This is a genomic window from Pseudonocardia sp. HH130629-09 (assembly GCF_001294645.1).
Lineage (GTDB): Bacteria > Actinomycetota > Actinomycetes > Mycobacteriales > Pseudonocardiaceae > Pseudonocardia.
Genome location: NZ_CP011868.1, coordinates 5,605,106 through 5,661,125, shown reverse-complemented (window position 1 = coordinate 5,661,125; position 56,020 = coordinate 5,605,106). Strand labels below are relative to the sequence as shown.

Here is a 56,020-nt window from a genome sequence, read left to right as displayed (position 1 = left end):
CTGCTGTCGGTCACCTCCCCCGCCGCGGCGTCGGTGCAGATCCAGGGCGACCCAACGATGCCGCAGGACATCGCGCTGGTCTCGCCGGGCAACCTGCAGCTCTCCCCGACCAACGCCAAGCGGGTCCAGCTCGTCGCCGAGGGTCTGACCCGTCCGGTCCCGGCCGGGGCGCAGATTCCGATGACCTTCGTGTTCGAGAAGGCCGGCTCGGTGACCGTCACCGTCCCGACCGGCGTTCCGCACGCCGCGGGCTCGCCGGGGCACGCCCCGGAGCGGGCGTCGTTCGACTCCGAGGAGTCCGGCACCAACGGCGCCGAGACCGGCGTGAACTCCGAGACCGGCGGCCAGGCCGAGGCCCCGCCGGTCGACCGGCCGAACCCGGTCCCGGCCGGTGAGGGCGCCCCCGTCGCGCCCGGCAACGAGGGCAGCGGCGCCGGCGGCGCCGCCGGCAACTGACCCCCCGGTCCCGCGCCGCACGCTCGGGCGGCTACCGCTGCACCGAGTGCGACCACCGCACGGCGCAGTGGGTGGGGCGTTGTCCGGGCTGCCAGGCCTGGGGCTCGCTGGAGCAGGTCGAGCCGGTGCGCACCGGCGGGGGCGGCCGGACCGTCGTCGCCGGGGCACCCAGCACCCCGGCCCGGCGGATCGCCGAGGTGGAGCTGGACTCCGCCAGGGCCCGGCCGACCGGCGTCGACGAGCTGGACCGGGTGCTCGGTGGCGGGCTCGTCCCGGGCGCGGTGGTCCTGCTGGCCGGTGAGCCGGGCGTCGGCAAGTCGACGCTGCTCCTGGAGGTCGCCGCGCAGGCCGCGGCCCGGTCCCGGGTCCTGTATGTGTCGGGTGAGGAGTCCGCGGGCCAGGTGCGGCTGCGCGCCGAGCGCACCGGCGGCGTCCACGACGAGCTCTACCTCGCCGCCGAGTCCGATCTGGAGTCGGTGCTCGGCCACGTCGACGCGCTGCGGCCGTCGCTGCTGGTGGTGGACTCGATCCAGACCATGTCCACCGCCTCGGTCGACGGCAGCCCCGGCGGGGTGACCCAGACCCGCGCCGTGACCGTGGGGCTGACCGCGCTGGCGAAGGAGCGCGGCCTGGCCGTGCTGCTCGTCGGCCACGTCACCAAGGACGGCGGCATCGCAGGCCCGCGGGTGCTGGAGCACCTGGTCGACGTGGTGCTGCACTTCGAGGGCGACAAGCACTCGGCGCTGCGGATGGTCCGCGGGGTGAAGAACCGGTTCGGCCCGGCCGACGAGGTCGGCTGCTTCGAGCTGCGCGACTCGGGCATCGTCGGCCTCGCCGACCCCTCGGGACTGTTCCTCGGCCGGTTCGGCCAGGGCGCCGACGCGGTGCAGCCGGGGACCGCGGTGACCGTCGTGATGGACGGGCGACGCCCGCTGCTGGCCGAGGTTCAGGCGCTGGTGGCGGGGGCGAACATCCCGAGCCCGCGCCGGGCGGTGACCGGGCTGGACTCGTCGCGAGTGCCGATGCTGCTCGCCGTCGTCGAGCGGCGGGGCGGGCTCAAGCTGCACGACGCCGAGGTCTACACCGCGACCGTCGGCGGGATGCGGATCACCGAGCCCGCGGCCGATCTCGCGATCGCGCTCGCGGTCGTCTCGGCGAAGCGGGACGCGGCCCTGCCCGCGGACCTCGTCGTGCTGGGCGAGCTCGGGCTGGCCGGCGAGCTGCGCCGGGTGCACGGGGTGGACCGGCGCCTCGCGGAGGCCGCGCGGCTGGGCTTCACCCGGGCGATCGTCCCGACCGGGGCCGAGGTCGGCCGCACCGGCATGCAGATCACGGAGGCCTCGTCGCTGCGCGAGATCATGGCCCGCATCCGCTGAGCCTCAGCTCATGAGCAGCGGGACGGGCTCGCTCACGACCTGGTCGAGCCGGGCCAGGACCCGGTAGCCGCCGGGGCCCACCCGGGTGCGCTCGCCCGCGCAGCCGGGCTCGGAGCCGAGCCCGGTCCAGGTCACGGCGAAGGCCACCGGCTGGCCGGGCACCAGGGTCCGCAGGTCGTCCGACGACGGGTTGGAGCAGTCGTTGGACGACCAGAGCTTGGTCGCCCCGTCACCGCTCCACACAGCGATCTCCTGCTGGGCGCCGTCGAGGTCGCGCACGCAGGGCTGGCCGGAGACGTTGGTGACGACCAGCCGGAGCTCGGGTCGCGCGCCGGCGGGATAGGTCGGCTGTCCCGTCTCGGCGCGCACCTCGATCATCGCGTCGGTGCAGGGCACCGGGCCGGTCGGCGGGGACGGTGCCGCCTGCGGCACCTGCACGGACGGGCGTGGCGTGTCGTCGGGGCGGACCGTCTCGTCCGCCGGGCCCGCGTTCGGGGTCACGGGCCCGGCGGACGTCCCCGCCGCGGCGGCCGGAGGCGCTCCGGGCGCGGCGGGGGCGGGGAGCGGCACGGACGGGGGCGTCCCCGTCCCCGGGGCTGGGGATGCCGGGGACGGGGACGCCGGGGACGGCGCGGGGGCCGCCGTCCCGGTGTCCGATGTGGTCTGCGACGACTGGGGGGTCGTCTGTGCGGCCGTCCCGGTCGGCTCGTCGGAGCCCCGCGGGACCAGCACCCAGGCGGTGAGCCACAGCAGCGCGAAGAGCGCGATCAGCGCGACGCCGACCGCGCACGCGCGCCGACGCCAGTAGACCGACGCCGGCAGGGGACCCACCGGGTGCATGTCACCGACGGTAGATCTCCGGTTACGCGAAGTCGCCAACGCCGCGCCGGGACCGGACATGTCCGGCGAGGTCCACCCGGCGGGGCGACCCGCGCTTCCCGACCGGGTGAGCGCACCGGCGGAACGGTCGCCCACGCACTCCTCGGACCAGCCCGGACGGGGGTGCCGAACCGGATCGCCCGACCCCCGTGCAGGTGACTCGTCGACCTCGGGTGATCGCCGGCGCCTGGCGACACCGTCCCGACCGGTCCCCGGCGGCGGGGAACCGCCCCGGTCGTGGCGCGCGCCCCGGTGGCGGACGCGGTAATAGACGTGATCCACATGCCGGGACCGCGGCGGCATCCCGCGACGCCGACGCACCCGACCCGTTCCCCCGGTGGGGTCGTCGCCGGGCCCGGCCCGGGGCACGCGACACTGGGGGCGTGGTGGCCGATCTGATCTCCCCGTGGTTCCGGGCGCAGGCCCGCGACCTGCCGTGGCGGCGCCCCGAGACCACCCCGTGGGGCGTGCTCGTCAGCGAGTTCATGCTCCAGCAGACCCCGGTCGCGCGGGTCGAGCCGGTCTGGCGGGACTGGATGGAGCGCTGGCCCGCGCCGTCGTCGCTGGCGGCCGCACCGCGCGCGGACGTGCTGCGGGCCTGGGGCAAGCTCGGCTACCCGCGCCGCGCGATCCGGCTGCACGACGCGGCCGCGGCGATCGCGGAGCAGCACGGCGACGCCGTCCCCCCCGACGTCGAGGCGCTCGAGGCCCTGCCGGGCGTCGGCTCCTACACCGCGCGGGCGGTGGCGGCGTTCGGCTTCGGCCAGCGTGCCGCCGTCGTCGACACCAACGTCCGGCGGGTGGTGGCCCGCGCGGTGCACGGACAGGGCGACGCCGGACCGGCCCGCACCCGGGCCGACCTGGCCGACGTCGACGCACTGCTGCCCGACGACGACGCCGAGGCCGCCATCGTCTCCGCCGGCCTGATGGAGCTGGGCGCGGTGATCTGCACCGCGCGCTCGCCGCGCTGCGCGGACTGCCCGGTCGCGGCCCGCTGCGCCTGGGTGGCGGCAGGCCGCCCCGCCTACGACGGCCCGCGCAAACCGGTCCAGGGCTTCGCCGGCACCGACCGCCAGGTGCGCGGCAGGCTCATGGACGTGCTGCGCACCGCGCACGGGCCGGTCGAGCGGACCGCTCTGGACGCCGTCTGGTCGGATGCGGGCCAGCGCGACCGGTGCCTGCACTCGCTGCTGGTCGACGGGCTGGCCGAGCAGACCGACGACGGCCGCTTCGCCCTCCCCGTCTGAGCGGCGGCCCCGATGCCCAGCACCGTCCGGTTCCGGCTCGACGACGACGGCGCCGCCGCGCTCACCGCGCTGCGCGACCGGCTCGCCGCGGCCGGGATCGCGGTCCCGGCCGGGACGCCGCACGTGACCGTCGCCGCGGCGGGCACGATCCCACCGACCGCCGTGCGGGAGCTGACCGCCCAGCTGCGGCTGGTCGCGCTGCCGGTGCTGTGGCTGGCCGGTCTCGGTTCGGTCGGCCCGGACGCACCGGAGGTGCTGGCGCTGACCGCCGTCACCGACCCCGAGGTGCTGGCCGTGCACACCGCCGTGCACGACGCGCTGGCCGGACGGGTGCGGGGAGCGCACGCCGCGCACCTGCCGGGCTCCTGGCTGCCGCACGTGGTGCTGGCGACCGGGCGGCCCGCCGAGGCCTTCGCGCTGCTGCACCCGGTCTCCCCGGTGCGGGCGCGGATCACCGCCGTCGAGCTGCACGACTCACGCACCGGGGAGACGGCGGTCCTCGGAGCGCGGCCGGAGGGCCGCGCCCGTCGCCCCTAGGCTTGCCCCGTGGGGGACGAACAGGACGTGCGGCGGATCGCGCTCGCCCTCGACGGTGTCGTCGAGAACCCGAGCGAGGGGTTCGACTTCCGGGTGTGCGGCAAGGGCTTCGTGTGGTCGTGGCCGGAGCGGGTGCCCCGCAGACGACGGGTGATCAGGACCGACGTCGCGGTGCTGTACGTCGGCGACGAGGCGGAGAAGCAGGCCCTGCTGCTCGGCGAGCCCGATCTGTTCTTCACCGACCCCGGGCACGCACCGTGGCCGCTGGTGCTCGTCCGCCTGGAGCAGGTGGACACCGGCCGGCTGGCCGAGCTGATCGGTGACGCATGGCGCATGCGCGTCGACGAGGCCGGGCGGGGATAACGTGGCGGGCATGGCCATTGTGAAGATCAACGCGATCGAGGTCCCGGAGAACGCGGGCCCCGAGCTGGAGAAGCGGTTCGCGAACCGCCTGCACACCGTCGACGGGCAGCCCGGCTTCCTCGGGTTCGAGCTGCTGCGCCCGGTGTCCGGCGACGACCGGTACTTCGTCGTGACCCGCTGGGAGACCGAGGAGGACTTCCAGGCCTGGCGCGCGGGGCCGGCCGCCGAGGCGCATGCCGGTGAGCGCTCACCGCAGCCGGTCGCCAAGGGCGCGTCACTGCTGGAGTTCGAGGTCGTCGACCTGCAGCAGATCGCGGCGGGGTCCTGATCGACCCTCACCCCGACCCCGGCGAGGTCGCCGCGGCCTTCTCCACCGAGATCGCCGCGGCGGCGCGCCTGGTCCGTGACGCGGACGCCCTGCTGATCACCGCGGGCGCGGGGATGGGCGTGGACTCCGGGCTGCCGGACTTCCGCGGCGACGAGGGCTTCTGGCGGGCCTACCCGCCCTACGCGCGCCTCGGGCTGCGATTCGAGGAGCTGGCCGACCCGGAGCACTTCGCCGACGACCCGGAGCTGGCCTGGGGCTTCTACGGCAACCGCCTGCACCTCTACCGGGACACCGTGCCTCACCCCGGGTTCGCGGTGCTGCGCCGCTGGGCCGACCGGATGCCGTCGAACGTGTTCACCTCGAACGTCGACGGCCAGTTCCAGCGGGCGGGCTTCGCCCCGGAGGACGTCGCCGAGGTCCACGGCTCCATCCACCACCTGCAGTGCCTACGGCTCTGCGGCCACGGCGTGTGGCCGGCCGACGGCGTCGAGGTGCCGGTCGACGAGGCCACCATGCGCACCGTCGGTGGGCTGCCCCGCTGCCCGGGCTGCGGCGGGCTCGCCCGTCCGGCGATCCTGATGTTCGGCGACGGCGGCTGGGACGACTCCCACGCCGCGACGGCGCTGCAGCGTCACGTGGACTGGCTGGCGGCGCACCGGGCCGGGGTGGTCGTCGTCGAGCTGGGGGCGGGCGGGGCCCTGCCCACGGTGCGTCGCCGCTCGGAGCTGGCCTCGGCCGCGACCGGCGCGCTGGTGCGGATCAACGTCCCCGAGCCGCAGGTGCGCCACGGCCGCGGTGTCGGCGTCCCGGCCCCCGCCGCCGCGACCCTCGCCGCGATCGACGCCGCCCTCTGACCGGCCCGCCCGGGCCCGGGCGGGTGCGGCTCAGGAGGGGACGGCCTTCTGGTCCGGGACCACGATCGCGGGCAGGTCGGCGAGGCCGGCCAGCGCCGCGTCGTGGACCTCGGCCGCCGCGACGGTGCCGTGCACGCCGGGCAGGGCCCGGGTGGCCGTGGCCGCCGCGACGACGGTCGGCACGTAGCCGCCCGAGAACGCGCTGCGCGCGGTGGAGTTCACGCACATGTGCGTCATGAACCCGGCGAGCACGAGTTCCTGGTAGCCCTCCAGCAGCTCCGCCAGCCCGGTGTGGACGAACGCGCTGGGGAAGTTCTTGGTCACCACCGCCTCGCCGGCGCGCGGGGCCACCGAGTCGTGGATGGCGCCGATCGGCGCGGTGACGTCGTACGGGCTGCCCGCACCGGCGTCGTGCCGGACGTGGATGATCCGGGACCCGGCGGAGCGGGCGCGGTCGAGCAGCTCGGCCGCCTCCCCGAGGGCCGGCTCGACGTTCTCGAGCCGCATCACGCCCTCGGTGTAGGTGTTCTGCAGGTCGATCATGATGAGTGCGGAGCGGGACAGCGGCGCCGGGTCCGCCGGCAGGCCCATCAGTCCGCGCAGGGTGTGCGTCATCGGTGCTCCTCGCCCCGGGTACGACCACGGCCCGGGGCGGGGTGCCCCGGGCCGTGGTGGGTCAGTCCTGCATCGCCCGCCACTCGTCGTCGGTGAACAGCCGCGAGCGGATCAGGAACCGGACGCCCTCCGGCGCCTCGACCGAGAACCCGCTGCCGCGCCCCTTCACGACGTCGACGGTGAGATGCGTGTGCTTCCAGTACTCGTACTGCGACGCCGACATCCAGAAGCCGATCGGCTTCTCCAGTCCCTCGACCCGCAGGTCGCCCAGGTGGACGTCCGAGTTGCCGGTCTTGAAGTCACCGTCCGGGTAGCACATCGGGGCGCTGCCGTCGCAGCACCCACCGGACTGGTGGAACATCAGCGGACCGTGCAGGTCGGTGAGTCTGACCAGCAGATCGGCGGCCGCCGGAGTCAGCGTCACCCGCTCGGTCGAGGTGACACCGACGTCCGGCTCACCCATCAGAAGAAGCCCAGCGCGTTCGGCGAGTAGCTCTGCAGGATGTTCTTGGTCTGCTGGTAGTGGTCCAGCATCATCTTGTGGTTCTCGCGCCCGATGCCGGACTGCTTGTAGCCGCCGAAGGCCGCGTGCGCCGGGTAGGCGTGGTAGTTGTTCACCCACACCCGGCCGGCCTGGATCTCGCGGCCCGCCCGGTAGGCGGTGTTCGCGTCGCGGCTCCACACGCCGGCGCCGAGGCCGTAGAGCGTGTCGTTGGCGATCTTCATGGCGTCGTCGTAGTCGGTGAAGCGGGCCACCGAGACGACCGGGCCGAAGATCTCCTCCTGGAAGATCCGCATCTGGTTGTTGCCCTCGAACACGGTCGGCTTGATGTAGTAGCCGCCCGCGAGGTCACCGCCCATCTCGGCCTTCTCGCCACCGGCGAGGACCTTGGCGCCCTCCTGCCGGCCGATGTCGATGTAGGACAGGATCTTCTCGAACTGGTCGTTCGAGGCCTGCGCACCGATCATGGTCTCGGTGTCGAGAGGGTTGCCCTGCTTGATCTGCTCGACCCGCTTGACGGCCTGCTGGAGGAACTCGTCGTAGATGCCGCCCTGGATGAGCGCGCGCGACGGGCAGGTGCAGACCTCGCCCTGGTTGAGGGCGAACATCGCGAAGCCCTCGAGCGCCTTGTCGTAGAAGGCGTCCTGCTGCAAGGCGACGTCGTCGAAGAAGATGTTGGGGCTCTTGCCGCCGAGCTCCAGGGTGACCGGGATCAGGTTCTCCGAGGCGTACTGCATGATCAGCCGGCCGGTCGTGGTCTCACCGGTGAAGGCGATCTTGCGGATGCGCTTGTTCGACGCCAGCGGCTTGCCCGCCTCGACGCCGAAGCCGTTGACGACGTTCAGCACACCCGGCGGGAGCAGGTCGGCGACCAGCTCGAGCAGCACGTGGATCGAGACCGGGGTCTGCTCGGCCGGCTTCAGGACGATCGCGTTGCCGGCGGCGAGCGCGGGGGCCAGCTTCCAGATCGCCATCAGGATCGGGAAGTTCCACGGGATGATCTGGCCGACGACGCCCAGCGGCTCGTGGAAGTGGTAGGCGATGGTGTCGGCGTCGATCTCCGACGACGTGCCCTCCTGCGCCCGGATCGCACCGGCGAAGTAGCGCAGGTGGTCGACGGCGAGCGGGATGTCGGCGGCCAGGGTCTCGCGGCAGGCCTTGCCGTTGTCCCAGGACTCGGCGATCGCGATCAGCTCGAGGTTCGCCTCGACCCGGTCGGCGATCTTGTTCAGGATGTTCGCCCGCTCACCGGCGGAGGTCTTCCCCCACGCCGGGGCGGCGCCGTGCGCGGCGTCGAGCGCCTTCTCGATGTCCTCGGCGGTGCCCCGGGCGACCTCGGTGAAGTTCTCACCGGTGATCGGGGTCGGGTTCTCGAAGTACTGGCCCTTCACCGGAGCGACGTACTCGCCGCCGATGAAGTGCTCGTAGCGCGGCTTGAAGGAGACGACGCTGCCCGGCTGACCGGGGTTGGCGTAGACGGCCATGAATGGTCCTTCCCTGAGGTGCTTCGTCGAACCGAGGGCGCGGTGCGGAACGCACGTTGCGCGTGACCGCCGACACTAGGAAGGTGGGGGTTGCACAGAAGTTGCACGCAGATGCGGAACCTCACCCTCCGGTGAGTGCCGATCACGCGGATTCGATTCAGGTAAGGCAAAGCTGATCGTAAGGTGAGGACGTGGCAGCGGAGCACGCGGATCGCCGGGTGTACGAGCGGGCGCGCGACGCCCTGCTCGGCGGTTCCCCCGGCACGCACCCCGCCGGGGTCCGGCCCGAGGTCCGCGCCTCCTGGGTCCGCTCGCTGGCCGCGGCGGTCGACCCGGAACGCGCCCGTCCCCCGCACGACTACGACCGCGCCGAGCTCACCGACCGGCGGGCGGCGCACCCCCTCGCGTCCGTGCTGCCGGTGCTGCGCGACACGCTGACCGACGCCGCCGAACAGGCCCGGCACATGATGGTCGTGACCGACGGGCGCGGGCGGGTCCTGTGGCGCGAGGGCGCCCGCGCGGTACTGACCCGCGCCGAGCGGGTCGACCTGGTGGAGGGCACCCGGTGGAGCGAGGACGCCGTCGGCACCAACGCGATGGGCACCGCGCTGGCCGGCGCCGCCCCGGTCCGCATCCACTCCGCCGAGCACCTGGTCAGCGCCTACCACCCGTGGACCTGCGCGGCCGCGCCGGTGCGGGACCCCGCGACCGGGCAGGTGGTGGGCACCGTCGACGTCACCGGTCCGGAGGAGAGCTTCCACCCGACGACGCTGGCGTTGGTCACCGCGGCCGCGCGGCTGGCCGAACACCGGTTACTGGCCATCGCCGAGGCCCACGACCGGCGGCTGCGCGAGGAGTACTGGCCGCACCTGACCCGGCTCGGGGGCACCCCGGGCGCGCTCCTGTCCGCGCACGGGCGGGTGCTGGCCGCGTCGCCGGGCAGTGAGTTCCCGGAGCGGATCGCTCTGCCCGACGGCGGGGACCGGGTCGTCGTCGACGGCGTCGTGGTCGGCGGGGCGCCGGCGGGCGGCGGGTCCGTCGCGGGGGTGCTGGAGCCGCTGGGCGAGGGCTGGCTGCTGCGGCTGTCCGCGGGGGGGACCGCGCGGACGGCGCTGACCCTGCCGCTGCTCGGGGCGCGGACCCCCGTCGTCGCCCGCCGGGACGGGCGCCCGGTGCGCCTGGGCCTGCGCCACGCCGAGGTCCTCGCGCTGCTGGCGCTGCACCCGGAGGGACTGACCGCCGACCAGCTCGCCGCCGCCCTCTACGGCGACGGCGGCCGCGCCATCACCGTGCGCGCTGAGGTGCACCGGCTGCGGCGCGCCGTCGGCGAGGACACGGTGCGGACCCAGCCCTACCGGCTCGTCGCCGACATCGACGCCGACTTCCTCCGGCTGCGCGCGGCGCTGCGGGAGGGTCGGGTCCGCGACGCCGCGGCCGAGGCCGCCCGTGGGCCGCTGCTGCCGACCTCCGACGCACCGGAGATCCGCCGGGCCCGCGAGCAGCTCGCCGTCGCGGTCCGGTCGGCACTGCTGCGGGCCGACGACCCGGACGCGCTGTGGACCCTGGTCCGGGCCGGTCGGACCGCGGGCACCGACGACGAGGAGCTGCGCCACCGGCTGCGGGGTCTGCTGCCGTCGTCGGACCCGCGGCGCGACGAGCTCGGCTGAGGGCTCATCCCGGATCGGTGTGGTCGGGGATGCCGTCGTCGTCGGTGCCCGGGAGGCGGCGACGCGGGTCGAACCGGAGCAGGGCCGTCACCGCGACGACGAGTGCGGGCGGACCGCCCGGACGGAGCTCAGGACACCTGGACCGCGTCCACGACGAAGACGAGGGTCTCGTTCGGTGCGATGCCACGACCGCCCGCCCCGTACGCCTTGTCCGGCGGGATCACCAGCAGTCGGCGGCCGCCCTCGCGCATGCCGACCACACCCTCGTTCCAGCCGTCGATGACCGGGGCGTCGCCCACCTTCTCCAGCGGGAAGGTCTCGCCGCGGAACCAGGAGGCGTCGAGCTCCCGCTTGTCCGACCAGGTCACGAGGTCGTAGTGGGTCTGCACGGTGGAGCCGAGGACGACCTCGGGGCCGGTGCCGACCACGAGGTCCTTGCTCAGGAGCTGCGCGGGCGGGGTGCAGGTATCCGGCACGGTGATCGTCGGCTTGCTGCCGGGGTCCCCCGACACCCCGATGTCGTCCACCGTGCAGACGGGCGGCGGCGCGGGGGCGGCCGCCGGTGCCGGTGCCGGTTCGGGGGCCGGGGAGGAACAGCCCGCCAGAGCGACGAGCAGGCCGAGGACGGCGAGGGAGCGCATGGAGTCGACCTTAGGACGCCGTCACCCCGCGTCGTGGCGGGGTGACGGCGTCAGGCCGTCGCGAGGAGCGCGCCCACCCGGGCGTCGAGCGCGTCGATCGGGTGCACGTGCCCGGCACGCACCACGGTGGAGACCGTGGCGAGGTTCTCGACCGACTGCAGCGGGTCGGCGGCGAGCAGGAGGAGATCTGCGTCGGCCCCCGGGACGATGCGGCCCATCGTCTCGCCGCGGCCGAGGTACTCGGCCGGCGCCGTGGTGGTGCTGCGGAGCACCTCGAGGGGCTCAGGCCCGCCCGACCGAGCTCCCGGAACTCCTCGTGGATCGAGCGCGCGACACCGCGGCCGCTGGTGTCGGTTCCGCTCATGATCCGCGTGCCTGCCGCGGCGACCCGACCGACCGTCCGCACACAGCGCTCGCAGTACTCGTGCAGCACGTCGCGGTCGGCTTGCGGGGCCGCGCGGAACGCCTCGGCGTCGGCCTGCTGACGTTCGCGCTGATCGGCGGGCGCGCGCTGCAGCCAGGGATCCTCCCGGAACTCCGGGCCATCGGGGCGGTACTTGCCACGCAGGCCGACGAGGGTCGGGCAGTGCCAGACCCCGTTGTCCGCGAAGGAGCGACCCAGCGCGTCGGTGCGCTCCTCGGAGTAGGTCTCGAAGGCCCGTCGGAGCAGGGCGATTGTGCCTCGTCCGTGGTGCTCGTGGCGGGACCGAGGAAGGTCTCCTTCTGGAACGCGTCGATGAACTCGGCCGCGAACTGCAGCCGGGCCACCCAGGCCGGGAACGGCAGGCCGGTCGGCTCCTGGGCCCACGGCGCCTGCGACTCCGACGACAGGGTCAGGAACACGCTCTGGCCCGTCCCGAGGTGCTCGATCGAGTCGAAGCCCGCCGCGGCCGCATCCTCGATGTGGACCGCCGGTGGCAGGTGACCCGCGATCCGCAGCCCGCGCCGGTGCGCCTCGTCCACCGCGGCGAAGAAGACCGCCGGTTACTGATGACACCATCGGCTTTGGCGTCGGTGCTACGTTCCGGGGCATACCGGACACCCCGGAGGAGCCGCGCGGCGGCCGTCGGGAGCGCCGCAAGGAACGCACTCGCACGGCGCTCGTCGGGGCTGCTCGACGACTCCTCCTCGAGCGGGACGGCAGGCAGGCGAGCATCCAGACCATCACCGAGCTCGCGGACGTGGGGTTCGGCTCGTTCTACAACCACTTCGCTTCGAAGGAAGACCTCTTCGAGGCGGCGAGGGACGAGACCGTCGCGGACTACTTCGCCTGGCTGGACGCACATCTCGAGCCCGACGCCGACCCGGTGCGGCGGCTCACCGAGAGCATCCGGCTCACCGGCAGGCCCATCGTCGAACGGCCCGAACTGGCGCAGGCCCTGAGCCGCGCAGACCGGCCCGCGGGCACGGACGCCCTGTCGCGACGGATGGAGGCGGACGTGCGCGCCGCCCTGGCCGCGGCCGACGTCGTCGTGGGTGCGGCCGAGTTCGAGACGCTCCTGGTGGCGACGCCGGGGGCCATCCGCGCCGTCGTCGAGCGCGCGACCGACTGGACGCCGACGGAGACCGCCGCGAACGCCGAGGTCCTCGCCCCCGCCGTCACCCGGCTGTTGGGCCTGCCCGAGAACGCCGGTCGGCCCGGATCCCGTGCGGGGCCCGGGCCGTCGTCTGGATGAGCGGTCAGCCGGTCAGACGTATTCCTCGGAGGAGGTCCTGCCACGGGCGGGACCCGGCCGCAGGGGGGCGAGAATGACGGCCGTGGACACCCCGGCACGGATCGACCGCTTCGACGAGCTGGTGGAGCGCGCGCGGGCGCTCACCGCCGGACGACGACGGGCGCTGCTGGGCATCGCGGGCCCGCCCGGGGCCGGGAAGACGACCGTCGCGCTGGCCCTGGTCCGCGCGCTCGCCGCCGCGCCCCCGGCCGGGCTCGGCCCGGACCGGGTCGCCCACGTCCCGATGGACGGCTACCACCTCGCCGACGTCGAGCTGGACCGGCTGGGCCGCCGTCACTGCAAGGGCGCCCCGGACACCTTCGACGCCGACGGCTACGCCGCACTGATCGCCCGCCTGCGGGCCACCCCCACCGACGACGCGGGCCCCGTGTACGCCCCGGCGTTCGACCGGGAGATCGAGCAGCCCGTGGCCGGGTCGATCCCGGTGCACCCGGAGTGCCGCCTCGTTGTCAGCGAGGGCAACTACCTGCTCCTCGACACCCCCACCTGGCGGGCGGTGCGAGCCGGGTTCGAGGCGGTGTGGTTCCACGAGACCGACGAGGCGCTCCGGTTGGAACGCCTGGTCGCCCGGCACGTGCACTTCGGCAAGACCCCGGAGGCGGCGCGGGCATGGGTGGAACGGACCGACGAGCCGAACGCCCGCCTGGTCGAGGCCTCCCGGGGCCGGGCCGACCTGGTCGTCGCGCTGCGCTCGGCGTAGACCCCGCACACGACGGCGGGCCGCCCCGGGAACTCCCGAGACGGCCCGCCGTCGTCGTGCGTGGGTCCTGCTACTCCTCGCCGGCCAGCGCGGTCGGCGGGGAGTCCGGCACCGGCTCGGACGGCTTGCGCTCACCACGGAAGGTGAACTTGGCCTTGTCCGACCAGGCGTTGGAGCCCTCCTCCGCGGAGGTGTCGAGGCCCTCGACGTCGACGATGACGATCTGTCCGGCCTCGATCTCGCCGAACAGGATCTTCTCCGACAGCTGGTCCTCGATCTCCCGCTGGATCGTCCGGCGCAGCGGCCGGGCGCCCAGGACGGGGTCGAACCCGCGGTGGGCCAGCAGCTTCTTGGCGTTGTCGGTGAGCTCGATGCCCATGTCCTTGTTCGCCAGCTGCTTCTCCACCCGCCCGATCATCAGGTCGACCATCTGGATGATCTGTTCCTGGTTGAGCTGGTGGAAGACGATGATGTCGTCGATGCGGTTGAGGAACTCCGGCCTGAAGTGCTTCTTCAGCTCGTCGTTGACCTTCGTCTTCATCCGCTCGTAGTTCGACTTCTCGTCGCCGCCGGAGGAGAAGCCCAGCCCCACGGCCTTCGAGATGTCCTGGGTGCCCAGGTTCGAGGTGAAGATCAGCACGGTGTTCTTGAAGTCGACCGTGCGACCCTGGCCGTCGGTGAGACGGCCGTCCTCGAGCACCTGCAGGAGCGTGTTGTAGATCTCCTGGTGCGCCTTCTCGATCTCGTCGAACAGCACCACCGAGAACGGCTTGCGCCGCACCTTCTCGGTGAGCTGGCCGCCCTCCTCGTAGCCGACGTACCCGGGAGGGGCACCGAACAGCCGCGAGGCGGTGTAGCGGTCGTGGAACTCACCCATGTCGATCTGGATGAGGGCGTCGTCCTCGCCGAACAGGAAGTTCGCGAGCGCCTTGGACAGCTCGGTCTTACCGACACCGGACGGGCCTGCGAAGATGAACGAGCCGGACGGGCGCTTCGGGTCCTTCAGACCGGCGCGGGTACGACGGATCGCCTGCGAGACGGAGCGGACCGCGTCCTCCTGGCCGATGATCCGCTTGTGGACCTCGTCCTCCATCTTGAGCAGACGGGTCGTCTCCTCCTCGGTCAGCTTGAACACCGGGATGCCGGTCCAGTTCCCCAGCACCTCGGCGATCTGCTCGCCGTCGACCTCCGCGACGACGTCGAGGTCACCCGACTTCCACTGCTTCTCGCGCTCGGCCTTCTCGCCGAGCAGGGTCTTCTCCTGGTCGCGCAGGTGCGCGGCCCGCTCGAAGTCCTGCGCGTCGATCGCCGACTCCTTGTCCCGGCGGACGTTCGCGATCTTCTCGTCGAACTCCCGCAGGTCCGGCGGAGCGGTCATCCGGCGGATGCGCATCCGGGCGCCGGCCTCGTCGATCAGGTCGATCGCCTTGTCCGGCAGGAAGCGGTCGTTGATGTAGCGGTCGGCCAGCGTCGCCGCCGAGGTCAGCGCGTCGTCGGTGATCGTGACGCGGTGGTGCGCCTCGTACCGGTCACGCAGCCCGCGCAGGATCTCGATCGTGTGCTCGACCGACGGCTCGGACACCTGGATCGGCTGGAAGCGGCGCTCCAGCGCGGGGTCCTTCTCGACGTACTTGCGGTACTCGTCGAGCGTCGTCGCACCGATGGTCTGCAGCTCGCCGCGGGCCAGCATCGGCTTGAGGATCGAGGCGGCGTCGATCGCGCCCTCGGCGGCACCCGCACCCACCAGGGTGTGGATCTCGTCGATGAACAGGATGATGTCGCCGCGGGTGCGGATCTCCTTGAGCACCTTCTTGAGGCGCTCCTCGAAGTCACCGCGGTAGCGGGAACCGGCGACCAGCGAGCCCAGGTCGAGGGTGTAGAGCTGCTTGTCCTTCAGCGTCTCCGGGACCTCGCCCTTGACGATCGCCTGGCCGAGGCCCTCGACGGCGGCGGTCTTGCCGACGCCGGCCTCACCGATCAGCACCGGGTTGTTCTTGGTCCTCCGCGAGAGGACCTGCATGATCCGCTCGATCTCCTTCTCCCGGCCGATGACCGGGTCCAGCTTGCCCTCGCGGGCCTGCTGGGTGAGGTTGCGACCGAACTGGTCCAGCACCAGCGACGAGGACGGCGTGCCCTCGCCACGGCCACCGGTGCCGCTCTCCTGCGGCTCCTTGCCCTGGTAGCCGGACAGCAGCTGGAGCACCTGCTGACGGACACGGTTGAGGTCGGCGCCCAGCTTGACCAGCACCTGGGCCGCGACGCCCTCGCCCTCACGGATGAGCCCGAGCAGGATGTGCTCGGTCCCGATGTAGTTGTGGCCGAGCTGCAGCGCCTCGCGCAGCGACAGCTCCAGCACCTTCTTCGCCCGGGGGGTGAAGGGGATGTGGCCGGACGGGGCCTGCTGCCCCTGGCCGATGATCTCCTCGACCTGCTGTCGCACGCCCTCCAGAGCGATACCAAGGGACTCGAGCGCCTTCGCGGCGACGCCCTCTCCCTCGTGGATCAGGCCAAGGAGGATGTGCTCGGTCCCGATGTAGTTGTGGTTGAGCATCCGGGCCTCTTCCTGGGCCAGGACGACAACACGTCGCGCTCGGTCGGTGAACCTCTCGAACAATTCGCACTCCTTGCCTGCTGCGCCTCACTGACGGCGCGACCAGCATCTGTCGTACGGTCCGGGGCTCGCCCGAACCGACACTGCGCCCTCGCGTGACACCGCGCCAGGCCACCCTCACGGGAGACCTCATACCACTGTATCGGTCGAAGGGGCCCCGGCGCCTCCACCTGACGTGCACCGGGATAGGTGCCGGCGGTAACACGGGGGACACCTGCCGTGTTCCCGGCGGCGGTCAGCCGGTCGTGGCGGCGGCTTCCTCGCGTTCCCGCTCGGCCGCCTTGAACTGCCGGAACCCCTCCTCGTCGCGCCCGCGACGCCAGTAGCCGGAGATCGACAGGTCGTCCTTGGCGACGCCGCGCTCGCGGGTGAGGTGCCTGCGGAGTTCGCGCACGGCGATCGCCTCGCCGTGCACGAAGGCGTGGACACGGCCGGGGAGGAACTCCAGATCCGCGACGACGGCGGGCAGCTGCTCCGAGTCCGGGTCGCCCCCGGCGTCGCTGCGGTACAGCCACTGCACGTACACGTCGGGGCCGGTCGGCACGGCGATCTCGTCGCCGGGGGCCTCCACCTGCAGGACGGCGACGACCGACCGGCCGGCCGGGATCCGCTCGAGCGCGGCGCAGATCGCGGGCAGCGCGGCCTCGTCACCCACGAGCAGGTGCCAGTCGGCGTCCGGGTCCGGGGCGTAGGCACCGCCCGGGCCGACCATCCGCAGCCGGTCGCCCGGGCGGGCGGCGGCCGCCCACGGGCCGGCGAGACCGGTGTCGCCGTGGTGGACGAAGTCGATGACGAGCTCGCCGGCGGCGTGGTCGAGCGAGCGGACGGTGTAGGTCCGCTGCGCGGGCCACTGGTCACGCGGCAGCTCGGCGTGCACCCGGTCCATGTCCAGCGGCTCGGGGTACTCGACGCCGGGGAGCGGGAAGAGGATCTTGACGTAGCGGTCGGTGTACTCCGTGTCGGGGAACGCCGCCAGGCCGTCGCCACCGGCGACGACGCGCACCATGTGCGGGCTCAGGCGTTCGGTGCGGAGCACCCGGAGATCGGTGACGGGGCGGGCCATCGGGCTGCCTCCCAACGACGAAGGGGAAGGGGCCGTCGCGACGGTACCCCTCCCCCGACCCGTTCGGTGAGGTAGACCTTAGTTCTCCTGGTGGTAGGCCTCGAGGACCTCGGCCGGGATACGGCCGCGGTCGGAGACCTTCATCCCGCGGTTGCGGGCCCACTCGCGGATCGCCTGGTTCTGCTCGCGGTCGACCGACGGACGGCGGGCCGCCGTGCTCGCCGAGCCGCTGCCGCGACGCCGGGTCGCACCCCCGGCCCGGCGGGCCGCGGCGACGTAGTCGGCGAGCACGTCGCGCAGCTTCTTCGCGTTCCCGTCCGACAGGTCGATCTCGTAGTTGCGCCCGTCGATACCGAACTCGATCGTCTCGTCCGCCGCGTCACCGGTCAGATCGTCGACGAGCCGGACTTCCTTGATCTGCGCCATCTCCGCAGCCTCCTTGAATGGCCGAACACGTTCATGATGAGGGACCGGGGCCGACATCGGCGACTGCGCGACGCAATAGCAGGACGCAATACGACACCACCGGGTACCGGTTCCGACTCGAATCAGAGAGTATCCGAGAAATGATCGTGGCGTCGACCCGGGTCGGGAGAATGCGGTGAAACGAGCCCCACACCACTCGTACGGGTCCGACAAACACGACGTCCCCGGTCGCCGTTCGCGGCCGGGGACGTCGTCGGATGTGCGTTCGGAACCGGTTCAGGACTCCCCGCGGACCAGCGGGAACAGGATCGTCTCGCGGATTCCGAGGCCGGTCAGCGTCATCAGCAGACGGTCGATACCCATTCCCATGCCGCCGGTGGGCGGCATGCCGTACTCCATGGCACGCAGGAAGTCCTCGTCGAGCTGCATGGCCTCCGGGTCGCCCGCCGCGGCCTTGAGCGACTGGGCGTACAGGCGTTCCCGCTGCTCGACGGGGTCCACCAGCTCGGAGTAGGCCGTGGCGAGCTCGACCCCGAAGACGATGAGGTCCCAGGACTCCGACAGCCGGGGGTCGTCGCGGTGCGCACGGGTCAGCGGCCGCACCTCGACCGGGAAGTCCCGCACGAAGGTCGGCTCGAGCAGGGTGTGCTCGACCAGCTTCTCGAACAACTCGAGCACGATCTGGGCGGCCGTCGGATAATCGGTGATGTCGACGTCGTGCTCGTCCGCGATCCGTTGCAGTTCAGTCAGTTCGGTGTCCGGCGTCACATCCTGGCCGACGGCCTCGGACACCGATCCGTAGATGGTCACCGAACGCCACTCGCCACCGAGATCGTGCTCCGTGCCGTCGTGGTGGCGCACCGTGGTGGAGCCGAACAGCGCCCGTGCCGAGGCCTGGATCAGCTCACGGGTCAGGACCGCCATGTCGTCGTAGGTCGCGTAGGCCTGGTAGGCCTCCAGCATCGCGAACTCCGGGGAATGCGTGGAGTCGATGCCCTCGTTCCGGAACACCCGGTTCAGCTCGAAGACGCGCTCGATACCGCCGACCACGCAACGCTTCAGGAACAGCTCCGGGGCGATCCGCAGATACAGATCGGAGTCGAGTGCGTTGGCGTGCGTGACGAACGGGCGCGCGGTGGCGCCGCCGTGCAGGTTCTGCAGCATCGGCGTCTCGACCTCGATGAAGTCGCGGCCGGTGAGCGACTCGCGGACGGTCCGCAGCACGGTGGACCGCGCGCGCACGGTCTCGCGGGCCTGCGGACGCAGGATGAGGTCGACGTAGCGCTGCCGGACCCGGTTCTCCTCGGAGAGCTCCTTGTGCGCGGTCGGCAGCGGCCGGACCGACTTCGCGGCGACCGACCACTCGTCGACCATCACCGAGAGCTCGCCCCGCCGCGAGGTGATGACCTCGCCGCGCACCGCGACGAAGTCACCCATGTCCACGACGGCCTTCCAGCCGGCCAGCGCGTCGGCGCCGACCCGGTCGAGCGACAGCATGGCCTGCAGCTCGGTGCCGTCGCCCTCGCGCAGCGTCGCGAAGCAGAGCTTGCCGGTGTTCCGCACGAAGATCACCCGGCCGGCGACGGCCACGGTCTCGCCCGTCGCGGTGTCCGCGGGCAGGTCCGGGTGGGCCTCGCGGACCTGGCGCAGCGAGTGCGTGCGGGGGACCTCGACGGGGTACGGGTCGGTGCCCGCGGCGATCAGCTCCGCGCGCTTGGCCCGGCGCACCCGCATCTGCTCGGGGAGGTCGGCCTCGGTCGCCGGGTCGGTCGGGGTGCCGGGAGTGTTCACGGCAGGTCAGGCTATCGGCGGTACCCGGGAGCGCCCGTCGTCACCCCCCTGACCGGCGACCGGCGCACGCGGCGGGCGTCGGGACCTCGCGCGGCGGCCGATCACCGGCCTACCGTGGGACGGTGCCCGACGACGAGGTGGACCACGGCCGCACGTTCGGCGCCGTCGCCCCTGCCTACGACGACCACCGGCCCTCCTACCCCGACGCGGGCGTCGACCTGGCGCTGGCCGGGACCGGCCCGGGGCGGGTGCGGGTCCTCGACCTGGGCGCGGGGACCGGCAAGCCGACCCGGTCGCTGGTGGCGCGCGGGCTCGACGTCGTGGCGGTGGAACCGGACCCGGAGATGCTCGCGGTGCTGCGGGCGCGCACCTCCGGCGCCGACGCCAGGGCCGGGTCCGCGGAGACGATCCCGCTGCCCGACGGCGACGTCGACGCCGTGGTGGTCGGGCAGGCCCTGCACTGGTTCGACCTGGACCGGGCCGTACCGGAGATCGCCAGGGTGCTGCGCCCCGGCGGGGTGCTGGCCGGGCTGTGGAACAGCGGCGACCCCGACGTCGGCTGGGTCCGCGAGCTGGGTGAGATGGGTGAGCGTGGACGGCGGGTCCCCGGGAACGCGGCCGGGGGCGGCACCCCGCCCCGGATGCCCGGCGAGCCCTGGTTCACCGACGCCCACCAGGAGCAGGTCACCTGGCCGCGGGCGACCGGCGTCGAGGAGCACGTCGCCGACATCGCCACCCGCTCCTGGGCACTCCTGAGCACCCCCGACGAGCGCGACTCGGTGTTCGCCGCCGTGCGCGGCTTCCTGCGCGAGCGGGTCGCCGACGCCGACGGCCGGTTCACGATGCCGATGCGCACCATCGTCTGGCGGGCCCGGCGCGCCTGAGCCTCGTCGGCAGCCCGTCAGCGGGCCCGGTGGTGACGCAGGTGGGTCAGCCGCAGCCCGTGCAGGGTCAGGTCCGGGACATGGTGGGTGACGGTGTCGGCGCGCCCGTGGACGAGTTCCGCTAGCCCGCCGGTGACGATCACGCTGACCGGTAGCGCGTCCGGCCCCAGCTCGGCCAGGATCCGGCGGACCAGCCCGTCGACCTGTCCCGCCGCCCCGTAGAGCACCCCGGCCTGGACCGCCTCGACCGTCGTGCGGCCGATCACCGAGCGCGGCTCGACCAGGTCCACCGGCCGCAGCGACGACGCCCGCTCGGCCAGCGCCTGCATCGCGATGTCGACGCCCGGGGCCAGCGCGCCGCCGAGGAACTCGCCCTTCGCGGTGACCACGTCGATGTTCGTGCAGGTCCCGAGGTCGACGCAGATGCAGGTGGTGCCGAACAGGTGGTGCGCGGCGAGCGAGTTCACCACCCGGTCCGCGCCCACCTCGCGCGGGTGGTCCACCAGCAGCGGCACGCCGGTCCGCACCCCCGGCCCGACGACGAGCGTCCGCATCCGGTCCGACCAGCGCGCGAGCAGGGTGCGCAGCTCCCGCGACGGCCCGGGCACCGTGGACAGCGCGGCGACCGCGGTGACCTCGGGGAAGCGCGCGCCGATCATCCCGGAGACGGTGAGGTCCAGCTCGTCGGCGGTGGCGGAGGTGTCGGTGCGCAGCCGCCAGCGCCGCTCCGGCACCGGGTCGAGCCCTTCCGCATCGGTCCCGGTGTCGGGGTAGAGCCCCAGCGAGACGTGGGTGTTCCCGACGTCGATGCAGAGCAGCACCGCGTCGTCCCTACCGGGCCGCGCTGGTCAGCAGACCCGAGCCCGCCGGGGCGTGCCCCGGGTCGGCGCCCAGGTCCGCGATCCGGTTGTCGGCGTCGACGAAGACGACGCGCGGGCTGTAGTCGCGCAGCTCGGCCTCGTCGTAGGAGCCGTAGGAGATCAGGATGACCAGGTCACCGGGGTGCACCAGGTGCGCGGCGGCACCGTTGATGCCGATCACACCGGAGCCGGGCTCACCGGTGATCACGTAGGTCTCCAGGCGGGCGCCGTTGGTGATGTCGACGATGCTGACCTGCTCGCCCTCGAGGAGGTCGGCGGCCGCCATCAGGTCGGCGTCGACGGTGACCGAGCCGACGTAGTGCAGGTCGGCCTGCGTCACGGTGGCGCGGTGGATCTTGGACTTCATCATCGTGCGGTTCACGGCGGTCCTCCTCGGGAGGCGGTCAGAACGCGATGGGGGCGTTGTCGATGAGCCGGGTGGTGCCGACCCGGGCGGCGACGAGCAGGCGGCCGTCCCCGCCGCCCGGAGCGGGGGCGGGGCCGAGGTCGGCGTCGCGCAGCTCCAGGTAGTCGACGTCGACCTCCGGCTCGGTCGTCAGCTCGGCGCGGGCGGCCTCCAGCACCGCGTCGTGCCCGCGGACCGACACCGCCGCACCGGCGGCCAGCGCGCGCGACAGCACGGCGGCGGCGCGGCGCTGACCGGGGTCGAGGTAGACGTTGCGCGAGGACAGGGCCAGTCCGTCGTCCTCACGGACGGTCGGGACGCCGACGACCCGGGTCGGGAAGTCCAGGTCGCGCACCATCCGCCGGATCAGCGTGAGCTGCTGGTAGTCCTTCTCGCCGAACAGCGCGACGTCCGGGCCGACGATGTGGAACAGCTTCGACACGACGGTGAGGACGCCGTCGAAGTGGCCCGTGCGGGAGGCGCCCTCCAGCTCGTCGCCGAGCGGTCCTGCGGTGACCCGGGTCCGCGAGCCCGGCGGGTACATGTGCTCGACCTGCGGGGTGAACACCAGCTCGACGCCCTCGTCGCGGCAGGCGTCGAGGTCGGCCTCGATCGGGCGCGGGTAGCGGTCGAGGTCCTCGTCCGCACCGAACTGCAGCGGGTTCACGAAGATCGACACGACCGGGACGACGGCGCCGGGGATCCGCTTCGCGTGCCGGATCAGCTCGCGGTGGCCCTCGTGCAGCGCGCCCATGGTGGGGACGAGGACGACCTTGCGGCCGGCGCCGCGCAGCGCACGGGTGACCGCGGCGAGCTTCGCCGGGTCGCTGTGCACGGTCAGCCGGCCGGTGCCGTACCCGTTCCGGGTGGAGCCGGGGGTGCTCACTTCTCCTCCAGTACGGTCTCGATGTCGCGGACGCCGTCGGGGCCGAGGAGCCCGGCGGCGGCGGCGCGGTGGGCGGTCCGCCCGGCCAGCGCGCGGTAGACGGCGGCCAGGTCGGGGTCGGCGTCGCCGATGCGGGCCAGATGGGTCCGGACGGTGCCGGCGTCGCCGCGGGCGACCGGTCCGGTCAGTGCGCGGTCGCCGTGGCGCAGCGCGTTGTCCAGCGCGGCCGACAGCAGCGGCGCGACCAGACGCTCCGCGGGCGCGATGCCCGCGGTCTCCAGCAGCTGCACGCAGTCCCCGACCAGTGTGGTCAGGTGGTTGGCGCCGTGCGCGAGTGCGGCGTGGTACAGCGGACGCATCGCCTCCGGGATGCGGACGGGCTCGGCCGACATCTCCAGCACGAGCGCCTCGGCGACGCTCCAGCCGGCGGCGTCGCGCGGGTCGCCGTGCTCCGGGTCTCCGGGTGCGGTGACGCCGATGCAGCAGGCGGCGAGCCGTTCGACGTCCTCGGGGCGGCCGGTCACGGTCATCGCCGGGTGCAGCGCCAGCGGCAGTACGCCCTGCTCCGTCGCCGGGTCCAGCACCGCTACGCCGCGCGACCCCGCCGTGTGGACGGCGATCTGGCCCGGGCGGAAGCAGCCGGCAGCGGCGAGGCCGCGGACCAGGCCGGGCAGGACGTCGTCGGGGACGGCGAGCAGCACCAGGTCGGCACGGGAGCAGACCTCGTCGGGCGGGAGCAGGGGGACATCGGGGAGCAGGGTCTCCGCCCGGCGCACCGAGGCCTGGGAGACCCCCGAGGCCGCGACGACGACGTGGCCCGCGCGGGCGAGCGCCGCACCGAGCACCGCACCGACCCGACCGGCCGAGACCACCCCGACCGCGAGCCGCGCGGGGCGACCGCCATCGATCGCAGAGTCCATCACGAGAATCCGTTTCCTCCCGTTCCGGTCCTGGTGGGGTACCGGTCGGGCAATCCGCGGTCGGCGCGACCTCCGGTGGCCGCGCGCCGGACGCGAGGATAGACGGGCCCCGGGTCCGGGGCGCGCTCCTGAGACCGGCCTCACCCCGGCCCCGCCCGTGATCGACAGTTGTGGAGCGGAGCGTTCGCGAGGCGGACGCAGGGCTCCACGACCGGTGATCGCCGGGTGGCGGTCACCGACGGCCGGTCAGCGGGGGCGGTCCGGCTCGTCGTCCGGGCGGCGCATCGGGCGGGTCGGGCCGGGGTCGGACGGGTCGTCGTGGTGACGGCCCCGGTGCTCGGTGGCCGGGGGCTCGGGGCGGCCGACGGGCCGGGTGACGTCCTCCCCCGGGCCCGGACCGGGGCTCGCCGGACCCGGCCCGCTACCTGGCCCCGGACCGGGGACAGGAGGCCCGGACGTGCCGGAGCGGAACCCACGGGCAGCGCCGTCGTGCCCGGCGGAGCGGGCCGTGGTGGAACCGGATCCTCCCGAACCGGGTCCCCCTGAGCCGAGCCCTCGGGAGCCCGACGCCGGGGAAGCCGGGGCCGGGGAGCCGGACTGTGCGGGCCGAGCACCCGGGGAGCCGGGGGTCCGGGAGCCGGTGCCGCTGCCGAGGCCGGGGCGCGCGGTCGGGTCCTGTGCGCGGCCGGGAGCCCCCGGGCCACCGGCGGGCCGGGTATCCGGCGCCGGCGGGGTGGTGCTCCGCCGGGCCTCCGCCCACCGGGGCGGGCGCAGCTCGTCGGGCCGTCCCCACGGCGCGGCGGCCGCCAGCGTGACGGGGCCGGGCGGGAGCGGCGGTACGGGCGGGCCGGCGGCGGCCGAGCCGCCGCCGTCGGGGAAGGTCGGGATGCGGAACTGGCCCGAGAAGCTGCCGTCCGGCGCCGCCGGGGGCGGCGGCTCCCAGTCCGACGGACGCTGCCGGGCCCAGGCCGCGACCAGCGCCTCCGGCACCCCGACGGCGACGGCGCGGGCCCGCAACAGCGCGGCCAGCTTCTCGTCGTGCAGGGCGTGGGCGCTCTCCCGCACCGCGCCGCGTGCGATCCGGTTCCGCATGAACGCCAGCTCGGTGACCGCGGACTGGTAGTCGGCGACGGCCTTCGCCGCGGCCGGGCCGGAGCGGCGCCGCACCAGCGTGCGCCAGCCCCTCCGCCGGGACAGCCGGGCCAGCAGGGGCACCTCGCTGGGCGCGATCCACCCCGCGGCGGCGAACCCGGGCAGCTGGGCAGCGACGATCCGCGCCTCGCGGCGACGGGCGAACACCACGAGCAGGATCAGCCCGACGAAGATCGGGACCATCACGAACAGGTAGATCTGGTAGAAGCCGCCGGGCGTCGCGGCCAGCACCGACGCGCCGTTCCAGAGCGCGTGCAGCACCACCGCGGCGACGTAGCCGGCGATCATCGCCAGCACCCGGACCCCGATGCTGCGGCTGGCCGCCGCGATCCCGGCAGCGATGCCGATCATGCAGGTGAACAGCGGGTGCGCGAACGGCGAGGCGACGCCGCGGACGAACAGCGTCGCGAGGACCCCGGCCGACTCCGGCTCGGACACCGCGCGGCCCAGGTAGAGGATGTTCTCGCTGAACGCGAACCCGGCGGCGACGATCCCGGCGTAGACGACGCCGTCGACGATCCCGTCGAACTCACGGCGCCGGAACAGCAGCAGCCCGATCAGGAACAGCCCCTTGGTGAACTCCTCGACGACCGGGGCGACCACGACCGGGCCGAACAGGTCACCCGCGCCGCGCCCGGCGGCCGCGTCGAGCACCGCCGAGGCGCTGGTGTTGATCAGCAGGGCGACCAGTGCGGCGAACCCGGCGCCCCAGAGGAACGCCCCCATCAGCATCCGCGGCGGCTCGGGCTCCCAGCGGTCCACCCAGAGGAACGCCGCCACCACCGGCACGACCGGCAGCAGCGCGGCCAGGGTCCCGACGACCACTCCCGGCGTCCCGATCGCGCGTTGCAGCACCCCGAGCGTGATCACCGCGAGCAGGGCCAGCACCACCAGGCCCACGACCGGCAGCAGCACGCCCCGTCGCTTGGCCGACGGCGCCGGCACCGGAGCGTACGGGCGGCCGAGCGTCGGGGACGTCATGACCCTCCAGCGTAGAGAACCGCCCCCCGCTGCGCGGGGGGACGCGCCTCAGCCGGCACGGATCCCACCGTCGGTGTCGTCCGGGTCGTCGGGGGAACGGCAGCAGTACTCCAGCCAGAACGCGGCGCCGACCAGCAGCAGCGCGCTGACCACGCCGACCCCGGCGACGACGCTGTCCCGGAACGCGGCCACCACGACCGCCGCCCGCGGCAGCGTGTGCATCAGCACGCCCACCCACAACCCGGCGACGACCGCGCCCCCGACCGCGGAGGCCTTCGCGAGCAGCACCGCCCGGGCCGCGACGAGCGGCGGCACCGGCGCGGCCCCGTTCCGGCGGTCGATCCGGCGCCGCAGCACGACCCCGCCCGCGGCCTCGGCGGCGGCGAGCACCGCGACGACGACCGCCGCGGCGACCGGCAACGTCGGCAGCATCCCGTAGGTCAGCTGGACGAGAATGTTGCCGAGCAGGGCCGCGACCACCGCAATGGCGGCGACGTCGCGGACCCGGGTCGGGCGCACGGTGGGGCGCGGGTCGTCGTCCGGGCCGCGTCCGGGACGCCGACCGCCCGGTCCGGGCGCGGTCATGCCGGGTCCCGCAGCACGACGTCGTCGCGGCGGTGCACGCCCGCGCAGCCGTCCGGGCCGAGCCGGTCCAGCAGGTCGGTGACCGGGCCGTGCCCGTGCAGGACGGCGCCGGGCTCGGCGAGCAGCCACGGCAGCAGCACGGTGGCCCGGTCGGGGGTGCCGGGGTGCGGCAGGAGCAGCTCCGGGTCGTCCGAGGTCACCGGGGCGCCGTCGTCGGTCACCTGCACGATGTCGACGTCGAGGGTGCGCGGCCCCCACCGCTGCTCGCGGACCCGGCCCGAGGCGTCCTCGAGTGCCTGCCCGCGGCGCAGCCAGCCCCGGGCGTCAAGTGCCGGGTCGTCCGCGACGAGCACCGCGTTGAGGAAGTCCGGTTGGTCGGTCACGCCCCAGGGCGCCGTCTCGAACACCGGCGACACCGCCACGACGGCCGACCCCAGGTCCGCGACGACCGTGCGCAGGTGCGCGGCCCGGTCACCCAGGTTGGAGCCGAGGGACAGGACCGCGCGGGTCACGCCCGGCTCCGGGTCAGGACCACCGCGACGTCGTCGAAGGTCAGCGGGATCGGCGCAGACGGCTTGTGCAGCGTCACCTCGACGGCGGCGATCCGGGCGTCGAAGTCCAGCACGGCCTGCGCGATCTCCCCGGCGACGGCCTCGATCAGGTCGCGGGCCGGGCCGCCGACGATGCCCGCGGCCAGCTCGGCGAGCTCGCCGTAGTGCAGCGTGTCGGCCAGGTCGTCCGAGGCGGCGGCGGGCGCGAGGTCGGCGTGCACCACCAGGTCGACGACGAACTCCTGGCCGTCGCGGCGCTCGTGGTCGAACACGCCGTGGTGGCCGCGGACCCGCAGCCCCCGCAGCTCGATCCGGTCGCTCACCGCCCGGTCTCCCGCGGGGAGCGGGCGCGCGAGGCGCCGAGCCGGCAGGCGGCCGCGACCGCGATGGCGTCCATCGTGGACTCGACGTCGTGCACCCGTACGCCCCAGGCGCCCGCGTTCGCCGCGAGCGCGCTGATCGCGGCGGTCGCGATGTCGCGACCCGCCGGCGTGCGCGGGTCGTCGTCGGCCGAGGCCAGCAGCTCGCCGAGGAACCGCTTGCGCGAGGCCCCGACCAGCACCGGGAAGCCCAGGTCGACGAACACGTCCAGCCGCCGCAGCAGCGCCCAGTTGTGCGAGGCGTTCTTGGCGAACCCGAGGCCGGGGTCGAGCACGATCCGGCCGGGGTCGACCCCGGCCATCACGGCGTGGTCGACCCGGGCGACGAGCTCGGACCGGACCTCGCCGATCACGTCCTCGTAGCCCGCGAGCTGCGCCATCCCGGCGCTGTGCCCGCGCCAGTGCATGATCACCCAGGGCGTCCGGGACTCGGCGACGACCGCGGCCATCCGCGGGTCGGCGAGGCCGCCGGAGACGTCGTTGACCATCGCCGCACCGGCGTCGACGCAGGCCAGGGCGACCTCGGACCGGGTCGTGTCGACGCTGACCCGCACGCCCGCGGCGACGAGCTCGCGCACCACCGGCAGCACGCGCTCCCGCTCGGTCTCCGCGTCGATCCGCTGCGCGCCGGGCCGGGTCGACTCCCCGCCGACGTCGACGAGGTCGGCGCCGGCGTCGCGCATCGCGACGCCGTGCGCGACGGCGTGCGACCGGTCGACGTAGCGGCCGCCGTCGGAGAACGAGTCCGGGGTGACGTTCAGGATCCCCAAGACCGCGCAGCGGCTGAGCTCGGGCAGCGCCCCGCCGGGGGCGACCACGTCAGCGCCCCCTGATCAGCGACAACGCCTCCGCGCGGGATGACGCCGAGCTCTTGAACAGCCCGCGCACCGCCGAGGTGGTGGTGCGCGATCCCGGCTTGCGGATGCCGCGCATGGCCATGCACAGGTGCTCGGCCTCCAGCACGACGATCACCGCGCGCGGGTTCAGCTTGCGCACCAGCGCGTCGGCGATCTGCGCGGTCAGCCGCTCCTGAACCTGTGGGCGCTTGGCGTACAGGTCGACCACCCGGGCCAGCTTGGACAGGCCGGTGACCTGCCCGTCGACGGCCGGGATGTAGCCGACGTGGGCCACCCCGTGGAAGGGCACCAGGTGGTGCTCGCAGGTGGAGAACATCGGGATGTCCTTGACCAGCACGAGCTCGCCGTGGCCCTCGTCGAACGTCTTCTCCAGCACCGAGTCCGGGTCGACGAACAGCCCGGCGAAGATCTCGCCGTAGGCGCGCGCGACCCGGGCCGGGGTCTCCTTGAGGCCCTCGCGGTCCGGGTCCTCCCCGACCGCGATCAGCAGCTCGCGGACGGCGCGCTCCGCACGGTCCAGGTCGATCCCGCCGGGCACGGCCTGGGTCACCCCGGCCGCCACCGCGGCGGACTCCACCGGACCGAGGCGTCCGTCCGTCGTCGACGTGCTCAGTGTCCTGCCTCCGGGTCGTGTCCGCGCCGCTGCTCGCCGGCGCCGGAGTCGTCCGCACCACCCGGCGCGCCGTTGCCGTGCGCACCGTTGCCACTGCTGCTGCCACTGCCGTTACCACCGGTGCCCGGTCCGGACCCGGACCACGGGCCGCCCTGCTGCGGCGGCTGCGCCCAGTTCGGCGGCGGCCAGCTCTGCCCCTGCGGGGTCGTCGCGGGCCGCCAGTCCGGCGGGGCACCGTAGTTCGGGGCGACGGCGGGCGGCGGGGGCTGCCCCGGGCCGCCGTAGGAGCCGGCCCGGCCGTAGCCGTGTGCCGGGGCACCGTGCCCGTTGCCGGGCGCGCCGTAGCCGTTGCCGTTCCCGTTGCCGTTCCCGTTGCCGGCACCGTTGCCGGAGCCGTACCCGCCGTCGTTCGGGGCGTCCGGGCGGCTCACGACCGGGCCGCCTGCCGGGAACGGGGAGGCGCCGGGGGTGCCGGGTGCGTCGCCGTAGCCGTTCGCGGAGCCCGAGCCGACCTCGGCCGGGGTGCGCTCCTCCTCCTCGGGAGGCAGCACCTCGCCGCGCTCGTACGCCAGCTCGCGCCGGGTCTTGATCGGTGGCTTCTCCGACGGCGTGCGCACGCCGAAGTCGTCGAACGCGGTGATCCGCGGCCGCTTCTCCACCGACCCGAAGATCCGCTCGAGGTCCTTGCGGTTCAGGGTCTCCTTGTCCAGGAGCTCCAGCACCAGGTCGTCGAGCACGTCGCGGTAGGTGTTGAGGATCTCCCACGCCTCGGTGTGCGCGGCCTCGATGAGCTTGCGCACCTCCTCGTCGATCTCGTGGGCGACCTCGAGCGAGTAGTCGGCCTGGTTGCCCATCGAGCGGCCGAGGAACGGGTCGCCCTGCTCCCGGCCGTAGCGGACGGCGCCGAGCTTGGCGCTCATGCCGTACTCGGTCACCATTGCGCGGGCGATCTTGGTGGCCTGGTCGATGTCGGAGGACGCACCGGTCGTGGGCTCGTGGAAGACGAGCTCCTCGGCCGAGCGACCGCCCATCGCGAACACCAGCCGCGCGATCATCTCGGCGCGGGTCATGAGGCCCTTGTCGTCCTCGGGGACGACGAGCGCGTGCCCACCGGTGCGACCGCGCGGCAGGATCGTGAGCTTGTAGACCGGCTCCAGGTCCGGCATCGCCCACGCGGCCAGCGCGTGCCCACCCTCGTGGTAGGCGGTGATCTTCTTCTCGCGCTCGGAGACGATCTTCGACTTGCGCCGGGGGCCGCCGACGACCCGGTCGACCGACTCCTCCAGCGCGGCGCCGTTGATCAGCGTCCCGTGCTCGCGGGCGGTCAGCAGCGCGGCCTCGTTGATCACGTTGGCCAGGTCGGCGCCGGACATGCCCACGGTGCGCTTGGCCAACGACTCGAGGTCGACGTCGTCGGCGAAGGGCTTGCCCTTGGAGTGCACGGCCAGGATCGCGCGACGGCCGGCCAGGTCGGGGGCGCCGACCGGGATCTGCCGGTCGAACCGGCCGGGACGCAGCAGCGCCGGGTCCAGGATGTCGGGCCGGTTCGTCGCGGCGATCAGGATGATCCCGCCGCGGGCGTCGAAGCCGTCCATCTCGACGAGCAGCTGGTTCAGGGTCTGCTCGCGCTCGTCGTGACCGCCGCCGAGGCCGGCGCCGCGCTGGCGGCCGACCGCGTCGATCTCGTCGACGAAGATGATGCAGGGCGCGTTCTGCTTGGCCTGCTCGAACAGGTCACGCACACGGGAGGCACCGACACCGACGAACATCTCGACGAAGTCGGACCCCGAGATCGTGTAGAACGGCACGCCCGCCTCGCCGGCGACCGCACGGGCCAGCAGCGTCTTGCCGGTGCCGGGCGGGCCGTAGAGCAGGACGCCCTTGGGGATCTTCGCGCCCAGGGCCTGGTAGCGCCCCGGGTTCTGCAGGAAGTCCTTGATCTCGTAGAGCTCCTCGACCGCCTCGTCGGCGCCCGCCACGTCCGCGAACGTGTTCTTCGGCATGTCCTTGTTCAGCTGCTTGGCCTTGGACTTGCCGAAGCTCATGACCCGGTTCCCGCCGCCCTGGGCGTTGTTCAGGAACCAGAACAGCAGGATCAGCACCAGCGCCAGCGGGATCATCGTGATCAGCAGCGTGGACAGGAAGGAGTCCTGGCGCACGACGGTGTCGTACTCGGCGATCCCCGGGACCTGGCGGATCTGGTCGAAGATCTGGCCGGAGATCTGCGCCGGGTACTGGGTGAGGATCTGGGTGGTCTCGTTGCCGTTGACCTCGATCGGGCGGTCCAGCGTGAGGCGGAGCTGTTGCTCACGGTCCTCGACGAGGGCGTCCTTGACATTGTCCGACTGCACCTGGGAGAGCGCGACCGACGTCGTGACCTCGGCGTATCCACGGGTGTCGTCGAACAGCTGGCTGAACCCGAGATAGATCAGGAGCGCGACGAGGATCCAGATCAGCGGGTTGCGGAGCAGGCGCTTGCGGTCCATGCAACGTCGGCCTGGGTGGCCTTCACCTTCCCGGGAGTGGTTCTCGGCAGCGGCGGCGGACGGTGTACCGCCCCGCCGGAGGGCCCTGACCCGTCAGGATAGCCCCACGGTGGGTGGAGTGCTCCGGACGGACCTGGCCGGACCGCCCGGTGTGCGGGCGGACGTCCGGTGAACGAACCGGCGAGCTGCCCGGTTCCCCCACAGGGGTGTCCCGACGCACACGTCGGCACCGTCGTGTGGGACAACTGTGCAGCACGCTCGGTACCCGGACGGCGGCGGAGGGCAGCGGCGCCCTGCTCCGTCCGGACCAGCGGCGACGATCTGCGGGCCGGGAGGGACGATCGGATGGCGCTCGACACGGTGGCCGGACCTCGGCGGACGGTGTCGCTGCTCGCCACCGGACTCGCCGCCGCGGCGGCACTGGCGGTCTTCACCGCGCCGGCCGGGGCGGCCGTCGCCGTGCCCGTGACCACGCCGCCCGCGGCCGCCGCACCGGCGCCGGCGGTGGTCACCGCGCTGCCGGCGACCACCGCCCGGGCCGACGCCGGCCCGCTCGCGTCGCGCCCGGCCGTCGTCGCGGGGCCGGGGTCGATCGGGCCGGGCACCGTCACCGAGACCACCGGCGCGGGCCTGTGCACCGCCGGGTTCGTGTTCACCGCGGGCGAGCGCACCTTCCTCGGCCAGGCCGCGCACTGCGGCGGCACCGGCGACGAGACCGAGACCGACGGCTGCACCTCCGACGCGGTGCCGCTGGGCACTCCGGTGCTGGTGCACGGCCGCGGCGGGACCGTCACCGGGACGCTGGCCTGGAGCTCGTGGAACACCATGCAGGCCCGGGGGGAGCGCAACCCCGACGTCTGCGCCTACAACGACCTCGCGCTCGTCGAGCTGCCCGCGGGCGCCGGCCCCTCGGTGGGTGCCGCGGTGCCGTTCTTCGGCGGCCCCGGCGCGGTCCGCACCGAGCCGCTGCCCGCCGGAACCCCGGTCTTCGGCCTCACCAACCCGCCCGACGCCGACGGCGTCCGCACGGTCGGGGTGCGCGCCGGTGCAGCCGCCGCCGAGGTCGGCGGCGGCTGGGGGCACGCGATCTTCGCCGTGCAGGACGGTGTGGCCGGGGAGTCGGGCAGCCCGCTGCTCGACGCGCAGGGCCGCGCGATCGGCGTGCTGTCCAGCCTCACCACCACCGACGACCTGCCCAGCATCGAGTACACCGACCTGGCGAAGGCACTGGACTACGCCGCCCGCACCGACGGCCCGGCCGGCCTCGCGCTCGCCGGCGGGCACGCGTTCACCGCCGCCCCGCCCGGGGTGGACCCGCGGGCGCTGGCCACCCCCGCCGGGCCCGGGCTCGGCTGAGCCGCCCTCAGGCGTAGACCGACGGGTCGAGCGTGCCGATGTAGGGCAGGTCGCGGTAGCGCTCGGCGTAGTCGAGGCCGTAGCCGACGACGAACTCGTTCGGGATGTCGAAGCCGACATAGCGGACCGGGACGTCGACCTTCACCGCGTCCGGCTTGCGCAGCAGCGTCACGACCTCCAGCGACGCGGGCGAGCGGGTCTGCAGGTTGCCCAGCAGCCAGTTCAGGGTCAGCCCCGAGTCGATGATGTCCTCGACGATCAGCACGTGCCGCCCGGCGATGTCGCGGTCGAGGTCCTTGAGGATCCGCACGACGCCCGACGACGACGTCGACGAGCCGTAGGAGCTGACCGCCATGAACTCCAGCTGGGCCGGGATGGGCAGCGCGCGGGCGAAGTCGGTCATGAACATGACCGCGCCCTTGAGGACGCCGATCAGCACGAGGTCGGACTCGCGGCCGTCACGCACGAGGTCGGCGTAGTCACCGGCGATCTGCTGCGCCAGCTCCGCGGTCTTCTCGCGCACCTGCTCCTCGGTGACCAGCACCGAGGAGATGTCCCCGTCGTACACCCGACCCCCTCGCACGGACCGTGTGCCGGTCCGGTCGACGCCTCCACCGGGTCCACGGTCACGCCCGGTCACGCGGCCGACTGTGGCGGCGCAGCACGAGCCTGCCACGGGCGCGGGTCAGCACCAAGCCGCCGCCCAGCGCCGGTCCGCCCTGTCCGCGCCAGGCCCCGACGAGGTCGTCGGCGGCCCGCAGCTGCGCGTCGGTGAGTGCCCGCGCGCCCGCTCCGGCGAGCCATTCCCGCAGGACCCGGCGTCGTACGGCGGGCTCGGCACCGGCCAGGACCCCGGCGTCGAGCGGGGTGCCGACGACCTCACCGGCCCCCGCCCCTGGCCCGGCCGGCTCCGTCACGGCGGCACCCGGCGGTGGGCCGTTGTCACCGGAATCACCCGGCCCCGGCTCCCCCGCCCGCGCGGCCCGCTCACCGTCCGTGGCCACGCGGGCCGCGGACAGCAACCGGGCAGCGGCGGCGGAGAGGGCGGCGTCGTCGTCGTGGAGCTGGTCCGCGGTGCGCGCCAGCGCGGCCGCGACCCCGCCGCCCAGCACGTCCTCCAGCAGCGGCAGCACCTCGTGCCGCAGCCGGGAGCGGGCGAAGCGGGGGTCGGCGTTGTGCGGGTCGGCCCACACCTCGACGCCCGCGGCCGCGCAGGCCGCGACCGTGTCGGCCCGGCGCACCCCGAGCAGCGGGCGCAGCCACGGCTCGGACCACTCGCGCATCCCGGACAGCGACCGGGCACCGGAGCCCCGGCCGAGGCCCAGCAGCACGGTCTCGGCCTGGTCGTCGAGGGTGTGCCCGAGCAGCACCGGGGACGACGGCGCCGGCCGTGCCACCCGCAGCGCCGCGTACCGGGCCGTCCGGGCCGCGCCCTCGGGGCCGCCCTCGTCACCGACGACGACCGGGCAAACCGACGCCGTCACGCCGAGCCCGCGCAGCCACGCGGCGAGCGCGGCCGACCGCCCGGCGGACCCGTCCTGCAGCCCGTGGTCGACGACGACGGCGTGCACCGGCTCCGCGACGACCTCCCGGACCGCGAGCAGCAACGCGGTGGAGTCGGCGCCGCCGGAGCAGCCGACCAGCGGCGGGGCGGCGGCCGCGGCGGCGGGCAGCCGGGTCAGTGCCGCCCGCACCGCCCGCCGGACCCGGGCCGCCGCGGCGGACTCATGATCCGTCAGGCGACGCGTTGCAGCCACGCGGGCGGGTCGTCCAGCTCGGCGCGGGTCGGCAGCGTCTCCGGCGACTCCCAGGCCCGGTTGATCCCGGCCATCCCGGCCTCGCGCTCGACGGCCCGGCAGAACGCGGCGCCGACGGCGTACTGGCGCATCTTCGCCTCGACCCCGAGCAGTGCGCGCAGGATCCGGTCGATCAGGCCGCCGCCGCGGCGGCGCTCGGTGAACCGGCGCCGGATGAGCGCGACGTCGGGGACCACGTCCGGCCCGACGGCGTCCATGACGTGGTCCGCGTGACCCTCCAGCAGCGTCGACAGGGCCAGCAGGCGGTCGAGCACGGCCCGCTGCTCGGGGCCCTGCAGCAGCTCGACCAGGGCGAGCACGTCGGCCTTGCGGCCGTCCTCGCCGCGCAGCGCGCGGATCGCGTCGGGCAGCCGGGCGAGCCGCGCGGTGTCGGGCTCCTGCAGCGACAGCAGCTCGGTGACCAGCCCGGCGAAGTGGTCGCGCAGCCAGGGCACCGCGGTGAACTGGAGCCGGTGGGTGGCCTCGTGCAGGCAGACCCAGAGGCCGAACTGGTCGCCGTCGACGTCGAGCGATCGGGAGGCGGCGTAGACGTTCGGGGCGACGACGACGAGCCGGCCCGCCCTGCCGGGCCCGCCGAACGGGTCGTACTGGCCGAGCACGCGGGCGCCCATGTAGGCGAGCAGCGCGCCGAGCTGGACCCCGGAGCCGGCGGCGGTGACCGTGCGCAGCGGCCACGGTGAGTCGGGCAGCCGGGCGCCGGAGGTCAGCGCCTCCATCCCCCCGACGGCGGCACGCGCCCAGGCGGGCCGGTCCAGCACGTCGGCGGGCAGCAGCGGCAGGTCCGCCCCGAGGCCGGTGACCTCGCGGACGTGCCCCTCGGCGCGCGCGGAGTCGGCGCGCAGGCGCTCCACCAGCGCACCCGCCACCGCGGGGGTGGTGCGGGGCCCGGCGGGCATCAGCGAGGCCGCCGTCGACGCGGCCAGGGACCAGTTCACCGGCAGCCCGGCGCCGGGACGGGCGGGGCTGCGGCCGGTGACCGGGCCGGTCGTGTCGGTCTCCATGCGGCCCACGCTACCCTCGACGACGGGTGCGCGAGACCGGGTCAGCCCCGGCAGCCGCAGCGCGACAGCGTCGCCGCGATGCGGTCCAGCGCGGGCCGGGCGTCGGCCGGCGAGGTGCCGTTGGACAGCAGCGCGAACACCAGCAGCCTGCCGTCGACGTCGGTGACGACCCCGGCGAGGCTGGAGGCGCCGGACAGCGTGCCGGTCTTCGCGCGCACGACGCCGCGCCCGGCGACCGACCGCGGGTCGCCGAACCGGTCGGCGAGCGTGCCGCCACCACCGGCGACCGGGAGCCCGGTGAGGATCGGGCGCAGGAACTGCACGTCGGTGGGGCTGTCGGACTGCGCCGCGGCCGAGGCCAGCACCGCGCCGAGCAGCCGGGCCGGGATCAGGTTGTCCCGGGACAGGCCGCTGCCGTCGGCGATCCGGAGCCCGGACACGTCGTAGCCGGCCTGGACCAGGGCCTCGGTGACGGCCTTCGAGGCGCCGTCGAAGGACGCCTCGGCGTCCTTCGACACCGCGACCTGGCGGGCCATCGCCTCGGCGGTGACGTTGTCCGAGGCGGTGAGCATGTACTCGATGAGGCTCGCGACCGGCGGGGAGGACACACCGCCGAGCACCGGCGCGTTCGCCGCGGCGACGCCCTCGCGGACGTCGGAGGCGCCGAGCGCGCGGGCCAGCGCCCTCCCGGCGGCCGCGGCGGGGTCGGTGCTGCGCGGGCCGTCCTGCTGCAGCGGGTCGGTGCGGCCGCCGTCGAGCATCAGCGCCGACATCGGGGGGACGTAGCCGTCCGCGACGTCGGTGGGCCCCCAGCCCGGGGACTCGGCCGGGCCCTTCCAGAGGCTCGCGTCGGTGTAGACCGTGGTGATCGGCCGGCCGACGGCCTTCTTCACCTGCTCGGCGAGGTCGGCGATCCGTGCGGGCTCGGGGTAGAGCCCGTCCTGGCCGTCGGGCAGCGCGGTCAGCGACGGGTCGCCGGACCCGACGAGGACCACCGAGTCCGGGGTCGGGCCGGGCACGACCCGGGTCGCGAGCCGGTCGGTCGGGTTCAGCGACAGCAGCGCGGCCGCGGCGGTGAGCAGCTTCGTCGTCGAGCCGGGGACCATCCCGCGGTTGCCGTCGCGCTCCCAGATCGGCTTCACCCCGCGCGGGGCCGCGGAGTCCATGACGACCCCGGTGACCTCGCCGAGCTCGGGCGCGTCGAGCTGGGAGGACAGGGCCTGGGTGATCCCGGCGGCGCTCGGCACCGGCGCCGTCGGCGTGAGCGGGCGCAGGGCGGGCATCGGGACCGGCGGGTACTGGGCCGCGGTGGTGCCGAGCCCGAACGAGCTGCGGGCGTCCGGCCCCGCGAGTGCGACGGCACCGAACAGCGAGGCCAGTGCCATCACCGCGACGGCGACCACGGCGAACCGCCGGTAGCTGCGCTCCGGCCGGCGATGCCTGCGTCCCACGGACCCTCCTGTACCTGCTCGTCCGGCGGCCGACCTGCCCGCACGGGGGTGCGACGCGGGCCACATCGGCCCGCTCCGCCCTCACCGGCGTGCACCCGTGCCCACCCGGTCCCTCACACTAGGGGGCAGCACCGACATCGCCGGAGCGGGCGGGCCAGCGGCCCCGCCCCGGATCCGGTGGAGCCGTGACACAAGACCGCTGACCCTCTTCAAGGAGCAACGAACCGTGGACTTCGACGTCACCATCGAAATCCCCAAGGGCGGCCGGAACAAGTACGAGGTCGATCACGAGACCGGACGCATCCGGCTCGACCGCACCCTGTTCACCGCCACCCAGTACCCCGCCGACTACGGGTTCATCGACGACACCCTGGGCGAGGACGGGGATCCGCTGGACGCCCTGGTCCTGGTCCAGGAGCCGACCTTCCCGGGGTGCGTCATCCGCTCCCGCGCGATCGGCATGTTCCGGATGAAGGACGAGAAGGGCGGCGACGACAAGGTCCTCTGCGTCCCCTCGGACGACCCCCGCCAGGAGCACCTGCGCGACATCCACCACCTGGCAGAGTTCGACCGGGCGGAGATCCAGCACTTCTTCGAGATCTACAAGACCCTGGAGCCGGGCAAGAGCGTCGAGGGCGCGTCCTGGGTCGGCCGGGCCGACGCCGAGCGCGAGATCAAGGCGTCCTACGAGCGCGCGAAGAGCGCCGGGCACTGATCGGTCGCCGGGGCGGCCGTCACCGGCCGCCCCGGACACCGGGTCACACCTTCTCGAACACCGCGGCGAGGCCCTGGCCACCGCCGATGCACATCGTCTCCAGCCCGTAGCGGGCGTCGCGGCGCTGCATCTCGCGGATGAGGGTCGCCAGGATGCGGCCGCCGGTCGCGCCCACCGGGTGGCCCATCGAGATCCCCGAACCGTGCACGTTGGTGCGCTCGAAGTCGGCGTCGGTGAACTTCCACTCCCGCGTGCAGGCCAGCACCTGCGCCGCGAACGCCTCGTTCAGCTCGATCAGGTCGATGTCGGCCAGGGACAGCCCGGCCGCGTCCAGGGCCTTGGCCGTCGCCGGGACCGGGCCGATGCCCATCGTCTTGGGCGGGACCCCGCCCAGGCCCCAGGACACGACCCTGGCCAGCGGGCGCAGCCCCAGCTCGGCCGCCTTCTCCGGGCTGGTCACCACGCAGATCGCGGCGCCGTCGTTCTGACCCGAGGCGTTGCCCGCGGTCACCGTGGCGTCCGGATCGTCCTTGCCCAGGATCGGGCGCAGCGTCGCCAGCTTCGCGACCGTCGAGTCGGGGCGGACGTGCTCGTCACGCTCGACGACGGTGTCGCCCTTGCGGCCCGGCACGGTCACCGGGACGATCTCCTCGCCGAACACCCCGGACTCCTGGGCCGCGGCAGCCCGCCGGTGCGAGCGGACGGCGTACTCGTCCTGCTCGACGCGCGGGATCTCGTACTCACGGCGCAGGTTCTCCGCGGTCTCCAGCATCCCGCCCGGCACCGGGAAGTTCTTCCCGCCCGCGGTGACGCGGCCGCGGGCCAGCGAGTCGTTCAGCATGACCCCGCCGCCCTTGACCCCCCACCGCATCCCGGTGGAGTAGAACGACGCGCCCGACATCGACTCGGCACCGCCGGCCAGCACGACCTCCGCCGCGCCGGTCCGCACCTGGGCGGCCGCGTAGAGCACCGCCTGCAGCCCCGAGCCGCAGCGACGGTCGATCTGGATGCCGCCCGCGGTCACCGGCAGGCCCGCGTCGAGCGCGGCGACCCGGCCGATCGCCGGGGCATCCATCGTCGGGTAGCAGTGGCCCAGCACGACGTCCTCGACCACATCGGGGTCCAGCCCGGTCCGGTCCATCACCGCGCGGATCACCGTCGCGGCCAGGGTGTGCGCCGGGACGTCGCGCAGCGACCCCCCGAACCCGCCGACCGGGGTCCGCAGCGGCTCACAGATCACCGCATCACGCATGGGGTCTCTCCTCCTAGACGAACTGCCGGGTCAGCCACTCGGCGACCAGGGCGGGCTTCTCGGATCCCTCGACCTCGACGATCACGCCGATGGTGAGCTGGACACCGCCGGGGACGTCGCTGACGTCGGTCAGCTCGACCCTGGCGCGGATCCGGCTGCCCACCGGCAGCGGGCTGGTGAACCGGACCTTGTTCAGGCCGTAGTTCACGCCCATCTTGACCCCGTCCACCTTGTAGACGGACTGGACCAGCTTGGGCAGCAGCGACAGGGACAGGAAGCCGTGGGCGATCGTGGTCCCGAAGGGGCCGGACGCGGCCCGCTCGGCGTCGACGTGGATCCACTGGTGGTCGTCCGTGGCGTCGGCGAAGCCGTCGATCCGCTCCTGCGTGACGGTCAGCCAGGGCGAGGTCCCGATCTCGGTCCCCTTGGCCGCCCGCAGCTCGTCCACTCCGTCGAAGACGCGCATCTGTCACTCCGTTCGTGGTGCGTGGTCGGTGATCTGTCTTCCGCTCTCCCTACCGCACCGGGGGCCGTCCGGGGTGCGCCACGTCGTCGAACACACATGCCCCGCACCACACGACCGGTGCAGCTTGGTTATGGTCACCTCGTCAGGAGCCGCCTGGAGCAGACGGGCACCGCTTCGACGTGGAAGGCCGACCCCCATGACCCCGACCGCCCGCCGCCGATGACCAGCACCACCGCCCCGCCTCCCGGCCCGGACGGTCTCGTCCATCGGGCCGTGCCCTACCGGGACCCCGAGCACCAGGCCGTCGCGATCGCCGGGCCGGTGGCCGAGGCGCTGGAGATCGGGCGCCGGGCGCTGGTGATCGTCGACCCGCGGTGCGCGGCGGTGCTGCGCCGCTCCCTCGGTCACGACGCCGGGGTGGAGTTCCGGTCGCCGGACCGGATGCACTCGGCCCCGCCGTTCACGGTCGCGGGGCGCTGGAGCCGCGCGGTGCGCGAGGCACTGGCCGACGGCGCGTCCGGGGTCTGCACGGTCGGCCAGCCGGTCGAGCTGCCCCATGCGGACCCCGCCTACTGGACCCGCCTCGATCTCGCCCTCTCCCACGCCCTGCGCGCGCTGCCCGTCGAGCTGCTGTGCTGCTTCCCCGACGCCGAGGCCGACCGGGCGCGCGCCGGGGCCCTGCACGACGAGTTCCTCGTCGACGGCGTCCCGGTCCCGAGCGACTGCCGGCGCGACGACCACGAGCTGCTGGCGGAGAACCCGCAGCGCCCGCCGGACGAGCTGGGGCCGCCGATCATGACGCTCCCGGTGACCCTGGACGACCTCGGGTCGATGCGGCGCATCGTCGAGCGGCAGGCCGAGCTGTCGGGGCTGGGGCCCACCCGGGTCTCCGACCTCGTGCTGGCGGTCAACGAGCTGATCAGCAACGGCGTCGAGCACGGGTCGGGCCACCCGGTCCTGCGGATGTGGCGCACCGAGGCGGGGCTGGTCTCGGAGATGAGCGACGCCGCGACGTGTCGGCTCGCGTTCCCCGGGCTGGCCGCGCCGCCGGTCTCCGGGGAGCGTGGCCGCGGGATGTGGCTGGCCTCGGAGCTGTCGGACGTGCTGCAGGTGTGGACCGCGGAGGACGATCCCGGTCAGGTGACGGGCACGGTCGTGCGCGTCACGATGTCGCCCCCGTGAATCCCGGTACGGTCCCGGGGTGACCCGGCACGACCGCGCCGACCCGGTGACCCGCTTCCTGCGGATGGTGACCGGGCCGGAACCGCCGCTCGACGAGGCCGCGCTGGCGATCGCCGCCGGGGGCGCCCCGGACCCGGAGGTCGCGGCGCTGTCCACCGCGCGGGCCCGCGCGACGCTCGACGAGCTCGCCGACGGCGTGACCGGGTTCGAGTCGCTGCTGCACCGGCTGTTCACCGAGGCCGGGTTCCGCGGCAACTCCACCGACTACGCCGACCCGCGCAACTCCTTCCTACCCGACGTCCTCGAACGCCGCACCGGCATCCCGATCACGCTGTCGGTCGTCGCGATCGAGGTCGGCCGCCGGGCCGGGGTGCCGCTGGAGGGTGTCGGCATGCCCGGGCACTTCCTCGTGCGGGTCCCCGGCACCCAGCGCCTCGTCGACGCCTTCGACGGCGGTAGGCGCCTCGATCCGGCGGGCTGCGAGGAGCTCTTCCGCGCGACGACGGGCGCCGGCCCGGAGGTGCCCTTCGACGCCGGCATGCTGCCGCGCAGCTCGACCCGCCAGATCCTCGCCCGGATGCTGGAGAACCTGCGGGCGACCTACGGCCGCGCCCGTGACCACGACGGTCTGGAGTGGGTGCTCCGGATGCGGCTGGGCCTGCGGCACCAGGGCCCGGAGCTCATCCGCGAGCTCGGCGAGGTGCTCGCCGCGCAGGCCAGGTGGGACGAGGCGGCCCGGCTGATGGAGTCCTGGGTGGACGGTCCGGGGCGCGGGTCGCGCTCGGGCGCCGAGGTGCTGGACGAGGTGCGCACCGAGGCGATGCGGCACCGGGCCCACCTGAACTGATCAGGTGTGCGGGGCCCGGGTCGGTGCGCCGGAGTCCTCGCCGAAGCGCCACGGCTGCCCGGTCGACTCCAGCACGGCCATCCACAGGTCGCCGTGCGGGTCGACCTGGTTGCGACGGCTGACGGCCAGGCTCATGGGGATGTGCACGAACCGGCGTCGCACCCGTCCGACGACCATCGCGGTGCGCCCGGACATGGCGGCGTGTACCGCGGCCTGGGACAGCCGGACGGTGTAGACGCTGTCGTAGGGGTTCGCGGGGACGCTGCGGATGATGTAGCTGGGGTCGACGTAGCGGACGGTGGTCTCCATCCCGGCCTCGGCGAAGGAGTCGGCGATGCGCTCCTTGAGCCATGGGCCGACGTCGGAGAGCTTGGCGTTGCCGGAGGCGTCGGTGCGCCCCACCGGCGGCAGCATCTCCTGCCCCGCCCCCTCCGCGACGACGACGACCGCGTGCCCGCGCTGGGACACCCGTCGTCGCAGGTGGTGGAGCAGGCCGGTCTCGCCGTCGAGCTCGAAGGGCACCTCGGGGATCAGGACGGCGTCGGCGTCGGAGCGCACGAGCGATGCGTAGCAGGCGATGAAGCCGGAGTGGCGGCCCATGAGCTTGACCAGCCCGACCCCGCCGGGGGTGGACTTGGCCTCCACGGTGACCGACCGGATGGCCTCGCTGGCCTGGGAGAACGCCGTCTGGAAGCCGAAGGACTGGTCGATGAACGGGATGTCGTTGTCGATCGTCTTCGGGATCCCGACGACGGCGATCCGCAACCCCCGCTCCCCCACCACGCGCGCGATCTCCATCGCACCGCGCATGGTGCCGTCACCGCCGATCACGAACAGCACGTTCAGGTGCATCTGCTCGAGGCAGTCGACGATCTCCTCGGGGTCCTGCGGACCGCGCGAGGTGCCGAGGAAGGTGCCGCCGTCGACCGGGATGTCGCGCACCGACTCCGGGGAGAGCTCGACGACGTCGTGGCCGTAGGAGGAGACGAAGCCGCGGTAGCCGTTGCGGAACCCGACCACCCGGCGCACGCCGTAGTGGTAGGTCAGGGTGCGGACCAGGCCGGAGATGACGTCGTTCAGGCCCGGGCACAGGCCACCGCAGGTGACGATCCCGGCCCGGGTCTTCGACGGGTCGAAGTAGATCTGCCGGCGGGGCCCGCACGGCTCCAGCCCCGGCAGCTCCTCCGGTTCGACGCCCCGGGCGCGGATCCCGGCGGCGGTGTCGTCGAGCAGGACCCGGTCACCGGCGTCGACGTAGTGCTCGGTGGTGCGGCGAGCGTCGAGCAGTGGTGCCAGCGGTGAGGTGATGCGGGCCGGACCGAGCGTGTCGATGGCCAGGTCCCCGGGGGTGATGCTGCTGTACTCCGAGGTGGTCACGCGCACGCTCCGTCTGGATCGATTCGCCCGGGGGCCGGGCGATCATCGTGACGCACACCGGGCCGCTCGTCGATCCGACCCTCCGGGGACGACGCGGCGGGACCACCCGCGGGTGCGCCGGATCCGACCGATCGGATCACCGTCGTCGCCGCTGGGTCATCGGCCGGTGCGCGGACCGCCCACATCGTTGCGTCGAGAATCGTCAGAGGTCACCGGTTTCGCCCACCCGATCGCACACGCGCTGTGAACGGTTCGAGCACCCGGGGTGAACACCGCAGGTCGCATAGGGCAAAATTCGTCCATGCGGAGCAACGACCCCCGTCACACCTGGTCCACCGGATTCGCCCGCACCATCGCCGAGGAGCTGCGTCACGGCGTCGCGACCGGCGCGGTCACCTGGAGCGAGGCCGACGAGCTGCTCAACCGCCTGCGCACGGTCATCGACCAGGCGCTGGACGTGCATCCGCAGCCGCTGTGACGGCGTCGGTGTCCCCGACGGGGACGGCGCGGTAGGCCCGTCCGACCCACACCAGCGGACGGCCGCGGCGGCGCAGCCCGAGCAGCTCGACGACCTCGGCCGCGACCAGCAAGGACGCGCCGACCTCGGTGACCGACAGGACCCGGCAGCGCAGTGCGGTGCCCACCTCGACCAGCCACGGCTCCCCTGTCGGCAGGGTCACCCACCGGACACCGGAGCCGAACCGCTGCGCGCCCGGGACGGCGAACGCCGCGGCGAGCCCGGTGTCGGCGTCGTCGAGCAGGTGCACGACGACCGTCCCGCCCCCGGCGAGCGCACGGGCCAACCGTGAGTCGCGGGCGGTCGAGAACGACAGCGCCGGCGGGTCCACACCGACCGAGGCGACCGACGACGCCGTCATCCCGACCGGCCCGTCGAGCCCGGTCGCGGTGAGCACCGCGACCCCGGCGGGGTGCCCGCGGAACGCCGTCCGCAGGCCCCCCGCCGGATCCGCGACGGTCACGCCCGCGCCAGGGCGAAGCGCTGGGCGGCGTCGGCCCAGTTCACGACGTTCCACCAGGCCGTGACGTAGTCGGGCTTCACGTTCTTGTACTGCAGGTAGAAGGCGTGCTCCCACATGTCGAGCAGGACGATCGGGGTCTGTCCGGCGGGGAGCTGGGACTGCTGGTCGTAGAGCTGGTGGATCAGCAGGCGGCCGCCGAGCTGGTCGTAGCCGAGGATGGCCCAGCCGGAGCCCTGGATGGTGGTGGCGGCGGCGGTGAAGTGGGCCTGGAATCCGTCGAAGGAGCCGAAGTCCTCGTCGATGGCGGCGGCGAGGTCGCCGGTGGGCTTGTCGCCGCCGTCGGGGGAGAGGTTGTTCCAGAAGGCGGAGTGGTTGACGTGGCCGCCGAGGTTGAACGCGAGGGTCTTCTCGAGTCCGACGATGGCGCCGAAGTCGTCGCGGTCCCGGGCCTCGGCGAGCTTGTCGAGGGTGGTGTTGAGGCCCTGGACGTAGGTGTTGTGGTGCTTGGAGTGGTGCAGCTCCATGATCTCGGGCGCGATGTGCGGGGCGAGCGCGGAGTAGTCGTAGGGCAGGTCCGGAAGCGTGTAGTCGGCCATGCCAGGAGAGTGGTAGCTGAACCCCACTTCAGGTCAAGTGTGACGACGGCCGCAACCGTCAGCCGAGCCGCCCCGCGGCGATGATGCGGGCGAGGAACCGGCGGGTGCGCTCCTCGACCGGTTCCCCGAGCACCTGCTCCGGCGGGCCCGACTCCAGGACGACGCCCTCGTCGAGGAAGCAGACCCGGTCGGCGACCTGACGGGCGAACCCCATCTCGTGGGTGGCCATCAGGATCGTCACCCCGTCCCGGGCGAGCTCGCGCACGATCTCCAGGACCTCACCGACCAGCTCCGGGTCGAGCGCGGAGGTGATCTCGTCGAGCAGCAGCAGCCGCGGCTGCACGGCCAGCGCCCGCGCGATCGCGACCCGCTGCTGCTGACCGCCGGAGAGACGGTCCGGGTACGCGTCCGCGAAGGCGCCGAGCCCGACCCGCTGCAGGAGCTCCCGGGCACGCCCGTCGGCCTCGTCCGACCCGACGCCGTGCACGACGTGCGGGGCCAGCGCGACGTTCTGCAGCGCCGTCATGTGCGGGAACAGGTTGTAGGACTGGAAGACCACCCCCATCCGCCTGCGGGCCGCGGCGTCGTCGGCGCGGGGGTCGGACACGTCGGTGCCGTCGAGCAGGATGCGGCCGTCGTCGATGTCCTCCAGCAGGTCGACGCAGCGCAGCAGGGTGGACTTGCCCGAGCCGGAGGCCCCGATCAGCGTGACGACCTCGTGTTCGGCGACGGTCAGGTCGATGCCGCGGAGCACGACGCGGTCGCCGTAGGTCTTCACCAGACCGGACACCTCGAGCACCGGGGTCACGAGCCGCTCCGGGCGCGGGTGGCGCGGCGGGCGAACGCGTCGGCGATCCGCCCGGTCGGGGCGGCGAGGGCCACGAACAGCAGCGCGGCGACCACGTAGGGGGTGAAGTTGAACGTGCGGGCGGACTCGATCTGGGCGGCCCGGATCGCGTCCACCGCACCGAGCACGGAGATCAGACCCACGTCCTTCTGCAGCGCGACGAAGTCGTTGAGCAGCGGCGGCAGCACGTTGCGCACCGCCTGCGGGAGCACCACCAGACGCAGCGACTGCCGGTGGGTCAGCCCGAGCGAGCGGGCGGCGGCACGCTGGGAGGGGTGCACCGACTCGATGCCGGCGCGGAACACCTCCGCCACGTAGGCGGAGTAGACCAGCACGAGCGTGAGGGTGCCGAGCACGGCGGCCTCGGTGGGGACCCCCTGCAGACGCAGGGCCGGGAGCCCGAACCCGATGAGGTAGAGGGCCACGAGCAGCGGGACACCGCGGAACAGGTCGACGCAGCCGGTCGCGAGCAGCCGCACCGGGAGGAAGACCGGACCGCGCAGGGTCCGCAGCACCGCGATCAGCAGGCCGAGGACGAGCACCCCGATCTCGGCGACGACCAGGACCCGCAGGTTCAGCCACAGACCGGACAGCACGGCGGGCAGCGACTCCCAGGCGATCTGCGGGTCCAGGAAGGTCTCCCGGACCCGTGGCCAGCCGGGCGATCCGGCCACCGCGGCGACGAGCAGTCCCGCGAAGACCAGAGTCGACGCCAGCGCGATCAGCGTGGACCGGCGGGACCGGGAACGGCGGTACGCGGCGCGTTCCCGGGCCAGCGGGCTCGGGGGCGGCGGCCCGGCGGCCGCGGCGGATGCGCTCATCGCAGCTCGGGAGCCGCCCCGTCGGCCTGGATCCACTGCTGCTCCAGCGCCGCGAGGGTGCCCCGCTCGCGGAGCCGGTCGACGGCGGCGGAGACGCACCCGGTCAGCGGGCTGTCCTTGTCCAGCACCGCACCGAACTGCTCGAGGGTCCCCCCGGCGGGGAGCTGCCCGACGATCGTCGCCTCGGGCAGGTCACTGCCGACGATCTGGAACGCGGTGGGCAGGTCGACGACGAGCCCGTCGGTCTGGCCGTTGGACAGCGCGAGCTTGCCGTCGTCGTTGGTGTTGTAGACCGCGGCCGGGGTGGTCGGGGCGACGGAGGCGTTCAGCTGCTCCAGGCTCGTCGTACCGATCTGGGCGCCGAGCCGGGCGCCCTTCAGCTGGGCGACGGTCGTGGATCGGGCCAGCGGCGAGGTCTTCAGTGCGACGACGGCCTGCCGCACGTCGTAGTACGGGCTGGAGAAGTCGACCGCCCGCCTGCGCTCCTCGGTGATGGAGAACTCGGTGAGGTTCAGGTCGTAGGTCTTGGGGCCCGGCTGGATGGCGGCGTTGAACGGGACGCGCACCCAGGTGACCCGGTCGCGCGGGTACCCGAGATCGTCGGCGACGGCGTAGGCCACGGCGGACTCGAAACCGCGGCCGGACGTCGGGTCGTCGTCGAGGTACCACGGTGGGTAGACCGGCTGGTCGGTGCCGATCGTCAGGGTGCCCTGCGCCAGCGTCGGCAGGGCACCGGGCGCGCAGTCCGCCGCGGCGCCAGCACCGGTCGCGGCGGGGTCGGGCTGCGGCGCACACCCGGCGATCGTGGCCGCGAGCAGTGCTGCGAGCAGGATCGTCGTCGTCCGGGCGCGCGTCATCCCCACATCCTTCACAGGGTGGCGGCCCCGGTCTTCGTGAACCGGGTCACGACACGGTGTCGTCAGTTCTCGTCGCGCCCGGTGAGCGCGTGCTCCAGCTCGTCGGCGAGGTGGACGACCTGGCGGAACGGGAACTCGAACCCGTCGAGCGCGGCCGGTCCGAGTGGGATGGAGTGCCGGAACACCACGACCCCCTCCTCCGCGGCCAGCCCGCCGACCACCGACGGCCCGGCCAGCTCCAGGGCACGGCCGAGGTCGACCTCGCCGAGCCGGGCGACCGGGGACTCGATCTGCACCCACTCCTGGTCCGGGTCGGCGACGGCGGCCGCCGCGTCGGTGACCTCGACGCCGGGCCGGCCCGCGCCCTCCCGCACCCGCTTCACGACGACGAGCTGGTCCCGGTCCTCGGTCGTCGGCAGCCGGAAGCGCAGCTCGTCCGCGCCCTGGCGCACGATCTCGTACCGGACCACGACGTAGGCCTTCAGGTCCTCCCAGGTCGCCACGCCCGTCTCCCCCTCGATCGTCCGACGGGGCCCACCGGACCCCGTCGCCGACCCTAGCGTGATCCGGCCCCCGCACGGCCGGGTCGAGCCTCCCCGGTGGGCCCCGCCTCCCGATGGGCCTCGTCCCTCGATGGGTCCGCCTCACCCGGGCTGCCCGCCGACCGTCCCGAATCGTCCGTGCTCGGACCACTGGCGCCGAGATGCAGCTGACCGGGAGATGGAGATCCACAATTCCCGCTGAGCTGCATCTCGGCGCGGCGGGACGGGGTGGGGAAGGGTCGGCGCCCTACCCCACCAGCCCCGTGGTGATCAGCTGGTCCACCGGGGCGCGGTCGTCGGTCAGGACCGGCGTCCCCGCGGTGAACGCGGCGGTGCGGGCCGGGTCGAGGACCGCGCCCGCTTCACCGGCGCGGGCGACGGCGGCGTCGAGCGCGGCCGGGTCGAGCGGCCGGTCCGAGGCGACGACCACGACGTTCCCGCCCCCGCCGGGGGCGAACTCGTCGGGGCGGGCGAGGAGCATCGTCGTCGCGAACCGGGACTCGACGGTCGCGGTGGCGGCCCGGACCAGGTCGAGCGGGTACCGATCGATCACGTTGAGCACGTAGACCCCGCCCGGGCGCAGCACCCGTGCCACCTCGTCGAGGAACTCGGTGGTGGACAGGTGCCAGGGCACCGAGCGGGCACCGAAGGCGTCGCCCACGACGAGGTCGGCGGAGTCGTCGGGCAGCGCGGCGAGGTTCACCCGGGCGTCGCCGGTCCGGACGGTCGTGCCGGGGATCGTGCCCGCGTCGAGCGACCGGACCCCGAGGTCGATCACGCCGGGGTCCAGCTCCAGCACGGTCGAGGTGCTGCCGGGGCGGGTCGCGGCGAGCCAGCGCGGCATGGTCAGCGCGCCCCCGCCGACGTGCACCGCGTCGACCGGGCGCGGCTGCGGGAACGCGGTGTCGATCGCGGCGGCAAACCGCTTCGTGTAGGCGAACTCCAGGTGCGCGGGGTCGCCGAGGCGCACGTAGGAGTGACGCAGGTCGTCGAGCACCAGGTAGCGACCGGCCGGGTCCGCGGGGTCGGCCCGGACGGCGGCGCAGTAGTAGGTGGTGTCGGCGTCGCAGCGCCCCGGGAGCGCGACGAGCGCGACGGCCAGCAGGAGCGCCGCGGCGCCGCCCTTCGCGATGTCCGAGCGCCGCCGGCGGGGCGCGAGGACGAGCCCGAGTGCGAGGCAGGCAGCGGCGGTGACCAGCAGGATCGCGCTCACCGGCAACAGCGCGACCAGCACGAACCCGGTGAGGAAGGTGCCGGCGAGCGACCCGAGGGTGCCCGCGGCGGACAGCCCGCCGACGACCTCGCCGGAGCGCTCCAGCCCGGTCAGCCGGGCCTTGGTGACGGCCGGGGTGACCGCGGCCAGCGCCGTCACCGAGACCAGGGTGGACGCGGCGACGAGCACGACGGCGGCGTACGGCCCGGCGCCAAGCAGCGGCCCCAGCAGCCGGACCACCGGCCGCACGGCCAGGGTGCCCAGCCCGCCGACGACCAGCATCAGCGCGGCGACGGCGACCGGGTCGCGCTCGTCGGCCCACCGCCCGCCGAGCGAGGCCCCCGCCGCGATACCGGCGAGGGCCACCCCGATCACCGCGGTGGTCGACTCGAGGGTCAGTCCGACGTAGGGCGCGACGAGCCGGGTCGCGAGAGTCTCGACGACGAGGATCGCCGCCCCCGAGACGACGACGGCGGTCCGGGCCATGGCGAGGCGCACCCCGCCATGGTGCCGGTCGGGGTCAGCCCTGCTTCAGCCGGAGCACGAGCTTGCCCGTGTTCTCGCCGCGGAACAGCTTGAGGAACACCTCCGGGAAGTCGTCGACGGTGCCGTCGACGACGTCCTCGCGGCTGTGCAGGCGACCCTCGGCGAGCCAGCCGGCGAGCTCCTTGCCGGCCTCCCGCCAGCGGGGGACGTAGTCCCCGACCAGGAAGCCCTCCATCCGGGCCCGGTTGACCAGCAGGTTCATGTAGTTCTTCGGGCCGGTCATGCCGCCCTCGGCGTTGTACTGGCTGATCGCGCCGCAGAGGACGACGCGGGCGTGCATCGCGAGCCTGCCGAGCACGGCGTCGAGGATCTCCCCGCCAACGTTGTCGAAGTAGACGTCCACGCCGTCGGGGGCGAGCTCCTTCAGCCGCTGCGACACGTTCTCCGAGCGGTAGTCGATCGCGGCGTCGAACCCGAGCTCGTCGGTGATCCACGCGCACTTCTCCGGACCGCCCGCGATGCCGATGACCCGGGCACCCTTGACCTTCGCGAGCTGCCCGACCACCGACCCGACGGCACCGGCCGCACCGGAGACGACGACTGTCTCCCCTTCCTTGAGGGCACCGACGTCGAACAGCCCGAAGTAGGCGGTCATGCCGGTCATGCCGAGCAGCGCGAGGTAGCGCTCCTGCGGCACGTCCGCGGTCGGGGAGACCTTCTGCAGGCCGCGGCCGTCGCTCTCGGTGTACTCCTGGACGCCGAGCACGCCGGTGACGGTGTCGCCGACGGCGAAGTCCGGGTTCTTCGAGGCGACGACCTCACCGAGGCCGAGCGCGCGCATCACCTCGCCGATCCCGACCGGGGGCGCGTACGAGCGGCCCTCGTTCATCCAGCCGCGCATCGCCGGGTCCAGCGAGATGTGGCTGACCCGGACGACGATGCGCCCCTCGCCGGGCTCGGGCACCGGCTCGGTGGTGTGCTCCCACACCTCCGGGCCGGGGGTGCCCTGCGGGCGCGCGGCGAGCCGTACCTGGTGGTTGACCTCGTTGCTCATGACACCGGTCTACCCCGGACACGGGGCGCGGCACCGCATCACGGTCGTCACGCGCGTGACGGGAATGTCGTTCGGTGACCGAACGGATCGTCGTCACAGGCCCAGGTGGCGCGCGATCAGCATCTTCTGCACCTCGGAGGTGCCCTCGCCGACCTCGAGGATCTTCGCGTCGCGGTAGAACCGCCCGACCGGGTACTCGTTCATGAAGCCGTAGCCGCCGAAGATCTGGGTGGCGTCGCGCGCGTTGTCCATCGCCGCGTTCGACGACACGAGCTTGGCGATCGCCGCCTCCTTCTTGAAGGTCGCGCCCGCGACGAGCAGCCGCGCGGCGTGCTGCCAGGCCAACCGGGCGGTGTGCGCGCGGGCCTCCATCTCGGCGATCTTGAACTGGATCGCCTGGTAGGAGCCGATGGTGTTCCCGAACGCCTCGCGCTCACCGGCGTAGCGCACGGACTCGTCGACGCAGCCCTGGGCCAGCCCGGTCGCCAGCGCCGCGATCGCGACCCGGCCCTCGTCGAGGATGGACAGGAACTGGGCGTAGCCGCGACCGCGTTCGCCGAGCAGGTTCGCCTCGGGGACGCGGACGTCGTCGAAGAAGAGCTCGCGGGTGTCGGAGCAGTTCCAGCCGACCTTGGAGTACTTCTCGCTCACCGTGAACCCGGTGGTGCCGGCCGGGACGAGGATCGCCGAGATCTCCTTGCGGCCGTCGGCCTTCTCACCGGTGACGGCGGTGACGGTGACCACCGAGGTGATGTCGGTGCCGGAGTTGGTGATGAAGCACTTCGACCCGTTGATCACCCATTCGCCGCCGTCGAGCCGGGCGGTGGTGCGGGTGGCGCCGGCGTCGGAGCCGCCACCGGGTTCGGTGAGCCCGAAGGCGCCCAGCGCGCGGCCCGCGGCGAGGTCGGGCAGCCAGCGCGACTTCTGCTCGTCGGTGCCGAACCGCAGGATCGGCATGGCACCGAGCCCGACGCCGGCCTCGACGGTGATCGCGACCGAGGAGTCGACCCGCGCCAGCTCCTCCAGGGCCAGGCAGAGGGCGTGGTAGTCACCGCCCTGCCCGCCGTACTCCTCCGGGACGGGCAGGCCGAACAGGCCCATCTCGCCCATCTTCGCGGTGATCGCGTAGGGGAACTCCTCGCGGATGTAGAGGTCCCCGATGACCGGGGCAACCTCGGTGCGCGCGAACTCCTCGACCGCGGCGCGCAGCGCCTCGTACTCCTCGGCGGTGGTGGTGGTGTCCTGGGCGACGGTCATGCCTGCTCCTCCGGTACGGGCTCGACCACGAGCAGCACCGCGTCCTTCGCGACGGTGGCTCCGGCCCGGGCCCTCAGCTCGCGCACCGTCCCGTCGACGGGAGCGGTGAGCACGTGTTCCATCTTCATGGCCTCGACGACGACCAGCTTCTGACCTGCGACGACGGCGTCCCCGTCGGTGACCTCGACGACGGTGACCGTCCCCGGCATCGGCGAGACGACCGGACCGCCCGCACCGCCGGCGATCGCGGCGGCCTCCGTCGGCGCCTGCTCCCGCAGGCTCCAGGCGTGCCCGTCGCGGCCGATCCAGACGACCCCGTCGGGACCCTCGGCGACGGCGAACCGGCGGGTGCGCCCGTCCTGGGTGTGCTCCACGACCCCCGGTGCGACGGCGGCGGTGCGGCACCGGACGGCGGCCGCGGCGGGTGCCGCCGACGCCGGGACGGTGGTGTCCCCCGGAACCCCGTCCGCCGGCCCGTCCGCGGCGGGCAGCGCCAGGTCGAACCCCGTCGCCCGGCCGCGGGCGCGGGCGCGCACCTTGACGGCACCGTCGGCACCCCCGGTGACCAGACGGCTCACCGTCCAGGCGGGCTCCCCGACCCGCCAGCCACCGGGGACGTCGAAGGGGTCCACCACGGGCCCGGCCGGCTCCCGGCGCAGCAGCCCGAGACCGGCGACGGCACCGAGGACGTCGGCGGGGACCGTGTCGTCGACGAGTGCGGCGCCGCGCCGGGCGATCAGCCCGGTGTCGAGGCGCCCGGCGCGGACGTCGTCATCGGCGAGCAGGGCCCGCAGGAACCCGATGTTGGAGTCGAGCCCGAGCAGCACTGTGTCGCGCAGCGCGGCGTCGAGCCTGCGCAGCGCCTCGTCGCGGGTGGCGCCGTGAGCGATCACCTTGGCCAGCATCGGGTCGTAGTCCGACCCGACCACGGTGCCGGTCTCGATCCCGGCGTCGACCCGCACCCCGCGCGGCGGCGTCCAGTCCAGCACCGGTCCGCCGGACGGGAGGAAGGTGAGGGCGTCACCAGAGACTGCGGCGGCCTCGGCGTACACCCGGGCCTCCACCGCGTGCCCGGTGAGCACCACGTCGTCCTGGGTGATCGGCAGCGGCTCCCCGGCGGCGACGCGCAGCTGCAGCTCGACCAGGTCCAGGCCGGTGACCTCCTCGGTGACCGGGTGCTCGACCTGCAGACGGGTGTTCATCTCCAGGAAGAAGAACTCCTCGGGCCGGTCGGAGCTCACGATGAACTCGACGGTGCCCGCACCGGTGTAGCCGACCGAGCGCGCCGCCTCGCAAGCGGCGCGGCCCATCTCCGCGCGCTGCGTGGGGGTGAGCAGAGCCGACGGCGCCTCCTCGATGATCTTCTGGTGGCGGCGCTGCAGGGAGCACTCGCGCTCGCCGAGGTGCACGACGGTGCCGTGCGCGTCGGCCATCACCTGGATCTCGATGTGCCGCGGCGTGGTGACCAGCCGCTCGACGAGCAGGGTGTCGTCGCCGAAGGAACCGCGGGCCTCGCGACGCGCACCGGCGATCGCGTCGGCCAGCTGCTCGGGGGTGTGGACCTCGCGCATGCCCTTGCCGCCGCCGCCGGCCGACGGCTTGAGCAGCACCGGGTACCCGATGTCGGCGACGACGGCGGCCAGGTCGTCGTCGGTCAGGCCGGCGCCGTCGGACCCGGGCACGACCGGCACCCCGGCCTTCGCGACGGTCTGCTTGGCGCGGATCTTGTCGCCCATCGCCTCGATCGCCGACGACGGCGGCCCGACGAAGGCGATCCCCGCCCGTTCGCAGGCGGCGGCGAACGCGGTGTTCTCGGACAGGAAGCCGTAGCCGGGGTGGATCGCCTGCGCACCGGTCGCCCGGGCGGCGGCGAGCACGTTCTCCACCGCCAGGTAGGACTCGCCCGCGGCGGCCGGGCCGATCCGGACGGCCTCGTCGGCGGCGCGGACGTGCGGGGCCACGGCGTCGGCGTCGGAGTACACGGCGACCGACCGGACGCCCAGCGCACGCAGGGTGCGGATGACGCGGACCGCGATCTCGCCGCGGTTCGCGACCAGGACGGTGTCGAACAGTGCCGATCCCATGGGGGGCCTCACATCCGGAAGACGCCGAAGGCCGGGTCGGCCAGGGGCGCGTTGGCGGCGACGGACAGGGACAGCCCGAGGACGGTGCGGGTGTCGGCGGGGTCGATGACGCCGTCGTCCCACAGCCGGGCGGTGGAGTAGTAGGGGTGTCCCTGCTCCTCGTACTGGGCGCGGATCGCGTCCGGGTCGGCGTTGCCGACGGTGCCGAGCACGGTGGCCGCCTGCTCGCCGCCCATGACCGAGATGCGGGCATTGGGCCACATGAACAGGAACCGGGGCGAGTACGCCCGCCCGCACATGGCGTAGTTGCCGGCGCCGAAGGAACCGCCGATGACGACGGTCAGCCTCGGTACCCGGGTGGAGGCGACGGCGGTGACCATCTTCGCGCCGTTGCGGGCGATGCCGCCCGCCTCGTACTCGCGGCCGACCATGAACCCGGAGATGTTCTGCAGGAACACCAGCGGGATGCCGCGCTGGTCGCACAGCTCGACGAAGTGGGCGCCCTTGAGCGCGGACTCGGAGAACAGGATCCCGTTGTTGGCGACGATCCCGACCGGGTGGCCGTGGATCCGGGCGAACCCGGTCACCAGGGTGGTGCCGTACTCGGACTTGAACTCCGCGAACCGGGAGCCGTCGACGACGCGGGCGATCACCTCGCGCACGTCGTAGGGGGTGCGGGTGTCGGTGGGCACCGCGGCGTAGAGCCCGGCGGGGTCGACGGCGGGCTCCTCGGTGAGGCGCACCTCCCACGGCCGCGGGGCGCGCGGGCCGAGCGTCGCGACGATCGCGCGGACCCTGGCGAGCGCGTCCGCGTCGTCGACGGCGAGGTGGTCGGTGACGCCGGAGACCTTCGCGTGCAGGTCCCCACCGCCCAGCTCCTCGGCGGTGACGACCTCACCGGTCGCGGCCTTCACCAGAGGCGGACCGCCCAGGAAGATCGTGCCCTGGTTGCGGACGATCACGGCCTCGTCGCTCATCGCGGGGACGTAGGCGCCACCCGCGGTGCAGGACCCGAGGACGGCCGCGATCTGCGGGATGCCCCGGCCCGACATCTGCGCCTGGTTGTAGAAGATGCGGCCGAAGTGCTCGCGGTCGGGGAACACCTCGTCCTGTTCGGGCAGGTACGCGCCCCCGGAGTCGACCAGGTACACACACGGGAGCCGGTTGTGCAGCGCCACCTCCTGCGCGCGCAGGTGCTTCTTGACCGTCATCGGGTAGTAGGTGCCGCCCTTGACGGTCGCGTCGTTGGCGACGACCACGACCTCCCGGCCGGCGACCCGCCCGACCCCGGTGATCATCCCGGCGCCGGGGGCCTGGTCGTCGTACATGCCGTGGGCGGCCAGCGGGGACAGCTCCAGGAACGGCGACGACGGGTCGACCAGCGCGTCCACCCGGTCGCGCGGCAGCAGCTTCCCGCGTTCGACGTGCCGGGCCCGCGAGCGCTCCGGCCCGCCGAGCCGGGTCCGCTCCAGCCGGGCGCGCAGGTCGGCGACCAGGGCGCGGTGCGCGGCGTCGTTCTCCACCGCGCGCGGGTCGGCCGGGTCCACCGCCGTGCCGAGCCGCGGGGCCTCCGGGGCCGGCGCGGGTGGGGCCTGCGGTGCCGTCATCGGACCTCCCGGTGAACGCTGTCTGTTAATGACTGTTAACAGGTTAGCGGTTGTTAACACGCGTCGTCCAGAGCGGGCGGCGGCGACCTCTACTCTGGGAGACGTGCGCCTGCTGCTGGTCGAGGACGAGAAGCCGCTCGCCGAACTGGTCCGCCGGGGCCTGACCGGGGAGGGGCACGAGGTGGAGGTCGCACACGACGGCCCCACCGGCCTGCAGCTCGCGCTGACCGGCCGGCACGACGTGGTCATCCTCGACATCATGCTGCCGGGCCTGTCGGGCTACCGGATCCTGCAGCACCTGCGCGACCGGGGCGTGTGGACGCCGGTGCTCATGCTGACCGCCAAGGACGGCGAGTACGACGAGGCCGACGCCTTCGACCTCGGCGCGGACGACTACCTGACCAAGCCGTTCTCGTTCGTCGTGCTGCAGGCCCGGCTGCGCGCGCTGCTGCGCCGGGCCGGGGAGGCCGCACCGACCGTCCTGCGGGTCGGGGACCTCACGCTGGACCCGGGGACCCACCGGGTCCACCGCGGCGAGACCGAGATCCCGCTGACCCCGCGCGAGTTCGGCGTGCTCGAGCACCTGATGCAGAACACCGGACAGGTCGTGACCAAGACCGACATCCTGCGCTCGGTCTGGGACGCCCACTACGACGGCGAGGTCAACGTCGTCGAGGTCTACGTCGGCTACCTGCGCCGCAAGATCGACGCACCGTTCGGGACGCACAGCATCGAGACGCTGCGCGGCGTCGGCTACCGGATGTCCGAGCCCGCGCCCGCGCCGCCCCGCTGACCTGCGGGGCCCCGCTCAGCGACGACGGTCGGACGGCCGCCGCGGCGACGGCGTGACGACCGGCTCGCGCCCGGCCAGCGCGGGCTGGCGCCCGGCGTCCCGGGTGTCACGTGCCTCGCGGGTCGTCTCCCGACCGGCGACGGCGGTGCCGGCGCGGCCCCGCTGCTCCCGCGGCGTGACGACCGGCAACGGCCGGGTGGCGTTCTCGTCGAACGGGCTGCCGACGGTGTTCGGCCGGATCGGCAGCGGGCCTGTCGGCGGGTCGAGACGACTGTGGGCGGGCGGTGCGGACACGTCGTCCTCCGGGTCGGGCGGGGCCGTCCCCGGAGCGCTGTCCGAGGGCCGGCCGTCCGTGCCCGAGCCGTGGGTGACGGCCGGGTCACCGGGCGTGCGCATCATGCCATCCGGACCGGGGGTCCCGCGTGGCGACGCGCCCTGCACCGCCCCGGCCCGCACCGCGACGTGCTCGGCCGCCCCGCGGTCGGCATCGTCCTGCCCGCCGTGCCCCACCCAGGCGTCCGGGCCGAAGTCGGCGGGCTCCTCCTCCCGCGCACACCGGGACCTGGTGGTCACCCGCGGGAT

58 protein-coding genes (2 of these 58 cut by a window edge) are annotated in these 56,020 nt (G+C 74.0%); 18 read left to right on the top strand and 40 right to left on the bottom strand.

Annotated elements, in window-relative coordinates; genetic code table 11:
• Together XF36_RS26465 and radA are read left to right on the top strand one after the other, a co-directional pair.
• Positions 1-456, top strand: the 3' portion of a protein-coding gene (locus tag XF36_RS26465; RefSeq protein ID WP_060714060.1) for a copper chaperone PCu(A)C. Its footprint begins 282 nt before the window's first position; only the last 456 of its 738 coding nucleotides appear in the window; the start codon falls outside the window, past its left edge; its stop codon occupies positions 454-456.
• Entirely contained in the window at positions 453-1,832 is a 1,380-nt protein-coding gene (radA, locus tag XF36_RS26460) for a DNA repair protein RadA (RefSeq protein WP_075309695.1), read from the top strand. Before XF36_RS26465 ends, radA begins: the two co-directional genes overlap by 4 nt.
• A 3-nt stretch (positions 1,833-1,835) precedes the next feature.
• Here the strand turns inward: radA and XF36_RS26455 are convergent, their stop codons facing one another.
• The gene (locus XF36_RS26455) at positions 1,836-2,672 is read right to left on the bottom strand and encodes a hypothetical protein (protein WP_060714058.1); all 837 of its coding nucleotides are present in this window, start codon (positions 2,670-2,672) and stop codon (positions 1,836-1,838) included.
• A gap of 422 nt (positions 2,673-3,094) precedes the next feature.
• Here XF36_RS26455 and XF36_RS26450 point away from each other — a divergent pair, with 422 nt between their 5' ends.
• From XF36_RS26450 to XF36_RS26430, 5 genes are all read left to right on the top strand, one after another.
• Entirely contained in the window at positions 3,095-3,958 is an 864-nt protein-coding gene (locus tag XF36_RS26450) for an A/G-specific adenine glycosylase (protein WP_060714057.1), read from the top strand.
• 12 nt (positions 3,959-3,970) lie between these two features.
• Positions 3,971-4,495, top strand: coding sequence for a 2'-5' RNA ligase family protein (locus XF36_RS26445; protein ID WP_060714056.1), 525 nt, complete (start codon positions 3,971-3,973; stop codon positions 4,493-4,495).
• A 9-nt stretch (positions 4,496-4,504) separates the two neighbouring features.
• Positions 4,505-4,858: an MmcQ/YjbR family DNA-binding protein gene (locus XF36_RS26440; protein WP_060714055.1), complete on the top strand. Its 354-nt coding sequence runs from the start codon at positions 4,505-4,507 to the stop codon at positions 4,856-4,858.
• 10 nt (positions 4,859-4,868) lie between these two features.
• Positions 4,869-5,186 carry an antibiotic biosynthesis monooxygenase family protein gene (locus XF36_RS26435; protein WP_060714995.1) on the top strand — a complete coding sequence of 106 codons (318 nt, stop codon included), beginning with the start codon at positions 4,869-4,871 and terminating at the stop codon, positions 5,184-5,186.
• 113 nt (positions 5,187-5,299) lie between these two features.
• Entirely contained in the window at positions 5,300-6,040 is a 741-nt protein-coding gene (locus tag XF36_RS26430) for an SIR2 family NAD-dependent protein deacylase (RefSeq protein WP_082375667.1), read from the top strand.
• A gap of 30 nt (positions 6,041-6,070) precedes the next feature.
• Here the strand turns inward: XF36_RS26430 and XF36_RS26425 are convergent, their stop codons facing one another.
• From XF36_RS26425 to XF36_RS26415, 3 genes are all read right to left on the bottom strand, one after another.
• Positions 6,071-6,655 carry a cysteine hydrolase family protein gene (locus tag XF36_RS26425; RefSeq protein ID WP_060714053.1) on the bottom strand — a complete coding sequence of 195 codons (585 nt, stop codon included), beginning with the start codon at positions 6,653-6,655 and terminating at the stop codon, positions 6,071-6,073.
• A gap of 61 nt (positions 6,656-6,716) precedes the next feature.
• Positions 6,717-7,118, bottom strand: coding sequence for a DUF779 domain-containing protein (locus tag XF36_RS26420; protein WP_060714052.1), 402 nt, complete (start codon positions 7,116-7,118; stop codon positions 6,717-6,719).
• Entirely contained in the window at positions 7,118-8,641 is a 1,524-nt protein-coding gene (locus tag XF36_RS26415) for an aldehyde dehydrogenase family protein (RefSeq protein WP_060714051.1), read from the bottom strand. The genes XF36_RS26420 and XF36_RS26415 overlap by 1 nt, the downstream gene beginning before the upstream one ends.
• A 191-nt stretch (positions 8,642-8,832) precedes the next feature.
• On the opposite strand from XF36_RS26415, the gene XF36_RS26410 reads away from it, so the two are divergent.
• Positions 8,833-10,308, top strand: coding sequence for a helix-turn-helix domain-containing protein (locus XF36_RS26410; protein ID WP_060714050.1), 1,476 nt, complete (start codon positions 8,833-8,835; stop codon positions 10,306-10,308).
• 128 nt (positions 10,309-10,436) lie between these two features.
• Here XF36_RS26410 and XF36_RS26405 read toward each other — a convergent pair whose 3' ends face one another.
• Together XF36_RS26405 and XF36_RS34630 are read right to left on the bottom strand one after the other, a co-directional pair.
• The gene (locus XF36_RS26405; protein WP_060714049.1) at positions 10,437-10,949 is read right to left on the bottom strand and encodes an FKBP-type peptidyl-prolyl cis-trans isomerase; all 513 of its coding nucleotides are present in this window, start codon (positions 10,947-10,949) and stop codon (positions 10,437-10,439) included.
• A 50-nt stretch (positions 10,950-10,999) separates the two neighbouring features.
• Positions 11,000-11,221 (bottom strand): amidohydrolase family protein, encoded by a 222-nt coding sequence (locus XF36_RS34630; RefSeq protein ID WP_060714048.1) that lies wholly within the window; start codon positions 11,219-11,221, stop codon positions 11,000-11,002.
• Between the two features lie 425 nt (positions 11,222-11,646).
• Between XF36_RS34630 and XF36_RS31960 the strand changes: the two genes are divergently transcribed.
• From XF36_RS31960 to XF36_RS26385, 3 genes are all read left to right on the top strand, one after another.
• On the top strand, positions 11,647-11,874 hold the full coding sequence (locus tag XF36_RS31960; RefSeq protein ID WP_145981519.1) for a hypothetical protein: 228 nt from the start codon (positions 11,647-11,649) through the stop codon (positions 11,872-11,874).
• On the top strand, positions 11,864-12,625 hold the full coding sequence (locus XF36_RS30955; RefSeq protein WP_082375665.1) for a TetR/AcrR family transcriptional regulator: 762 nt from the start codon (positions 11,864-11,866) through the stop codon (positions 12,623-12,625). Before XF36_RS31960 ends, XF36_RS30955 begins: the two co-directional genes overlap by 11 nt.
• An 82-nt stretch (positions 12,626-12,707) precedes the next feature.
• The gene (locus XF36_RS26385; RefSeq protein ID WP_238589027.1) at positions 12,708-13,385 is read left to right on the top strand and encodes a nucleoside/nucleotide kinase family protein; all 678 of its coding nucleotides are present in this window, start codon (positions 12,708-12,710) and stop codon (positions 13,383-13,385) included.
• 70 nt (positions 13,386-13,455) lie between these two features.
• Here the strand turns inward: XF36_RS26385 and XF36_RS26380 are convergent, their stop codons facing one another.
• From XF36_RS26380 to lysS, 4 genes are all read right to left on the bottom strand, one after another.
• Complete coding sequence (locus XF36_RS26380; protein ID WP_060714044.1) at positions 13,456-15,999, bottom strand: ATP-dependent Clp protease ATP-binding subunit; 2,544 nt, start codon at positions 15,997-15,999, stop codon at positions 13,456-13,458.
• A 232-nt stretch (positions 16,000-16,231) separates the two neighbouring features.
• Complete coding sequence (locus XF36_RS26375) at positions 16,232-17,059, bottom strand: siderophore-interacting protein (protein ID WP_060714043.1); 828 nt, start codon at positions 17,057-17,059, stop codon at positions 16,232-16,234.
• A 78-nt stretch (positions 17,060-17,137) separates the two neighbouring features.
• Positions 17,138-17,485, bottom strand: a complete 348-nt coding sequence (locus tag XF36_RS26370; protein WP_020622267.1) for a histone-like nucleoid-structuring protein Lsr2 — start codon at positions 17,483-17,485, stop codon at positions 17,138-17,140.
• Between the two features lie 276 nt (positions 17,486-17,761).
• Positions 17,762-19,219, bottom strand: a complete 1,458-nt coding sequence (lysS, locus tag XF36_RS26365) for a lysine--tRNA ligase (protein WP_060714994.1) — start codon at positions 19,217-19,219, stop codon at positions 17,762-17,764.
• Between the two features lie 179 nt (positions 19,220-19,398).
• On the opposite strand from lysS, the gene XF36_RS26360 reads away from it, so the two are divergent.
• Positions 19,399-20,160, top strand: coding sequence for a class I SAM-dependent methyltransferase (locus XF36_RS26360; RefSeq protein WP_060714042.1), 762 nt, complete (start codon positions 19,399-19,401; stop codon positions 20,158-20,160).
• A gap of 17 nt (positions 20,161-20,177) precedes the next feature.
• On the opposite strand, the gene XF36_RS26355 is transcribed toward XF36_RS26360, so the two are convergent.
• The 11 genes from XF36_RS26355 to ftsH all read right to left on the bottom strand — a co-directional run bounded on the left by XF36_RS26355 (position 20,178) and on the right by ftsH (position 30,837).
• Positions 20,178-20,981: a type III pantothenate kinase gene (locus tag XF36_RS26355; protein WP_060714041.1), complete on the bottom strand. Its 804-nt coding sequence runs from the start codon at positions 20,979-20,981 to the stop codon at positions 20,178-20,180.
• Between the two features lie 10 nt (positions 20,982-20,991).
• Entirely contained in the window at positions 20,992-21,402 is a 411-nt protein-coding gene (panD, locus tag XF36_RS26350) for an aspartate 1-decarboxylase (RefSeq protein ID WP_020622271.1), read from the bottom strand.
• A 22-nt stretch (positions 21,403-21,424) separates the two neighbouring features.
• A complete protein-coding gene (panC, locus tag XF36_RS26345) occupies positions 21,425-22,312 on the bottom strand; it encodes a pantoate--beta-alanine ligase (protein ID WP_060714040.1) in 888 nt (295 codons plus the stop codon).
• Positions 22,309-23,232 (bottom strand): Rossmann-like and DUF2520 domain-containing protein, encoded by a 924-nt coding sequence (locus XF36_RS26340; RefSeq protein WP_060714039.1) that lies wholly within the window; start codon positions 23,230-23,232, stop codon positions 22,309-22,311. Before XF36_RS26340 ends, panC begins: the two co-directional genes overlap by 4 nt.
• A gap of 246 nt (positions 23,233-23,478) precedes the next feature.
• Complete coding sequence (locus XF36_RS35025; protein WP_202968455.1) at positions 23,479-25,365, bottom strand: PrsW family glutamic-type intramembrane protease; 1,887 nt, start codon at positions 25,363-25,365, stop codon at positions 23,479-23,481.
• A 48-nt stretch (positions 25,366-25,413) separates the two neighbouring features.
• Entirely contained in the window at positions 25,414-25,950 is a 537-nt protein-coding gene (locus XF36_RS26330; protein ID WP_064485508.1) for a DUF3180 domain-containing protein, read from the bottom strand.
• Complete coding sequence (gene folK, locus XF36_RS26325; RefSeq protein ID WP_060714038.1) at positions 25,947-26,462, bottom strand: 2-amino-4-hydroxy-6-hydroxymethyldihydropteridine diphosphokinase; 516 nt, start codon at positions 26,460-26,462, stop codon at positions 25,947-25,949. Before folK ends, XF36_RS26330 begins: the two co-directional genes overlap by 4 nt.
• Positions 26,459-26,824 (bottom strand): dihydroneopterin aldolase, encoded by a 366-nt coding sequence (folB, locus tag XF36_RS26320; protein ID WP_020626240.1) that lies wholly within the window; start codon positions 26,822-26,824, stop codon positions 26,459-26,461. Before folB ends, folK begins: the two co-directional genes overlap by 4 nt.
• Positions 26,821-27,699 carry a dihydropteroate synthase gene (folP, locus tag XF36_RS26315; protein WP_060714037.1) on the bottom strand — a complete coding sequence of 293 codons (879 nt, stop codon included), beginning with the start codon at positions 27,697-27,699 and terminating at the stop codon, positions 26,821-26,823. The genes folB and folP overlap by 4 nt, the downstream gene beginning before the upstream one ends.
• Before the next feature lies 1 nt (position 27,700).
• The gene (folE, locus tag XF36_RS26310; protein WP_020626238.1) at positions 27,701-28,315 is read right to left on the bottom strand and encodes a GTP cyclohydrolase I FolE; all 615 of its coding nucleotides are present in this window, start codon (positions 28,313-28,315) and stop codon (positions 27,701-27,703) included.
• A 32-nt stretch (positions 28,316-28,347) separates the two neighbouring features.
• Positions 28,348-30,837, bottom strand: coding sequence for an ATP-dependent zinc metalloprotease FtsH (gene ftsH / locus XF36_RS26305; RefSeq protein WP_060714036.1), 2,490 nt, complete (start codon positions 30,835-30,837; stop codon positions 28,348-28,350).
• 345 nt (positions 30,838-31,182) lie between these two features.
• On the opposite strand from ftsH, the gene XF36_RS26300 reads away from it, so the two are divergent.
• A complete protein-coding gene (locus XF36_RS26300; protein ID WP_060714035.1) occupies positions 31,183-32,193 on the top strand; it encodes a hypothetical protein in 1,011 nt (336 codons plus the stop codon).
• A 7-nt stretch (positions 32,194-32,200) separates the two neighbouring features.
• On the opposite strand, the gene hpt is transcribed toward XF36_RS26300, so the two are convergent.
• The 4 genes from hpt to dacB are packed head-to-tail and all read right to left on the bottom strand — an operon-like array spanning position 32,201 to position 36,462.
• Positions 32,201-32,761, bottom strand: a complete 561-nt coding sequence (gene hpt, locus XF36_RS26295) for a hypoxanthine phosphoribosyltransferase (protein WP_020623080.1) — start codon at positions 32,759-32,761, stop codon at positions 32,201-32,203.
• A gap of 58 nt (positions 32,762-32,819) precedes the next feature.
• The gene (gene tilS / locus XF36_RS34620; RefSeq protein WP_082375664.1) at positions 32,820-33,950 is read right to left on the bottom strand and encodes a tRNA lysidine(34) synthetase TilS; all 1,131 of its coding nucleotides are present in this window, start codon (positions 33,948-33,950) and stop codon (positions 32,820-32,822) included.
• Positions 33,929-35,011, bottom strand: coding sequence for a zinc-dependent metalloprotease (locus XF36_RS26285; RefSeq protein ID WP_082375663.1), 1,083 nt, complete (start codon positions 35,009-35,011; stop codon positions 33,929-33,931). The genes tilS and XF36_RS26285 overlap by 22 nt, the downstream gene beginning before the upstream one ends.
• A 41-nt stretch (positions 35,012-35,052) precedes the next feature.
• Positions 35,053-36,462, bottom strand: a complete 1,410-nt coding sequence (dacB, locus tag XF36_RS26280) for a D-alanyl-D-alanine carboxypeptidase/D-alanyl-D-alanine endopeptidase (RefSeq protein ID WP_060714034.1) — start codon at positions 36,460-36,462, stop codon at positions 35,053-35,055.
• A 226-nt stretch (positions 36,463-36,688) separates the two neighbouring features.
• Here dacB and XF36_RS26275 point away from each other — a divergent pair, with 226 nt between their 5' ends.
• A complete protein-coding gene (locus XF36_RS26275) occupies positions 36,689-37,177 on the top strand; it encodes an inorganic diphosphatase (RefSeq protein WP_020628413.1) in 489 nt (162 codons plus the stop codon).
• Between the two features lie 43 nt (positions 37,178-37,220).
• On the opposite strand, the gene XF36_RS26270 is transcribed toward XF36_RS26275, so the two are convergent.
• Positions 37,221-38,429: an acetyl-CoA C-acetyltransferase gene (locus XF36_RS26270; RefSeq protein ID WP_060714033.1), complete on the bottom strand. Its 1,209-nt coding sequence runs from the start codon at positions 38,427-38,429 to the stop codon at positions 37,221-37,223.
• Between the two features lie 13 nt (positions 38,430-38,442).
• Positions 38,443-38,895, bottom strand: coding sequence for a MaoC family dehydratase (locus XF36_RS26265; RefSeq protein WP_060714032.1), 453 nt, complete (start codon positions 38,893-38,895; stop codon positions 38,443-38,445).
• Between the two features lie 219 nt (positions 38,896-39,114).
• Between XF36_RS26265 and XF36_RS26260 the strand changes: the two genes are divergently transcribed.
• Both XF36_RS26260 and XF36_RS26255 read left to right on the top strand, forming a co-directional pair.
• Positions 39,115-40,077, top strand: coding sequence for an ATP-binding protein (locus XF36_RS26260; protein ID WP_060714031.1), 963 nt, complete (start codon positions 39,115-39,117; stop codon positions 40,075-40,077).
• Positions 40,078-40,096: 19 nt separating this feature from the next.
• Positions 40,097-40,924: a SirB1 family protein gene (locus XF36_RS26255; RefSeq protein WP_060714030.1), complete on the top strand. Its 828-nt coding sequence runs from the start codon at positions 40,097-40,099 to the stop codon at positions 40,922-40,924.
• On the opposite strand, the gene XF36_RS26250 is transcribed toward XF36_RS26255, so the two are convergent.
• Positions 40,925-42,301: an ATP-dependent 6-phosphofructokinase gene (locus tag XF36_RS26250; RefSeq protein ID WP_020624791.1), complete on the bottom strand. Its 1,377-nt coding sequence runs from the start codon at positions 42,299-42,301 to the stop codon at positions 40,925-40,927.
• Between the two features lie 301 nt (positions 42,302-42,602).
• Between XF36_RS26250 and XF36_RS32780 the strand changes: the two genes are divergently transcribed.
• On the top strand, positions 42,603-42,779 hold the full coding sequence (locus XF36_RS32780) for a hypothetical protein (RefSeq protein ID WP_020624792.1): 177 nt from the start codon (positions 42,603-42,605) through the stop codon (positions 42,777-42,779).
• Here the strand turns inward: XF36_RS32780 and XF36_RS26245 are convergent.
• From XF36_RS26245 to XF36_RS26195, 11 genes are all read right to left on the bottom strand, one after another.
• Positions 42,739-43,281: a flavin reductase family protein gene (locus XF36_RS26245; RefSeq protein WP_060714029.1), complete on the bottom strand. Its 543-nt coding sequence runs from the start codon at positions 43,279-43,281 to the stop codon at positions 42,739-42,741. The genes XF36_RS32780 and XF36_RS26245 overlap by 41 nt on opposite strands.
• Entirely contained in the window at positions 43,278-43,877 is a 600-nt protein-coding gene (locus tag XF36_RS26240; RefSeq protein ID WP_060714028.1) for a superoxide dismutase, read from the bottom strand. The genes XF36_RS26245 and XF36_RS26240 overlap by 4 nt, the downstream gene beginning before the upstream one ends.
• A 58-nt stretch (positions 43,878-43,935) precedes the next feature.
• Positions 43,936-44,685: an amino acid ABC transporter ATP-binding protein gene (locus XF36_RS26235; RefSeq protein WP_060714027.1), complete on the bottom strand. Its 750-nt coding sequence runs from the start codon at positions 44,683-44,685 to the stop codon at positions 43,936-43,938.
• The gene (locus XF36_RS26230) at positions 44,682-45,545 is read right to left on the bottom strand and encodes an amino acid ABC transporter permease (protein WP_060714026.1); all 864 of its coding nucleotides are present in this window, start codon (positions 45,543-45,545) and stop codon (positions 44,682-44,684) included. The genes XF36_RS26235 and XF36_RS26230 overlap by 4 nt, the downstream gene beginning before the upstream one ends.
• Positions 45,542-46,402: a transporter substrate-binding domain-containing protein gene (locus tag XF36_RS26225; RefSeq protein WP_060714025.1), complete on the bottom strand. Its 861-nt coding sequence runs from the start codon at positions 46,400-46,402 to the stop codon at positions 45,542-45,544. The genes XF36_RS26230 and XF36_RS26225 overlap by 4 nt, the downstream gene beginning before the upstream one ends.
• A 62-nt stretch (positions 46,403-46,464) precedes the next feature.
• Positions 46,465-46,905 (bottom strand): hypothetical protein, encoded by a 441-nt coding sequence (locus XF36_RS26220; RefSeq protein ID WP_060714024.1) that lies wholly within the window; start codon positions 46,903-46,905, stop codon positions 46,465-46,467.
• 286 nt (positions 46,906-47,191) lie between these two features.
• Positions 47,192-48,655 carry a fused MFS/spermidine synthase gene (locus tag XF36_RS26215; RefSeq protein ID WP_202968454.1) on the bottom strand — a complete coding sequence of 488 codons (1,464 nt, stop codon included), beginning with the start codon at positions 48,653-48,655 and terminating at the stop codon, positions 47,192-47,194.
• Between the two features lie 22 nt (positions 48,656-48,677).
• A complete protein-coding gene (locus XF36_RS26210) occupies positions 48,678-49,697 on the bottom strand; it encodes an NADP-dependent oxidoreductase (protein WP_060714022.1) in 1,020 nt (339 codons plus the stop codon).
• Between the two features lie 93 nt (positions 49,698-49,790).
• On the bottom strand, positions 49,791-50,954 hold the full coding sequence (locus XF36_RS26205) for an acyl-CoA dehydrogenase family protein (RefSeq protein WP_060714021.1): 1,164 nt from the start codon (positions 50,952-50,954) through the stop codon (positions 49,791-49,793).
• Positions 50,951-53,038, bottom strand: a complete 2,088-nt coding sequence (locus XF36_RS26200; protein ID WP_202968453.1) for an acetyl/propionyl/methylcrotonyl-CoA carboxylase subunit alpha — start codon at positions 53,036-53,038, stop codon at positions 50,951-50,953. Before XF36_RS26200 ends, XF36_RS26205 begins: the two co-directional genes overlap by 4 nt.
• Before the next feature lie 8 nt (positions 53,039-53,046).
• Positions 53,047-54,645, bottom strand: a complete 1,599-nt coding sequence (locus XF36_RS26195) for a carboxyl transferase domain-containing protein (protein WP_145981517.1) — start codon at positions 54,643-54,645, stop codon at positions 53,047-53,049.
• Positions 54,646-54,748: 103 nt separating this feature from the next.
• On the opposite strand from XF36_RS26195, the gene XF36_RS26190 reads away from it, so the two are divergent.
• Positions 54,749-55,438: a response regulator transcription factor gene (locus XF36_RS26190; RefSeq protein WP_020627727.1), complete on the top strand. Its 690-nt coding sequence runs from the start codon at positions 54,749-54,751 to the stop codon at positions 55,436-55,438.
• 15 nt (positions 55,439-55,453) lie between these two features.
• On the opposite strand, the gene XF36_RS26185 is transcribed toward XF36_RS26190, so the two are convergent.
• Positions 55,454-56,020, bottom strand: the final stretch of a protein-coding gene (locus XF36_RS26185) for an ATP-binding protein (protein ID WP_145981516.1). Its footprint extends 1,605 nt past the window's final position; only the last 567 of its 2,172 coding nucleotides appear in the window; its start codon lies off the right edge, out of view; the stop codon is at positions 55,454-55,456.

Excerpts from the sequence above, each read along its gene's own strand:
- XF36_RS26435 (WP_060714995.1), top strand. The coding sequence starts at position 4,869 with ATGGCCATTGTGAAGATCAACGCGATCGAGGTCCCGGAGAACGCGGGC.
- XF36_RS26415 (WP_060714051.1), bottom strand. The coding sequence starts at position 8,641 with ATGGCCGTCTACGCCAACCCCGGTCAGCCGGGCAGCGTCGTCTCCTTC.
- XF36_RS26430 (WP_082375667.1), top strand. The coding sequence starts at position 5,300 with ATGGGCGTGGACTCCGGGCTGCCGGACTTCCGCGGCGACGAGGGCTTC.
- XF36_RS26210 (WP_060714022.1), bottom strand. The coding sequence starts at position 49,697 with ATGAGCAACGAGGTCAACCACCAGGTACGGCTCGCCGCGCGCCCGCAG.
- XF36_RS26240 (WP_060714028.1), bottom strand. The coding sequence starts at position 43,877 with ATGGCCGACTACACGCTTCCGGACCTGCCCTACGACTACTCCGCGCTC.
- XF36_RS26425 (WP_060714053.1), bottom strand. The coding sequence starts at position 6,655 with ATGACGCACACCCTGCGCGGACTGATGGGCCTGCCGGCGGACCCGGCG.
- XF36_RS26265 (WP_060714032.1), bottom strand. The coding sequence starts at position 38,895 with ATGCGCGTCTTCGACGGAGTGGACGAGCTGCGGGCGGCCAAGGGGACC.
- lysS (WP_060714994.1), bottom strand. The coding sequence starts at position 19,219 with ATGCGGGTGCGCCGGGCCAAGCGCGCGGAGCTGATCGCCGCGGGCACC.
- XF36_RS26200 (WP_202968453.1), bottom strand. The coding sequence starts at position 53,038 with ATGGGATCGGCACTGTTCGACACCGTCCTGGTCGCGAACCGCGGCGAG.
- XF36_RS35025 (WP_202968455.1), bottom strand. The coding sequence starts at position 25,365 with ATGACGTCCCCGACGCTCGGCCGCCCGTACGCTCCGGTGCCGGCGCCG.
- XF36_RS26270 (WP_060714033.1), bottom strand. The coding sequence starts at position 38,429 with ATGCGTGATGCGGTGATCTGTGAGCCGCTGCGGACCCCGGTCGGCGGG.
- XF36_RS26370 (WP_020622267.1), bottom strand. The coding sequence starts at position 17,485 with ATGGCGCAGATCAAGGAAGTCCGGCTCGTCGACGATCTGACCGGTGAC.
- XF36_RS26300 (WP_060714035.1), top strand. The coding sequence starts at position 31,183 with ATGGCGCTCGACACGGTGGCCGGACCTCGGCGGACGGTGTCGCTGCTC.
- XF36_RS26445 (WP_060714056.1), top strand. The coding sequence starts at position 3,971 with ATGCCCAGCACCGTCCGGTTCCGGCTCGACGACGACGGCGCCGCCGCG.
- XF36_RS26455 (WP_060714058.1), bottom strand. The coding sequence starts at position 2,672 with ATGCACCCGGTGGGTCCCCTGCCGGCGTCGGTCTACTGGCGTCGGCGC.
- XF36_RS26285 (WP_082375663.1), bottom strand. The coding sequence starts at position 35,011 with ATGGAGACCGACACGACCGGCCCGGTCACCGGCCGCAGCCCCGCCCGT.
- XF36_RS32780 (WP_020624792.1), top strand. The coding sequence starts at position 42,603 with ATGCGGAGCAACGACCCCCGTCACACCTGGTCCACCGGATTCGCCCGC.
- XF36_RS26260 (WP_060714031.1), top strand. The coding sequence starts at position 39,115 with ATGACCAGCACCACCGCCCCGCCTCCCGGCCCGGACGGTCTCGTCCAT.
- ftsH (WP_060714036.1), bottom strand. The coding sequence starts at position 30,837 with ATGGACCGCAAGCGCCTGCTCCGCAACCCGCTGATCTGGATCCTCGTC.
- XF36_RS26405 (WP_060714049.1), bottom strand. The coding sequence starts at position 10,949 with ATGCGCTCCCTCGCCGTCCTCGGCCTGCTCGTCGCTCTGGCGGGCTGT.
- XF36_RS26205 (WP_060714021.1), bottom strand. The coding sequence starts at position 50,954 with ATGACCGTCGCCCAGGACACCACCACCACCGCCGAGGAGTACGAGGCG.
- XF36_RS26420 (WP_060714052.1), bottom strand. The coding sequence starts at position 7,118 with ATGGGTGAGCCGGACGTCGGTGTCACCTCGACCGAGCGGGTGACGCTG.
- XF36_RS26230 (WP_060714026.1), bottom strand. The coding sequence starts at position 45,545 with ATGAGCGCATCCGCCGCGGCCGCCGGGCCGCCGCCCCCGAGCCCGCTG.
- XF36_RS26375 (WP_060714043.1), bottom strand. The coding sequence starts at position 17,059 with ATGGCCCGCCCCGTCACCGATCTCCGGGTGCTCCGCACCGAACGCCTG.
- XF36_RS26225 (WP_060714025.1), bottom strand. The coding sequence starts at position 46,402 with ATGACGCGCGCCCGGACGACGACGATCCTGCTCGCAGCACTGCTCGCG.
- XF36_RS26195 (WP_145981517.1), bottom strand. The coding sequence starts at position 54,645 with ATGACGGCACCGCAGGCCCCACCCGCGCCGGCCCCGGAGGCCCCGCGG.
- XF36_RS26330 (WP_064485508.1), bottom strand. The coding sequence starts at position 25,950 with ATGACCGCGCCCGGACCGGGCGGTCGGCGTCCCGGACGCGGCCCGGAC.
- XF36_RS26340 (WP_060714039.1), bottom strand. The coding sequence starts at position 23,232 with ATGGACTCTGCGATCGATGGCGGTCGCCCCGCGCGGCTCGCGGTCGGG.